59 protein-coding genes, 1 tRNA gene and 1 other RNA gene are annotated in these 54,945 nt (G+C 65.3%); 44 read left to right on the top strand and 17 right to left on the bottom strand.

Features of this window, described 5'->3' with window-relative positions:
* Nucleotides 1–126: 126 nt before the first annotated feature.
* From RLN94_RS21350 to RLN94_RS21255, 20 genes are all read left to right on the top strand, one after another.
* Nucleotides 127–783 carry a hypothetical protein gene (locus RLN94_RS21350; protein WP_350158407.1) on the top strand — a complete coding sequence of 219 codons (657 nt, stop codon included), beginning with the start codon at nt 127–129 and terminating at the stop codon, nt 781–783.
* 3 nt (nt 784–786) lie between these two features.
* On the top strand, nt 787–1,452 hold the full coding sequence (locus tag RLN94_RS21345) for a hypothetical protein (protein ID WP_350158408.1): 666 nt from the start codon (nt 787–789) through the stop codon (nt 1,450–1,452).
* Nucleotides 1,452–1,829: a DUF6950 family protein gene (locus RLN94_RS21340; RefSeq protein WP_350158409.1), complete on the top strand. Its 378-nt coding sequence runs from the start codon at nt 1,452–1,454 to the stop codon at nt 1,827–1,829. The genes RLN94_RS21345 and RLN94_RS21340 overlap by 1 nt, the downstream gene beginning before the upstream one ends.
* Complete coding sequence (locus RLN94_RS21335) at nt 1,826–4,690, top strand: phage tail protein (protein WP_350158410.1); 2,865 nt, start codon at nt 1,826–1,828, stop codon at nt 4,688–4,690. The genes RLN94_RS21340 and RLN94_RS21335 overlap by 4 nt, the downstream gene beginning before the upstream one ends.
* Entirely contained in the window at nt 4,687–5,055 is a 369-nt protein-coding gene (locus RLN94_RS21330) for a tail fiber assembly protein (protein WP_350158411.1), read from the top strand. The genes RLN94_RS21335 and RLN94_RS21330 overlap by 4 nt, the downstream gene beginning before the upstream one ends.
* Nucleotides 5,056–5,128: 73 nt before the next feature.
* A complete protein-coding gene (locus RLN94_RS21325; RefSeq protein ID WP_350158412.1) occupies nt 5,129–5,560 on the top strand; it encodes a phage tail fiber protein in 432 nt (143 codons plus the stop codon).
* A 35-nt stretch (nt 5,561–5,595) separates the two neighbouring features.
* Nucleotides 5,596–6,504, top strand: coding sequence for a glycine-rich domain-containing protein (locus tag RLN94_RS21320; RefSeq protein ID WP_350158413.1), 909 nt, complete (start codon nt 5,596–5,598; stop codon nt 6,502–6,504).
* Complete coding sequence (locus RLN94_RS21315) at nt 6,504–7,022, top strand: hypothetical protein (RefSeq protein WP_350169572.1); 519 nt, start codon at nt 6,504–6,506, stop codon at nt 7,020–7,022. Before RLN94_RS21320 ends, RLN94_RS21315 begins: the two co-directional genes overlap by 1 nt.
* A 304-nt stretch (nt 7,023–7,326) precedes the next feature.
* A complete protein-coding gene (locus RLN94_RS21310; protein ID WP_350169570.1) occupies nt 7,327–8,340 on the top strand; it encodes a hypothetical protein in 1,014 nt (337 codons plus the stop codon).
* Nucleotides 8,337–8,654 (top strand): hypothetical protein, encoded by a 318-nt coding sequence (locus RLN94_RS21305; RefSeq protein WP_350158416.1) that lies wholly within the window; start codon nt 8,337–8,339, stop codon nt 8,652–8,654. The genes RLN94_RS21310 and RLN94_RS21305 overlap by 4 nt, the downstream gene beginning before the upstream one ends.
* Before the next feature lie 74 nt (nt 8,655–8,728).
* Complete coding sequence (locus RLN94_RS21300; protein ID WP_350158417.1) at nt 8,729–9,043, top strand: hypothetical protein; 315 nt, start codon at nt 8,729–8,731, stop codon at nt 9,041–9,043.
* Nucleotides 9,040–9,318 (top strand): hypothetical protein, encoded by a 279-nt coding sequence (locus RLN94_RS21295; RefSeq protein WP_350158418.1) that lies wholly within the window; start codon nt 9,040–9,042, stop codon nt 9,316–9,318. Before RLN94_RS21300 ends, RLN94_RS21295 begins: the two co-directional genes overlap by 4 nt.
* Before the next feature lie 22 nt (nt 9,319–9,340).
* On the top strand, nt 9,341–10,024 hold the full coding sequence (locus tag RLN94_RS21290; RefSeq protein WP_350158419.1) for an NlpC/P60 family protein: 684 nt from the start codon (nt 9,341–9,343) through the stop codon (nt 10,022–10,024).
* Nucleotide 10,025: 1 nt separating this feature from the next.
* Nucleotides 10,026–10,346: a ubiquitination-like system serine protease family protein gene (locus RLN94_RS21285; RefSeq protein WP_350158420.1), complete on the top strand. Its 321-nt coding sequence runs from the start codon at nt 10,026–10,028 to the stop codon at nt 10,344–10,346.
* Between the two features lies 1 nt (nt 10,347).
* Nucleotides 10,348–10,608, top strand: coding sequence for a hypothetical protein (locus RLN94_RS21280; protein WP_350158421.1), 261 nt, complete (start codon nt 10,348–10,350; stop codon nt 10,606–10,608).
* Nucleotides 10,608–10,928, top strand: a complete 321-nt coding sequence (locus RLN94_RS21275; RefSeq protein WP_350158422.1) for a hypothetical protein — start codon at nt 10,608–10,610, stop codon at nt 10,926–10,928. The genes RLN94_RS21280 and RLN94_RS21275 overlap by 1 nt, the downstream gene beginning before the upstream one ends.
* Before the next feature lie 207 nt (nt 10,929–11,135).
* Nucleotides 11,136–11,426: a hypothetical protein gene (locus RLN94_RS21270; RefSeq protein ID WP_350158423.1), complete on the top strand. Its 291-nt coding sequence runs from the start codon at nt 11,136–11,138 to the stop codon at nt 11,424–11,426.
* 22 nt (nt 11,427–11,448) lie between these two features.
* Nucleotides 11,449–11,739 carry a hypothetical protein gene (locus tag RLN94_RS21265; RefSeq protein ID WP_350158424.1) on the top strand — a complete coding sequence of 97 codons (291 nt, stop codon included), beginning with the start codon at nt 11,449–11,451 and terminating at the stop codon, nt 11,737–11,739.
* A gap of 10 nt (nt 11,740–11,749) precedes the next feature.
* Nucleotides 11,750–13,003: a LamG-like jellyroll fold domain-containing protein gene (locus RLN94_RS21260; RefSeq protein ID WP_350158425.1), complete on the top strand. Its 1,254-nt coding sequence runs from the start codon at nt 11,750–11,752 to the stop codon at nt 13,001–13,003.
* Nucleotides 13,000–13,407 (top strand): hypothetical protein, encoded by a 408-nt coding sequence (locus RLN94_RS21255; protein ID WP_350158426.1) that lies wholly within the window; start codon nt 13,000–13,002, stop codon nt 13,405–13,407. Before RLN94_RS21260 ends, RLN94_RS21255 begins: the two co-directional genes overlap by 4 nt.
* Nucleotides 13,408–13,418: 11 nt before the next feature.
* Here RLN94_RS21255 and RLN94_RS21250 read toward each other — a convergent pair whose 3' ends face one another.
* The gene (locus tag RLN94_RS21250) at nt 13,419–13,619 is read right to left on the bottom strand and encodes a hypothetical protein (protein WP_350158427.1); all 201 of its coding nucleotides are present in this window, start codon (nt 13,617–13,619) and stop codon (nt 13,419–13,421) included.
* 573 nt (nt 13,620–14,192) lie between these two features.
* Between RLN94_RS21250 and RLN94_RS21245 the strand changes: the two genes are divergently transcribed.
* The gene (locus RLN94_RS21245) at nt 14,193–14,708 is read left to right on the top strand and encodes a hypothetical protein (RefSeq protein ID WP_350158428.1); all 516 of its coding nucleotides are present in this window, start codon (nt 14,193–14,195) and stop codon (nt 14,706–14,708) included.
* Between the two features lie 65 nt (nt 14,709–14,773).
* On the opposite strand, the gene RLN94_RS21240 is transcribed toward RLN94_RS21245, so the two are convergent.
* Genes RLN94_RS21240 through hpt form a run of 3 tightly spaced genes read right to left on the bottom strand, consistent with a single transcriptional unit; the run spans nt 14,774 to nt 16,193 of the window.
* Nucleotides 14,774–15,439 (bottom strand): glutathione S-transferase family protein, encoded by a 666-nt coding sequence (locus RLN94_RS21240; RefSeq protein ID WP_350158429.1) that lies wholly within the window; start codon nt 15,437–15,439, stop codon nt 14,774–14,776.
* Nucleotides 15,440–15,474: 35 nt separating this feature from the next.
* Entirely contained in the window at nt 15,475–15,657 is a 183-nt protein-coding gene (locus RLN94_RS21235; RefSeq protein WP_350158430.1) for a hypothetical protein, read from the bottom strand.
* Nucleotides 15,654–16,193: a hypoxanthine phosphoribosyltransferase gene (gene hpt, locus RLN94_RS21230; protein ID WP_350158431.1), complete on the bottom strand. Its 540-nt coding sequence runs from the start codon at nt 16,191–16,193 to the stop codon at nt 15,654–15,656. The genes RLN94_RS21235 and hpt overlap by 4 nt, the downstream gene beginning before the upstream one ends.
* 76 nt (nt 16,194–16,269) lie before the next feature.
* On the opposite strand from hpt, the gene RLN94_RS21225 reads away from it, so the two are divergent.
* Nucleotides 16,270–16,722, top strand: a complete 453-nt coding sequence (locus tag RLN94_RS21225; protein ID WP_350158432.1) for a type II toxin-antitoxin system RatA family toxin — start codon at nt 16,270–16,272, stop codon at nt 16,720–16,722.
* Nucleotides 16,715–18,007 (top strand): MmgE/PrpD family protein, encoded by a 1,293-nt coding sequence (locus RLN94_RS21220; protein ID WP_350158433.1) that lies wholly within the window; start codon nt 16,715–16,717, stop codon nt 18,005–18,007. Before RLN94_RS21225 ends, RLN94_RS21220 begins: the two co-directional genes overlap by 8 nt.
* 4 nt (nt 18,008–18,011) lie before the next feature.
* Here RLN94_RS21220 and RLN94_RS21215 read toward each other — a convergent pair whose 3' ends face one another.
* The 3 genes from RLN94_RS21215 to RLN94_RS21205 are packed head-to-tail and all read right to left on the bottom strand — an operon-like array spanning nt 18,012 to nt 20,097.
* Nucleotides 18,012–18,479 (bottom strand): CinA family protein, encoded by a 468-nt coding sequence (locus RLN94_RS21215; RefSeq protein WP_350158434.1) that lies wholly within the window; start codon nt 18,477–18,479, stop codon nt 18,012–18,014.
* Entirely contained in the window at nt 18,476–18,970 is a 495-nt protein-coding gene (locus tag RLN94_RS21210; RefSeq protein WP_350158435.1) for a phosphatidylglycerophosphatase A family protein, read from the bottom strand. Before RLN94_RS21210 ends, RLN94_RS21215 begins: the two co-directional genes overlap by 4 nt.
* Nucleotides 18,967–20,097: a bifunctional 2-C-methyl-D-erythritol 4-phosphate cytidylyltransferase/2-C-methyl-D-erythritol 2,4-cyclodiphosphate synthase gene (locus RLN94_RS21205; RefSeq protein WP_350158443.1), complete on the bottom strand. Its 1,131-nt coding sequence runs from the start codon at nt 20,095–20,097 to the stop codon at nt 18,967–18,969. Before RLN94_RS21205 ends, RLN94_RS21210 begins: the two co-directional genes overlap by 4 nt.
* Nucleotides 20,098–20,333: 236 nt before the next feature.
* Here RLN94_RS21205 and dusB point away from each other — a divergent pair, with 236 nt between their 5' ends.
* The 5 genes from dusB (at nt 20,334) to ntrX (ending at nt 27,534) form a co-directional block, all read left to right on the top strand.
* Nucleotides 20,334–21,329 (top strand): tRNA dihydrouridine synthase DusB, encoded by a 996-nt coding sequence (dusB, locus tag RLN94_RS21200; RefSeq protein ID WP_502949373.1) that lies wholly within the window; start codon nt 20,334–20,336, stop codon nt 21,327–21,329.
* Nucleotides 21,326–22,399: a two-component system sensor histidine kinase NtrB gene (locus RLN94_RS21195; protein WP_350158436.1), complete on the top strand. Its 1,074-nt coding sequence runs from the start codon at nt 21,326–21,328 to the stop codon at nt 22,397–22,399. The genes dusB and RLN94_RS21195 overlap by 4 nt, the downstream gene beginning before the upstream one ends.
* A complete protein-coding gene (locus RLN94_RS21190) occupies nt 22,399–23,760 on the top strand; it encodes a response regulator (RefSeq protein ID WP_350158437.1) in 1,362 nt (453 codons plus the stop codon). The genes RLN94_RS21195 and RLN94_RS21190 overlap by 1 nt, the downstream gene beginning before the upstream one ends.
* Nucleotides 23,761–23,870: 110 nt before the next feature.
* Nucleotides 23,871–26,129, top strand: coding sequence for a sensor histidine kinase NtrY-like (locus RLN94_RS21185; RefSeq protein WP_350158438.1), 2,259 nt, complete (start codon nt 23,871–23,873; stop codon nt 26,127–26,129).
* Nucleotides 26,130–26,136: 7 nt separating this feature from the next.
* Complete coding sequence (gene ntrX / locus RLN94_RS21180) at nt 26,137–27,534, top strand: nitrogen assimilation response regulator NtrX (protein WP_350158439.1); 1,398 nt, start codon at nt 26,137–26,139, stop codon at nt 27,532–27,534.
* A 24-nt stretch (nt 27,535–27,558) separates the two neighbouring features.
* On the opposite strand, the gene RLN94_RS21175 is transcribed toward ntrX, so the two are convergent.
* Entirely contained in the window at nt 27,559–28,719 is a 1,161-nt protein-coding gene (locus tag RLN94_RS21175; RefSeq protein ID WP_350158440.1) for an MFS transporter, read from the bottom strand.
* A gap of 367 nt (nt 28,720–29,086) precedes the next feature.
* Nucleotides 29,087–30,013: a cyclase family protein gene (locus RLN94_RS21170; protein ID WP_350069452.1), complete on the bottom strand. Its 927-nt coding sequence runs from the start codon at nt 30,011–30,013 to the stop codon at nt 29,087–29,089.
* A 175-nt stretch (nt 30,014–30,188) separates the two neighbouring features.
* On the opposite strand from RLN94_RS21170, the gene trkA reads away from it, so the two are divergent.
* From trkA to RLN94_RS21145, 5 genes are all read left to right on the top strand, one after another.
* Nucleotides 30,189–31,565, top strand: a complete 1,377-nt coding sequence (trkA, locus tag RLN94_RS21165; protein WP_350069455.1) for a Trk system potassium transporter TrkA — start codon at nt 30,189–30,191, stop codon at nt 31,563–31,565.
* The gene (locus tag RLN94_RS21160) at nt 31,566–33,098 is read left to right on the top strand and encodes a TrkH family potassium uptake protein (protein WP_350069458.1); all 1,533 of its coding nucleotides are present in this window, start codon (nt 31,566–31,568) and stop codon (nt 33,096–33,098) included.
* A 131-nt stretch (nt 33,099–33,229) separates the two neighbouring features.
* Nucleotides 33,230–33,472 (top strand): RNA chaperone Hfq, encoded by a 243-nt coding sequence (gene hfq, locus RLN94_RS21155; RefSeq protein ID WP_300894763.1) that lies wholly within the window; start codon nt 33,230–33,232, stop codon nt 33,470–33,472.
* A gap of 36 nt (nt 33,473–33,508) precedes the next feature.
* Nucleotides 33,509–34,786: a GTPase HflX gene (hflX, locus tag RLN94_RS21150; RefSeq protein WP_350123682.1), complete on the top strand. Its 1,278-nt coding sequence runs from the start codon at nt 33,509–33,511 to the stop codon at nt 34,784–34,786.
* Between the two features lie 91 nt (nt 34,787–34,877).
* Nucleotides 34,878–35,492, top strand: a complete 615-nt coding sequence (locus RLN94_RS21145; protein WP_350069463.1) for a pyridoxamine 5'-phosphate oxidase family protein — start codon at nt 34,878–34,880, stop codon at nt 35,490–35,492.
* A gap of 142 nt (nt 35,493–35,634) precedes the next feature.
* Here the strand turns inward: RLN94_RS21145 and RLN94_RS21140 are convergent, their stop codons facing one another.
* The 7 genes from RLN94_RS21140 to ssrA all read right to left on the bottom strand — a co-directional run bounded on the left by RLN94_RS21140 (nt 35,635) and on the right by ssrA (nt 40,388).
* Complete coding sequence (locus tag RLN94_RS21140; protein WP_350069466.1) at nt 35,635–35,859, bottom strand: ribbon-helix-helix domain-containing protein; 225 nt, start codon at nt 35,857–35,859, stop codon at nt 35,635–35,637.
* A complete protein-coding gene (locus RLN94_RS21135) occupies nt 35,856–36,035 on the bottom strand; it encodes a DUF4169 family protein (protein WP_350069469.1) in 180 nt (59 codons plus the stop codon). The genes RLN94_RS21140 and RLN94_RS21135 overlap by 4 nt, the downstream gene beginning before the upstream one ends.
* Nucleotides 36,032–37,423 carry a class II fumarate hydratase gene (fumC, locus tag RLN94_RS21130; protein ID WP_350169560.1) on the bottom strand — a complete coding sequence of 464 codons (1,392 nt, stop codon included), beginning with the start codon at nt 37,421–37,423 and terminating at the stop codon, nt 36,032–36,034. The genes RLN94_RS21135 and fumC overlap by 4 nt, the downstream gene beginning before the upstream one ends.
* Before the next feature lie 54 nt (nt 37,424–37,477).
* Entirely contained in the window at nt 37,478–38,035 is a 558-nt protein-coding gene (locus tag RLN94_RS21125; RefSeq protein WP_350069475.1) for a class I SAM-dependent methyltransferase, read from the bottom strand.
* Nucleotides 38,036–38,168: 133 nt separating this feature from the next.
* On the bottom strand, nt 38,169–38,645 hold the full coding sequence (locus RLN94_RS21120; RefSeq protein WP_350069478.1) for an SspB family protein: 477 nt from the start codon (nt 38,643–38,645) through the stop codon (nt 38,169–38,171).
* A gap of 68 nt (nt 38,646–38,713) precedes the next feature.
* Nucleotides 38,714–39,952: a chromate efflux transporter gene (gene chrA, locus RLN94_RS21115; protein WP_350069481.1), complete on the bottom strand. Its 1,239-nt coding sequence runs from the start codon at nt 39,950–39,952 to the stop codon at nt 38,714–38,716.
* Nucleotides 39,953–40,038: 86 nt separating this feature from the next.
* Nucleotides 40,039–40,388, bottom strand: a transfer-messenger RNA (tmRNA) gene (gene ssrA / locus RLN94_RS21110).
* Nucleotides 40,389–40,653: 265 nt separating this feature from the next.
* On the opposite strand from ssrA, the gene RLN94_RS21105 reads away from it, so the two are divergent.
* The 11 genes from RLN94_RS21105 to RLN94_RS21055 all read left to right on the top strand — a co-directional run bounded on the left by RLN94_RS21105 (nt 40,654) and on the right by RLN94_RS21055 (nt 52,950).
* Nucleotides 40,654–41,070 (top strand): universal stress protein, encoded by a 417-nt coding sequence (locus RLN94_RS21105; RefSeq protein WP_350069484.1) that lies wholly within the window; start codon nt 40,654–40,656, stop codon nt 41,068–41,070.
* A 57-nt stretch (nt 41,071–41,127) separates the two neighbouring features.
* Nucleotides 41,128–42,834: a BCCT family transporter gene (locus tag RLN94_RS21100; protein ID WP_350069487.1), complete on the top strand. Its 1,707-nt coding sequence runs from the start codon at nt 41,128–41,130 to the stop codon at nt 42,832–42,834.
* Between the two features lie 102 nt (nt 42,835–42,936).
* Nucleotides 42,937–44,163 carry an aminotransferase class V-fold PLP-dependent enzyme gene (locus RLN94_RS21095; RefSeq protein WP_350069490.1) on the top strand — a complete coding sequence of 409 codons (1,227 nt, stop codon included), beginning with the start codon at nt 42,937–42,939 and terminating at the stop codon, nt 44,161–44,163.
* Nucleotides 44,164–44,211: 48 nt separating this feature from the next.
* Nucleotides 44,212–45,636, top strand: a complete 1,425-nt coding sequence (locus RLN94_RS21090) for a cryptochrome/photolyase family protein (RefSeq protein ID WP_350069493.1) — start codon at nt 44,212–44,214, stop codon at nt 45,634–45,636.
* Nucleotides 45,637–45,709: 73 nt separating this feature from the next.
* Nucleotides 45,710–46,918, top strand: coding sequence for a class I SAM-dependent methyltransferase (locus RLN94_RS21085; RefSeq protein WP_350169556.1), 1,209 nt, complete (start codon nt 45,710–45,712; stop codon nt 46,916–46,918).
* A 3-nt stretch (nt 46,919–46,921) separates the two neighbouring features.
* Nucleotides 46,922–47,380: a TrgA family protein gene (locus tag RLN94_RS21080; RefSeq protein WP_350069499.1), complete on the top strand. Its 459-nt coding sequence runs from the start codon at nt 46,922–46,924 to the stop codon at nt 47,378–47,380.
* 4 nt (nt 47,381–47,384) lie between these two features.
* Entirely contained in the window at nt 47,385–48,506 is a 1,122-nt protein-coding gene (locus tag RLN94_RS21075) for an NUDIX domain-containing protein (RefSeq protein ID WP_350069503.1), read from the top strand.
* Between the two features lie 57 nt (nt 48,507–48,563).
* Nucleotides 48,564–49,595, top strand: coding sequence for a cysteine synthase A (locus RLN94_RS21070; protein ID WP_350069506.1), 1,032 nt, complete (start codon nt 48,564–48,566; stop codon nt 49,593–49,595).
* Nucleotides 49,592–52,075, top strand: a complete 2,484-nt coding sequence (locus RLN94_RS21065) for a DUF3772 domain-containing protein (RefSeq protein ID WP_350069509.1) — start codon at nt 49,592–49,594, stop codon at nt 52,073–52,075. The genes RLN94_RS21070 and RLN94_RS21065 overlap by 4 nt, the downstream gene beginning before the upstream one ends.
* On the top strand, nt 52,072–52,791 hold the full coding sequence (locus tag RLN94_RS21060; protein ID WP_350069512.1) for an alanyl-tRNA editing protein: 720 nt from the start codon (nt 52,072–52,074) through the stop codon (nt 52,789–52,791). The genes RLN94_RS21065 and RLN94_RS21060 overlap by 4 nt, the downstream gene beginning before the upstream one ends.
* 69 nt (nt 52,792–52,860) lie before the next feature.
* A tRNA-Ser gene (locus RLN94_RS21055) sits at nt 52,861–52,950 on the top strand.
* Nucleotides 52,951–53,509: 559 nt separating this feature from the next.
* Here RLN94_RS21055 and RLN94_RS21050 read toward each other — a convergent pair.
* A complete protein-coding gene (locus RLN94_RS21050; protein WP_350069523.1) occupies nt 53,510–54,790 on the bottom strand; it encodes a DNA sulfur modification protein DndB in 1,281 nt (426 codons plus the stop codon).
* Between the last annotated feature and the right edge of the window lie 155 nt (nt 54,791–54,945).

Genomic DNA, 54,945 nt, shown 5'->3' with positions numbered 1-54,945 from the left:
GGTGTGTTTCGTGACTAATCGTCGACAGATCCGAAAGGTAGGTCATGGTATCCGAAACTATGACGCCGCCGCCAAGTTTCGGCGCCAGCTCGATCGGGCTCGAAGCGATTTCGGGAGGCGCGGCTGATGGCGCTGTCCTTCCCTCTCAGCTTGGCGGATTTCTTCGACGGCCTGCGGATTCAGGTTGCGCAGATGGCTCCGTCCGAACCGCGCCAGATCGATCGCACGGCAAGCGGGACGATCCTGACAGCGTCGCTCGGTGAGGCGATCTGGCGGGGCTCGATCCAGATCAAATCGCAGACCTTTGCGTCAAATCCGTTTGCGATTGAGGCCAAGCTGTCCTTGCTTGATCGGGCAGGGTCATCATTCCTGCTATACGATCCGCGAAAATGCTATCCGCATTCCGATCCTGATGGTTCGTTGATCAGTGGATATTCACCTCAGGTGGCCTCGCTCGGAAGTAACAACCGGGACATGTCGCTCAAGGGCCTGCCTGCCGGGTACGTCCTGACGGCCGGCGACCTGATCGGGTGGACCTATGGTAGCAGCCCCACGCGCTACGCGCTGCACCGGCTTGTCAGCGGGGCGACGGCAAACGGTTCAGGCGTAACCGGCACCTTTGAAGTTGCGCCGTTCATTCAACCTGGCGTCGCGGTCAATGACGCGGTGACGCTGGTCAAGCCCGTCATCAAGGCGGTGCTGGTGCCGAACCCGCAATACGGCGGCGGCCGGGCCAAGGTCATGCCCGGCGCCTCCTTCGATTTCGTTCAAACACTGGACTGAGCCATGCGCGATTACTCCACCGCCGTCGACAACTACATCGCGGACGTCGGGTCGGTACGGGCCCGACATCTGGTCTGGATCACGGCCAAGACGAAATCCTCGCCCGTTACCGAGGAATCCATCGGCTTCTGGAATGGCATCGGATCGCGTCAGTTCACGATCGGCGGTGAGACCCGGACCTATCTCGGCGCGGGACAGCTGCTCAGCATGGACCCGATCACCGCCAGCGTAGGATTGCAGGTCCGCATGCACCGCCTGGCGCTGTCGAGCATCCCGGCGGAGGTGCAGGATCTGATCTTGACCTACGACACCCGGCTGGCGCCGGTCGAGGTGCACCGGGCGCTGTTCAATGTCGAAACGAATGCGCTCGTGTCGGAACCGACCCGGGTGCTCAAGGGGACAATCGAAGAAATGCCCGTCCCTCGGCCCGCAGAAGGCGAGACGGCCACGATGGCGATCACCGTCGCGTCCGCATCCCGCGCCCTGACGCGCGGTCTCTCAATCAAGAAGTCCGACGCCGCCCAGCGAGCTATCGACCCGGACGATCGGGGCCGGGAGTACGCCTCGATATCGGGGGTGGTGACGGTTTTCTGGGGCAAGTGGAATCTGCGCGGCAAGGCGTCTGGGACGAACCCGCTCTTTTCGATCGACCAGAAGGACGAAGGCTGATGCGTGCTGGATTGCTGCACAAGTACATCGAGTCGGCCCGCGCCAAGCGGTTCCGGCCGGGCGAGCACGATTGTGCGCTGTTCGCGGCGGGCTGGGTGGCGCTGGTGACGGGGCAGGATCACAGCCTGCCCTGGCAGGGCTACAGGACGCTGGAAGACGGCAAGGCCATGCTGGCCCAAGCGGGCTATGCCGATCACGTCGACATGGCCGCACAGCTGCTCGAAGAGATCCCGGTCGCGATGGCCCGCACCGGCGATCTTGCTGTCGTGGAGCAGCAGGCCCTTGGGATCGTGAGCAGTGACCGGGTGTTTGCCCTCCACGTAGATGGGCTGACCAGCGTTTCATTGCTGCGCGCAGAGAGGGCGTTCCGGGTATGATTTTGTTCATCGCGATCCTCGTGGCGTGTCTGATCGCGCCCAATCCGGCGAGCGCTGATCCGATCACCTCGGCGTTCATTACCTTCTTCACAGGTGTTGGGATCGCGAGCACGGTCGCCACGGCCATTGCAACATTCCTGACGAACGCGATCATCGGGATCGCGCTCACCCTTGCCGCGCAGCTGCTCGCGGAAAAACCGAAGGTCAAGCAGCGGGGTATCCAGACCGAGCAGACCACGGCAGGGGACACCACGCCGCAGAAGTTCGTCGTCGGACGCTATGCTGTCGAGGGCCACGCCGTCGCGCCAGCGTATTCGCGTCACGACCAGAATCGTATCCTGACCTATGTCTTGGAGGTTTCCAACATCCCCGTCGAGGGGCTGACGGGCCGGATCTGCATCGATGGTCAGTGGACCGATCTCGAACCGAACGACCCCGAAAACCCGGACGACCTATACAAAATGGTCGATCTTGGCGTCGATGTCGGCGGCAATCCGAACGGGTATCTGTGGTTTCGGGACGGCACACAGACCACGGCGCATTTCAAGCTTGTCGGGGCCTATAGCGGGCGCTCCAAACGGCCATGGTCGGAAGATCATATCCTGCATGGCACGGCCTATGCCGTCCTGGAATTTCTGTTCGATCCCAACGTCTATTCCGGGTTTCCATCGGTCCGCTTCGAGGTCGATGGCATCCGCCTATATGACCCGCGCAAGGACAGCACGCAGTCTGGTGGCTCGGGGTCGCACCGCTGGAACGATCCTGACACATGGGAGTTCACGCGCAACCCGATGGTGATCAACTACAATATCTTCCGGGGCATCACGTTGCCGACCGGAGATATTTATGGCGGGCAGGTTCCCGAGGAAGACCTGCCGCTGGATTCGTGGTTCGCGGCGATGAACGAATGCGACGAGACGATTGGCGGTCGCCCGAAATACCAGGCTGGCTTCGAAATCGACGTGAGCGTGGAGCCTGTTGAGATCATCAAGGAGATGAACAAGGCATGCTTCGCCCAGATCAGTGAATTCGGCGGGGTGTTCCGGCCGCGCGTCGGTGCGCCCGCCGCGCCTGTCATGTCCCTCACCGACGGCGATCTGATCATCACCCAGCCGTCGGACATGAACCCGTTCCCCGGCCTGGCTCAAACGAACAATGCCATCACCGGCACCTATATCGAGCCGAACGATGTCTACCAGGGCCGCAGCGCCGATGCGATTTACAATGAAGAGTGGGAAGAGGATGACGGCGGCCGCCGGCTGACCCTGGACATCGGCCTGCCTGCGGTGACGAACAAGAGCCAGGCGCAGCATCTGCTGAACAGCTACATCAATGACAACAGGCGCTTTCTGACGCACCGCATGGTCCTGCCGCCCAGCTACGCCGCACTGGAACCGCTCGACACGATCAGCTGGACCAGCGAGCGGAACGGGTACACGAACAAGCTGTTCGAGGTCGTGGAGGTCGAAGACCGGCTCAGCACCCTCCTGCAGTTCGTGACGCTGCGCGAGCGCGATGCGAATGACACCGACTGGTCGTCGGGTGACGATGTCGCAGATCCGGACGATAACACCGGCGCGGATGACAGAACCATCGAAACCGTCGTTCTCACGGCCACAGAGGCGGTCGTGTTCTATCGCAACGAGGCGCAGACCGCCGTCGTGCTGAACACGTCGGTGGCGCAGGCGGAGGACGAGATCCGCTACATCGAAATCCAGTACAAGAAGTCGGCCGACTCCGACTATCTCCCGCTCGGCCTTGCGGAGCTTGGCGATTTCGTCGTGCCCGATCTCTTCCCGACGACGTATGACTTCCGGGTCCGGGCAATTTCTGTGTGGGATGCGGCGGGCGAATGGACGGAAGAGACTGATGTCGTGGTCGACTTCCTCCCGGACAACCGCGGCCTCTGGAACGGGCGTTTTGTCTCCGGCGACTTCACCGGCTGGACCAAGGAAGAATATGACGGATCGGGCGACGGTGACGCGGCGGTATTCTCGGTGGTTGAGCGTGACGCGGCCTCCGACGAGGACGCCCTGAAATACGCGCCTACGCTCCGGGTCGTGGAGCTGGATCTCGGCAGCGATCCCTACACGTTTGAATATAGCCGCCTGATCTGGGATGGGCTGGTCCCTGTCGAGCCGGGGCGCGCGGTCAGCTACAGCTTCCGCCACGCGGCGGGGGATGGGTCGACCTACGCCAACCCCACGCCCGGCAACGGCGGGCTCGTGCGTATGGTCCTGCGCTGGTACGACGAGGACGGGGTGCAGCTCTCCGACCCGGACGATGAGACGGACGACGAGGAAGTTCCCAACCTCGCGCCGGTTGCTGGCACGGGCTGGTGGAAGCTCTGGCAGGCTACAAGCGCGCCGCCTGAACAAGCGGCCTTCTGCAAGCCGGTCTTCGAATGCTCGGGCGGGGCGGGGCTGTCGTACCTTGCGGATTTCCGGCTGGATACGGGTATCGAGACCGGGCAGCTGGCGCCGGAGAGCGTGCTGTTCATGTCGTCGGTGACTTTCGCGTCCTTCACGGCTGCGTCGGATGGCGTCGAAGAGCTGGTGGTCGATGATGAGGCGGTCGTCGCCGAGGTCAACACCGGGTCCAGCGGCGAGGCGTTCCCGGTCAATGTGACGGCGACCTGCAACTTGGAGTTTACAACGCAGACGACGGTCACCGGCAAGCTCTACATCGACGGCGTGGTGGTTGCGTCTATCGCGACGGATGAGCCCGGCGCAATGGCGCTATCCGGATCGCGGAGCAAGGTCGCAGGCACGTATGACATCGAGCTCAAGGCCACAGCCGTGGACGCCTCCGAGGTCACGCTCTCGTCCGGAACCATGCTGACACTGGTGGGCAAGCGATGAGCATCCTGATCTACCGCGTGTCGGACGGAATGCCGCTACGTCTGCATTCTGGATCGCGGACCGCGTTGATCCGCGCCAGGGCCCGCATCAAGGATGGCGAGGCGTATCTCGAAGGCGAGTTCGACACGATCGAGGGCAAGCGCGTTGAAGACGGCCAGCTGGTCGACGCCGAAAAGACCCGCGAAGAGGCCTTGCGCGAAATTCGCATCATCAGGAACCGGCTGCTCAAACACAGCGACTGGACGCAAATGCCGGATGTGCCCGGCAGAGATCGCGCCGAATGGCAGGCCTACCGGCAAGCACTGCGCGACATGACCAAGGGCGATCCGTTCAACCCGGTCTGGCCCAAACGCCCCGACAAGTAACCCGCCAATCCCGGCGATCCAACCGGCTCCAATTTTGGGGCCTCTTTTGCCTGTCTGAAAAGGAGACGTCATCATGTCCAAGGGCAACGTATTCGAAAATGATTTGCTGTCGCTGATCTTTAACGGCGATGCCATCGCCAACATCGCCGACGACGCCGGCACGTCGCCGCTGACTGATCTCTACGTTTCGCTGCACACGGCGGACCCCGGCGAGGCTGGCAACCAGACGACGAGTGAGGTGGCCTACACCAACTACGCGCGGGTCGCGGTCAGCCGGGACAATACCGGATGGACAGTGAGCGGCAACAGCGTCTCGCCCGCAGCGAACATCGACTTTGCGCAAGGTGAATCCGGCGACACCGGCACGATCACCCACTTCGCTGTCGGGACGGATGCCAGCGGCACCGGCAAGGTGCTCTACTCGGGCACGATGACGCCAAATGTCGAAATGGCCGATGGCGTGATCCCGCGGATCTCCACTGACACCACGATTACCGAAGACTGATCGGGGCTTCGGCCCCGCCCATCTGGGAGTAGACCATGGCTCTGCTATTCAACCGCGCAAAAATGACCACCGCCACCACGGGCACGGGCACTATCACGCTCGGCTCGGCGGTGGACGGCTATCAGACCTTCGCTGCCGCCGGTGTGTCTGACAGCGACGTGGTGCGTTATGTCATCGAGGATGGCGACAACTGGGAAATCGGGGAGGGCACCTATACCGCGTCCGGAACCACGCTCACTCGCTCAGTCTTGGAGAGCAGCAATGCCGACAGTGCGATCAGCTTGTCCGGTGATGCCCAGGTGTTCATTGGTTTGGCGGCGGGGGATGTTCCAAGTGGCCGAATTGGCATCCAGTTGTTCGAGTCATCTGGAACATACACGCCAAGCTCGTGGGCAAAGTACGTCAAGATCACGTGCGTAGGTGCAGGCGGCGGCGGGGGCGGCTTCGTGGCGAATGATACGTTTGGGTCTGCGGGCGGCGGGGGCGGTGGGATCGCGGTAGACTATTTCGATCTAAGTGGGATTTCCAGCTTGTCAGTAACTATAGGATCTGGCGGCGGCGGTGGAACGGGAGCGGGGGCTGGTAGCGCCGGTGGAACCTCGCAAGTTGACAATGGCGGGACGATATTAGCACGCGCTTTCGGCGGGGGCGGTGGTGCACGAAGCGGTTCAACATCTTCTTCACCCGGCGCAGGTGGCGGCGCCTCTTCTGAGGCTGATATCCGCCCTGGACTCTCAGGGTCACTTGGCGGTGCTGGGGGGAATGGCCTTGGGGGTAATGGGGCATCTGGTCCGTTTGGTGGCGCAAGGAAGGGCGCAACGACCGGAGGTAGTGCGCTGGCGTCATTTTTTGGATCGGGCGGACATGGGGCCTTTAACGGGGCGTCCAATGGCACTGGCGGTGATGGCGGTGATGGGTTCGTTCTCTTTGAGGAATTCGGTTAATGGCTAAATACGCTCAAATAGAAGACGGTCAGGTGGTCAATGTCGTAACTTCTGACGCCAATTTTGCCGCTGAACAAGGGTGGGTCGAGGCCCCGAAAGGTGTGAGCATTGGTTGGTCCTACGACGGCACAACTATTGCAGCGCCACCACCACCCCCGCGCGACTTCGCGGACCAGCAGGCCCGCCTCTACGAGGCCACCAAGCAAGCCTATTCCCGCGCCATGCGCCCAATCTCCAAGCAATACCCCGCCGAGGAGCGCGAAGGATGGGGCGAACAGGTACAGGCCGCGCAGGAGGTGCTGGCAGGAGGGCAGAACGACCTGATTGACGCCTTGCGCGCCCCCACGGGCGAGACCGCGAATGAGATGGCAAACTTGATTATTACTAAGCGGCAAGAATACCTCACGGTCTACAAGCAGGTCACGGCGGTACGCCGCTCGCTCGATGCTCAGATCGAAGCCGCCACCACGCTTGCCGATCTCGACGCCATTGACGTGAACGCGGCGTTCGGCCTCTGACATGATCCTCGGCGCATCACCCCTGGCCACCACGCCACTGGCAGCGAGCGCAGATGATGGCATAGTCGTCGAGGCGACTGGTTCGTCGTCAGCGTCGTCGAGTGTCACGGGCGCGGCTGCCGCCATCCTTGTGGCGACCGCTGCCGCAGCGGGTGTGGCTGCGGTTGTGGGCGCGGGTGCGTCTGTTCTTCCGTCCTCCGGCTCGGCCGCCGGGTCGTCGACAGCTTCGGGCGTCGGGGTTGCCACATTCGCTGCGCAAGGGGCGGCTCAAGGTTCCGGCTCGGCAAGCGGTGTCGGCGTGGCCTTGGCCACATCAATCGGGAGCGCGGCTGGGACCGCGACCACGGATGGCGCCGGGATCTCGCTGTCGATCAGCGACGGCGTGGCATCGGGGGTTGTCACCGTCTCCGGCATTGGTGCCGCAATCACGGTGTCCGAGGGCGCGGCGGCTGGTCAGGGCAGCGTTTCGGGCGCGGGTGGCGCTGTCATACCGGCTGTCGGGTCGTCCGCGGGCGCCGCGTCGGTTGATGGGGCGGGGCTTGCTGCCTGGGCGGCTGTGGGCGCGTCTCTTGGCGCTGCGGAGGTTTCGGGGGTAGCTGACGCGATTGCCGTGTCCGCCGGGTCGGCCGACGGAACCGGATCGGTCGACGGCGCAGGCGTGGCGCTTCACGAGTCGGACGGTGCCGCGTCGGGATCGTCCACTGCGGACGGCGTGGGCACCACGGTCTTCGCCTCTGACGGTGTCTCGTCGGGGCAGTCGACCGTGGAGGGCGTCGGGGTTGCCATCGCATCAGCTGTCGGCAACGCGGCGGGCACGTCGGTCGTCTCTGGCGTTGCGGGCGGCGGCACGGCCGTCGGTGTGGCGACGGGTACGTCCACGGTATCCGGTGTCGGCGTGGCGATCCTCGTCAGCGATGGCCTCTCGGCGGGCGGCAGCACTGTCACCGGGGCGTCTGCGAAAGTCGTATCGGCGGAAGGCGCCGCCGGTGGCGCGACGGCCGTCGACGGTGTTTCGGCGTATGCTGCTGTCCTGACAGCGGACGGTGCCGCCAATGGATCGGCGGATGTCGAGGGCATTGCGACGGCCACGGTGGTTTCGGTCGGGAATGCGCAAGGGCTCGCGATCGCGGCCGGGGATGGCGCAGCGATCACTCCGACCGTCGGTGCTGCGGCGGGCGCGGCGTCGGTCAACGGCGTCTACGAAGAGGTCGACATCGTCGAGTTCGCCTACAGCTTCGATCTGACCTGGCGGGCCCCTGAATACCCCCTGACCTGGGAAACCTACAGCTTCGATCTGACATGGAAGGAAACGGCATGACCTGCGCGAACCTGCCGCCGATCACGATGAAAACCGACAACGAATTCAACGTGGCCTTTCCGTGGAAAAACCCAGACGGCACGGCCAAGGACATCACGGATGGCACGGTCACGGCTATCGCCCGGAAGGCCGACGGCACCACGGCGAGTTTGACGACGGAGGTGCACGACGCTGAAAACGGCGTCCAGCGGGTCCGGTATGAGGGCTTCACGGCGGGTCTGTGGACGGTGCAGCCGGCGCTCACTCTCGACGGTGACCACCAGTCCTACGACCACAAAGTGATCGTCGAGGAAAGCTTCGAGGCGCCCGAGTAACCAATACCACGAACACGATGCGTCAGCCCTTGTTGGGCGGCGTGACCCATTGAGCGGGAACGGAAAGGGGCGCAATGCTACTTCAATACTTTCGAGACCTGTTCGGAAACATGCCCGAGCAGGTCAGCGCCCTTCTGCTGTCTGGTGCCGCTGGGGCTTATGTCCGGGCGGTGTTCGCGCCCGAGGCCAGCTGGCGCAGGCGCGTTCTTGAAGGTCTGGCCGGCGCGTTCAGCGCGGTCTTTCTCGGCGGGCTTGTCGGTCACGTCCTGCACGAGATCACCGGCGGCGGCACGTGGGCCTATCTCGCCGCCGGGTTCATCATGGGCGAGGGCGGGATCGCCGCCACGCGGGGTGTTCGGAAGTTCCTCTTCAAAGGAGATCACAAATGAACTGGCTGTTGGTCGCGAGCAATGTGACGTCTATAGCCCTGTCCATCGTATGCTGGTGGCTTGCTCACCTTTACGCCCGGTGCGAGCCGCCGGGGCGGAGCATTGCCGGCTGCTATGCCTTGGTCGGCTTCTCTGTTCTCTTCACGATGCTGGTACGCAACGTCGGCGTTGATCTGCGGCCCGTCGTGCCGTGGCTCGTCGTCATCACCAAGACGGTCATGACCATGACCTTCGTGCTCGTGATCGTCCGACGCTACAAGCTCGGCGATCGCTGAGCTCTTTCCAAGGAACAACGCTATGACAGATTGGAGGGCCGTCCAGCGACGGCTTCGGGATCTCGGATTCAATCCGGGGCCTATCGACGGTGTGCGCGGACCAAAGACCGACGCCGCCATTGTCCGCTTCAAGCAGAGCATCGGCCTGCGCGCCCGGCCGTATCTCGGCCCGCTGACGAAACAGGCGCTGTTCGATGTTCAGCCGGAGCGCAACCTCGATACCGGATTGCCCTGGCTCGATGCTGCGCGGTCTGTCATGGGGCTGCATGAGGCGCGCAATACCAGCCAGCTGCGCAGCTGGTTCGACAAGTCTGTCTCCTGGATCGACCCGCGCGACGTGCCGTGGTGCGGCGCGTTCGTCGCCACTGCCTATCGCCTCTGGGACGTGACCATCGGTCTGCCCAGCAATCCCCTCGGCGCCCGGAACTGGATGAGCTTCGGCTATGCGGTCGATCCGCAGCTCGGCGCTTGCCTCGTGTTCTGGCGCGGCTCGAAGTCGGGATGGAAGGGCCACGTGGGATTTTATTGGGGCGAGGACGACACGCACTACCATGTTCTAGGGGGGAACCAAAAAAATCGGGTTTCCGTGACGAGAGTCAGTAAGTCCCGCCGTCTCGGCGCGCGCTGGCCGGTCAATCACGCGGTGAGCGGCAAGCGCATTCGCCTGTCGCCCGACGGCACCGCCATCACCACGAACGAGGCCTGACATGGCAGCGATCGGGAAGAAACTGCGCTCGCTGGAAGGTGGCAGGGTCGCCTTCAAATGTCCGGGTTGCGGTTACATGCATCACGTCCGCGTCGAAGGCGAGGGGCGCCCCATGTGGTCATGGAATGGCGATGCCGACGCGCCCACCTTTCAGCCGTCGATTCGCGTCACATACGACGGAGCAGACGCTGGTCAGGACGACGCCCCGCCGGCGTGCTGCCATTCGTTTGTGACCAACGGGAAGATCCGGTTCCTGAACGACTGCACGCATGAGCTGGCGGGTCAAACGGTCGATCTTCCGGATATCCAACAGGGGACCTGACATGATCGGACTGTTTCGCAAGTACATCATCGGCGGCGATACCGGCACCCGCGAAGGCGCATGGTTCGCGTTTCTGGTCGTGTTCGGCCTGCTTGGGCTGGCGATCTGGATGGAGACGCAAGGCCGCGACATGAGCGCGCTCTACTCGCTCCTGACGGTCCTGTGCCCCACGGTGGTCGGCGCGGTCGTCGGTGCTCATGGTCACCACAAGCACCTGTGCGCCACCAGCCCGCAGGAGCGCCTGCAGGACGGCCTTGACTGATGGTTTGGGTGGTTCGGTATGGCCCGACCCTTATCGCCGCTCTGGCGGCCGGAGGATTGCTCTGGTGGGCTTACTCGTGGGCGTGGGAGAAGGGCTATGACGCGCGGTCGGTCGAGATCGTGGAGGATACCCGCAAACTGAATGCCGAGCTGGACCGGCTCGAGAAGAAGCACCGCGAGCTGACCCGGGTCTACGAGGCCATGCTCGACCGAAACGACGCCCTTCAATCGGAGCTCGATGATGCAGCACGTCAAGATCCTGACGCTGACCGGCCTGCTTTCGGCCCTGATAGCGTGCAGCGCCTCAACCAGATCCGTTGATCCAGAGCAGATCCGGGTGACGGCACCGGCAGAGAGCATTCTCCGGCCCTGTGATCTGGCGTCGCAACTGTCGGGCCCTCTCACCCAGGCGCAGGCCGAGACGCGCTGGCGGGCCGACAGGGTCGCTCTGGCTGAGTGTCGGGGGCGGCATAGTGCGCTCGTCGCGTGGACGCGCAGCACGGTCCAAATCTTAAACGGAGACGACGAATGACCCGCATCCTGATCCTGACGATCGCCATCGCTCTGGCGATACTGACGAAGCCCGCGGCGGCGCAATCCAGGTGCGCGCCGTATGACGTCATTTCCGCCAAGCTGATCCAGAAGTACGGCGAGCGGCGGGCGCATGGCGGCCTCCGGTCGACGACCCAAGCGATGGAGATCTGGGTCAACGACGAGACCGGCACGTGGACGGTCCTCATCATTACGCCAGCCAACATGTCCTGTGTCGTTGCCGCAGGCGCGTTCTGGCAAGACTGGAAGCCGGGCCTGCCCGGATAACCCCAACAAAGGAGTACGACACATGGCACGAGCAGGATTGGTCCCGAGCCCGAGGGAAGAGGTTACCCAGCTCACGAACGCGGACGTCAGTGGCGCCCTGACCTGGCAACACACCGGCGGCAGTGATGCACTGCTGATCGGCACGACGGATGATACTGAACCCTCGATCGAGGATTTCGACGCCGGCCTCAAAGTGGTCAGGGGAGACGGGCTGATCGACACTTCCTTGGCGGAAATGTTCCCTGGCGCGTCCTACGTCCGGCTCTGGTCGTACTCGAAGGACGGCTGCCAGTTCGCCGTCTACCACGCATAAGGAGGCCGACATGCCGCTCGACCGCCCATTCAACGCCTTCGCCGGCCTCTCCTCCCCCTTTGGCCGGAGGAGGGGGTTCTCGCCTGCTGACCTGTTTCGGTTTGGCGAAAAGGGCACGGCCCTGATTGTCGGCCCCACCAACTGCTTTCAGGACGCCGCAGGCACCACGCCAGCAGGGGCAGGTGATCCGGTTGGGCTGGTGCTGGATACGAGTCAAGGCGCCGGGTACTCGGGTGGGCAGTTCACCGGGCTGGGGGCGGAGAATATAGAACCGGCTCTTGGTCCGTATGCGGCTATACCGTCAGAGATCACAGGTCCGAACGGTACGATTTCGATTGAAAACGGTAATATTCGCGTAACATCTCCGGGAAATACTTCCTGTCGGATGGAAATAGATTTTCCTGTAGAATCAGGCAAAGCGTACAGTGTAAATACGACAATTAACTCTAATTTCGGTGCAGTACCTGCAGCTTTTGTTGATGTGACTCTCGGGCCGTTTAATCAGTCTTTTTTCGGAGTTGCCTCCGTCTCGGGCTTAGTTCAGGCAACTTCGACGGGTACTGCAAAGATACGACTGTATCCACGCTCCGGTAGTGGGCCAACACAACAAGCTGGTGATTACGTAGAAGCGTCTGCGTTTTCTGTCCGCGAACTTCCCGGCGTCCACGCCTACCAGTCCGACAATGACGACTACAGGCCGACGCTTGAGCAAGACGGCAACGGGAATTGGTATCTCGCCTTCGACGGGGTGGATGACTACCTCGTGACGCCGAGCATCACGCCGGGGACCGATAAGGTGCAGGTGTTTGCGGGGGTGCGGAAAGCGAGTGATGCGGCGGCGGCGATGGTCGCGGAGTTCTCTCCGAACTTTTCATCTCTTGATGGTAGCTTTGCGCTCAGGGCACCAGTGACAGCAACATCCAATTTGGGCTTCACATCCGGGGGAACCACGCGGAATACAGCAACAGCATCTGATGTAAGTCTCGCTGCCCCCGTGACAAAAGTGATGACGGGACTTGGCGACATACCAGGCGACACCTCAACGCTTCGGCTTGATGGGGTTCAGGCGGCGCAAAACACCTCTGATCAGGGCAGTGGCAATTATCTCGCATACCCCCTCTATATCGGCGCGCGCGCGGGTACGGGGTACTTCTTTGATGGTCGCCTCTATGGCCTCATCGTCCGCTTCGGCCCGAACCTGTCCGAAGCCAAAATCAACCGCACCGAGCGCTACCTTGCCCAGCTAACAGGAGTGACGCTATGAGCCGCATGACCCTTGTGGTGCCTGCCGCCCACTGCGAAGCCGGGGCACATGTCCACGTCCTGATGGGCAAGGCACCGGCGCTGACCACCTACGCCAACCCCTCGTTTGAGGACGGGCAGGGCAACAGCTATGCCGTATCCTCCGGCCTCTGGACACCGGAGCAGATTGTGGCGGTCCAAGACCCGGCCATCCTTGACCGGGAAGACCTGCAGGCGCTCTACATCGAGAATGGCGGTATCGTGGATAGGAGCCTCTGTGAGACGGCTCAAGGGGTGTTCGAGGTGTACGACCCCGAGAACCCTGTCGCTGCCGCTCCTGAGCGCATTCTGGCTATCGTGCATGACGTTCCCAAGCAGGCTCTGGAATGGGCCGGGGTGAGCAGGGTCGAGGCCGAGGCTATCTAATCCCGCATCCATTACATCGAACCCGTGAGAGTACTTTTGGCCGCCTCAAGTTCGGAGAGCACGTCCTGCCAATGGGCATATAGCGCGCCGTTGCCATTGCTTTCCTGGAAACGATCCTCAAGTCTTGTAACGTAGCATTCTGCCAGAGGCATGATCAGCGCCAGCGCCTCGCGCAGCCGGTCGTTCTCAGCCTTGAGGTCGTTGTCGGTCACAGGGGTGGCTCCTTTCCGCTGTCCACCTCATTCTATATTCCGTTCACCAAGCGCGCCATTCCTTCTGCGCGGTCGGATCAAGGCAGTTCCCTCTGGTTCACTGAACCTGGATGAACCGGGAAACCTTGGCCAAAGCGTGAACACGGGCCCTTTAGGCAGTGGCCTCTTGACGAAATATCAATATCTTGGCTGGCGTGCCGATACCTCCGAAGGCAGAGGCCTCAGGTTCGAATCCTGACAGGTGCGCCACTTTCTCTTGTTTTTGCCGGCCTGCATAGGCGGAGATACCGAACCCGTTCGCGGTTTACGGACTGACCGAGGTCCGCCATCCGGGCCCTGTTGCTTTGCCGTTTCGAGGCTGTGACGGGGCGATCCTGGCCGTGATGTACCGCGTTGGCGGAAGATTCGGTGCGCGAGACGGGAGGGCGCTACTTGGACGTTCCGTCGGAGGCGCTGAAGGGTCTGTCGGCAACCCCTCGCCGGGATCGGCACAGGGCATGGAACAACGCCGGCCCCCCTCTCGTTGACCCCTCCGAAGACGAACTCTGCAACCCAAAAGGAGGAGTATCCCCCATGACTTTCCGCAAGAGTATCGCTGCCACCACGGCCGCCGTGGCCCTGATCGCCGCAGCCCCGCTGTCGGCCGAGCAGACCGAGGTCGAGATGGAGACGCAGGCCGAAGGTTCGGCCAATGTCGGTGAAGAGCTGGGGCAGACCGCCCAGGAAGCCGGCGAGTTCATGGAGAACACCGTGAAGCTTGGCGTCAATGCCGCCGCCGCCACCGCCGAGGCCGGCTATGACGCCGCCAGCGATGCCGGGGCGCAGCTTGATGCCGCGCTGACGCAGGACGCCAAGATCCGCACCAGCGATGGCGAGCTTGTCGGCACCGTCCACAAGGCCGACCTTGCCGATGACATGGTGCTGGTCGATCTCGACACGCAGATGGAAACCTCGATCGAGGGCGAGACCGAGCATGTGGCCGTCAGCAAGAACAACATGTCGGTCGGCGATGACGGGCTTGTCGTCAACATGAGCGAGCAGTCGCTGATTGCCGCGATCAACGCGCAGGCCGCCGCCACGGGCAGCTAAGCGCCGGATCGCATGGAAATGCCGGAAGCGGCCGCCCCCTCGGGCGGCCGTTTTCGCGTACAGGCTTATCCCTTGGCCGGTTTGTCCCGGAACACCGCGAGCTGCGCGGCGAAGGCACGGCGGTAGGCGGGCCGCGCCTCGCCCCGGGCGATATAGGCCGCGAGGGCGGGATAGCCGTCGAGTATGCCCGCGCCTTCCAGCCGGCGCAGCACCAGCACCATCATCAGGTCGCCGACGCTGAACGCCCCGTCGAGCCAGGGCCCGTCGCCCAGCCGCGCGACCAGCTGGTCGAGCCGGGTGCGCACACGCGCCTCGAGCTCCGCGCGCAGCTCGCCATACCAAGGCCGGTCGCCGACGATGAAGCGCGATTGCTCCAGTTCCACGATCGGCGGCTCGACCGTGTTGAGCGCGGCGAAGAGCCAGGTGACGGCCCGGCTGCGCGCGTCCGGGTCGGCGGGCAGCAGGCCCGGGTGACGGCTGGCGAGGTGGAGGAGAATCGCGCCGGTCTCGAAGAGCGCCAGTTCGCCTTCCTCGTAGGTGGGGATCTGGCCGAACGGGTGCAGCGCCATATGCGCGGGCGCCTTCATCTCGGCGAAGGAGACGAGGCGCACCTCGTAGGGCTGGCCCAGCTCCTCGAAGGCCCAGCGGAGCCGCATGTCGCGGGCAAGCCCCGCGCCCCGGTCGGGCGAGGCGGCGAAGGCGGTGATGGTGGGTATGGTCTTGGTCGTCACGCGGGGGGCCTCCTCCTGCCGGCGGTCGCGACGCGTCAGGGCAGCCAGCCGCGCCGCCCGGCCGGTTCCAGCGTCATCCAGTCGGGCCAGCCGACGAAGTATTCTATCGCGAAGACGGCCAGGCAGACCACGATGATTCCCAGCACCAGCTTGACCCGCGTCTCGCTCGGCGGGCGGTGGGCCCATTTCGCCATGCGGAACAGCCAGCGGGGGTTCATCCGGTGAACCGGACCTTGCCGATATGGGGCAGGTTGCGGTTCCGCTGGGCGTAGTCGATGCCGTAGCCCACGACGAATTCGTCGGGGATCTCGAATCCGATCCAGTCGGCGGTGATATCGGCCTCGCGGCGCGACGGCTTGTCGAGCAGCGCGATGGTCCGCAGCTTGCGCGGCTTGCGGCTCGACAACAGCGACAGCACGGCGGAAAGCGTGTGGCCGGTGTCGACGATATCCTCGACCACCAGCACGTCGCGCCCTTCAATGTCGCCGCGCAAGTCCTTGAGAATGCGCACTTCCCGGCTCGATTCTGTGGCGTTTCCGTAGGACGAGGTCTCGATGAAATCCACCTCGACATTCATGTCGAGCTCGCGCGCCAGATCGGCGATGAACACGAAGGAGCCGCGCAAGAGGCCCACCACCACGAGCTTCTCAGAGGTGGCGAACTCTGCCTTGATCTCGCCGGCGAGCTGTTCGATCCGGGCGGCGATTTCCTTGGCCGAGATCATGCGGTCGATGACATATGGCCGCTCTGTCATGGTATCCCCTTGATTTTCCGGTCGCAGTCTACGAACTAGGGGCCCACTGTCACGCGAAAACGGGGCCAGCCTGCCAATGCCATCCCATTCCGAGACCCGGACGATGCCGTACACCGCCCAGCAGATGTACGACCTCGTGGCGGATGTCGAGTCCTACCCCGAATTCCTGCCATGGACGGCCGCCGCGCGCATCCGCAAGGTCACGCCGCGCGATGACGGCGCCCGGGTGATGGAGGCCGACCTGGTGATCAGCTTCAAGGTCTTCCGAGAAAAGTTCGGCAGCAAGGTGACGCTCTGGGACGAGGCGCGCGTGATCGAGACGGAATACCTCGACGGGCCGTTCAAGTACATGAAATCCAACTGGAAATTCGAAGAGGCCGAGGGCGGCTGCAAGGTGCATTTCGACGTCGATTTCGAACTGCGCAACCGGCTTTTGCAATCCGCGTCGGAGTTCTTTTTCTACGAGGCGATGAAGCGCGTCGTGAAGGCGTTCGAGACCCGCGCGAAGGAGCTTTACGGGCATGGCTGAGCTGGCCGGACGTGTCGCAGATTTCGCCCTGAACGGGCAACCGGAGGAGGCGGCGCTTCAGGTGATGCGCCTCTCGCTGCTCGACTGGGCGGCGGTGGGGATCGCCGGGCAGAATGAGCCGGTGTCGGTGCTGCTGCGCGAACAGGCCGAGGCCGAGGGCGGCGCCGAGGAGGCTGCCATCTTCGGCAGCGCCACCCGCGTGCCGGGGCGGATGGCGGCGCTGGTGAACGGCACGGTCAGCCACGCGCTCGATTATGACGACACGCATTTCGCCCATATCGGCCACCCCTCGGTGGCGGTGGTGCCCGCCGCGCTGGCCGCGGCAGAGATCGCCGGGGCAGGCGGCATGGCGTTCCAGCAGGCCGCGCTGATCGGGGCCGAGGCCTCGGTGCGCATCGGCGTCTGGCTGGGGCGCGACCATTACCAGGCGGGCTTTCACCAGACCGGCACGGCGGGCGCCTTTGGCGCGGCGGTGGCGGCGGGCCGGCTTCTGGGGCTCGACGAGGGGCAAATGCGGATGGCGCTGGGGTTGGTCTCGACCCGCGCCTCCGGCCTGAAGTCGCAATTCGGCACCATGGGCAAGCCGATGAATGCCGGCATCGCCGCGCAGAACGGGCTGGAAGCGGCGCTTCTGGCGCGGCGCGGTTTCGTCAGCAATCCCGACGCCATCGACGGGCCGCAGGGCTTCGGGCCCACGCATCACGGCATGGCCGATATGGCCGCACTCGACGGGCTGGGCACCGCGTGGCTCTTCCCCGGCGTGCATCACAAGTTCCACGCCTGCTGTCACGGGCTGCACGCCGCGCTCGAGGCGATCGGCACGCTGCCTGACACGCCGGACCCGATCGAGGCGATCACCGTGCACACCCATCCGCGCTGGCTGAGCGTGTGCAATATCGAGGCGCCGAAGACGGGGCTGGAGGCGAAGTTCAGCTATCGCGTGGCGCTCTCCATGGCGCTCTGCGGGCGCGATACGGCGCTGCTCGAGAGCTTCTCGGCCGAGACCTGCGCCGATGCCGAGATCGAGGACATGCGCGCCCGGATCGATGTGAAGGCCGACGAGGGCCTGAGCGAGATGCAGGCGCGGGTGATCGTGACGCTGGGCGACGGGGTGACGCGGGAGCTCTACCACGATCTCGACGCCGATCCGGGGCTGAGCGTGCGCCGGCAGAAGGTGCAGGACAAGGCCGCGCGGCTGATCGGCGGCGACAGGGCCGAGGCGATCCGCGACGTGATCGACCGGGCGGCCGCGCCGGAGGAGTTCGCGGCGCTGATCGCCGGTTGAAGGCTTACGACAGCGCCTTGTCGAGCAGGGCCAGCGCGTGGTTGCGGGCGAGGGTGCGGACGGTGTCGCGCCCCTGTGCGCCGAATTCCTGCGTTTCCGTTCTCGTGGGCTGGCCCGCCATCGCCACGCCGAAGCAGACGCGGCCCTCGGGCTTGTGCTCCGACCCGCCGGGGCCGGCGATGCCGGTGATCGAGACGGTGAGCTGGGCATAGGAGTTCTTGAGCGCGCCCTCGGCCATTTCGCGGGCGATCTCTTCCGAGACCGCGCCGAACTCGGACAGGGTGCGCGGCGAGACATCCAGAAGCTCGATTTTCGCCTCATTTGAGTAGGTTACAAGGCCACGTTCAACCACGTCGGACGATCCGGGAATGTCGGTCAGCGCGGCGGCCACCATGCCGCCGGTGCAGCTTTCGGCGGTGGCGATTTTCACGCCCTTCGCCCGGGCCTTTTCCAGCAATGCACTCACGTTCATACTATCACCCCGTGCGATATCGCGGCAAGGATCACCACGCCCACGGCGGCGAAGACCCCGGCGATCACGTCATCCAGCATCACGCCCGTCGCGTCGCCCTTCCGGTCGGCCCAGCCGATGGGGCCGGGTTTCCAGATGTCGAAGAGGCGGAACAAAAGGAAGGCTGCGATCCAGCCGGGCCAGAGCGCGGTGAGGTCGGCCCCCACATGCGCGGCGCCGATCGAGACAGGCAGGAAGGCGATCCACTGGCCCACCAGCTCGTCGACGACGATTTCGGAAGGGTCGTGGTTGTCGCTGCCATGGGTTTCCCGGGTCGTGGCCCAGAAGCCCAGGAAATAGAAGGCGATTATCGCGAGGATCAGCAGCCATGGCCCGGCCAGCACGTGAAGCCCCCAGGCCAGCGGCAGCGCCACGAGCGAGCCCCAGGTGCCGGAGGCGGGCCGCATGTGGCCCACGTAGCAGACGGTGGCGATCAGGTGGCTGAGCCTCATTTCGGCACCAGTGTCACAGCCGCCTGCGCGGCGATGCCTTCCTCGCGGCCAGTGAAGCCGAGCCGTTCCGAGGTGGTGGCCTTGACCGAGATCCGGTCGGGCGCCACCCCGGTGATTGCGGCCAGCGCGGCCTGCATGGTGGGCGCGTGCGGCGTGACCTTGGGTCGTTCGCAGACAAGAGTGACGTCCATGTTGTTGATCCTGTAGCCTTTTTCCCCGGCAAGCGTGACGGCATGGGAGAGGAAGACGTGGCTTTCGACCCCCTTCCATTGCGGGTCGGTGGGCGGGAAGTGCCGGCCGATATCACCCTCCGCCAGCGCGCCGTAGATCGCGTCGGTCAGCGCGTGCATCCCCACATCGGCATCGGAATGCCCCTGAAGCCCGCGCCCGTGGGGCACCGCCACGCCGCAGAGCATCACGTGGTCGCCCTCGCCGAAGCGGTGCACGTCGAAGCCGGTGCCGATCCGTATGTCCATGTCTCGCAAAATCCGTTCTGCCCGGGCGAAATCGCCCGCGTTGGTGATCTTGAGGTTGCTCTCGTCCCCCTCGACGATCTCTACCGCGATCCCGGCGGTGCGCGCCACCTCGACATCGTCGGCGGCATGGCCCGGATGCGCCCGGTGGGCGGCGAGGATGGTGTCGAAGGCAAAGCCCTGCGGGGTCTGCGCGCGGTAGAGGCCGGCGCGGTCCTGCGTGCCGGTCACCTGGCCCCCGGCGCCCTGCCAGAGCGCGTCGGTCACGGTGAGCGCCGGCGCGGCGGCCAGCGCGCCGCCTTCCAGTGCGGAAAGCACGCGGGCGATCAGGGCGGGGCGGATGCAGCAGCGCGCGGCGTCGTGGATCAGGACGGTGTCGATTCCGGAACCTTCAAGCGATTCCAAACCGTTGCGAACCGAAGCTGACCTCGTGTCGCCGCCCGCCACGACGCTCAGCCCCGCGCGCGGCGCGATGCGGTCCAATTTGTCGGGATGCAGCACCACGACGACTTGGCCCACCTCCGGCACCGCCTCGAACGCCGCCAGCGTCCAGTCGATCACGCGCTTCTGGCCGAGGCCCTGCCATTGCTTCGGCAGGTCCCCCCCGGCACGGGTGCCGCGCCCGGCGGCGACGATGATGGCGGCGGTTGTCATGTGCCCTGATAGCGTGGCGGCGGCGGCGGTTGCAACAGACACCGCCCGCCGCCGTGCCGGCGCCCCGCGCGAGGCCGCGGGACGGTACATCCGGAAGGGGAGTTTACGCCGGGTTACCGTGGATATATGCCTAAATAATAGGCATCGCGATCCGGCGGCCGGCTTTTATGCCCTTGAAATATTGTCCCTCCCGCAAGCCGACCGTAAATAGAGGGTACTGCACAAGGATTAAGCACGTGACCATTCGTCTGTCCGACAAGGCGCTGTCGCCCCAGGTGTTCCTTGCCCCCATGGCCGGGATCACCGACCTGCCGTACCGCAAGCTGGTGGCGCGATTCGGTGCCGGACTGGTGGTGAGCGAGATGGTCGCGAGCCAGGAGATGGTGCAGGCCAAGCCCGGCGTGCGCGAGAAGGCCGAGCTTGGGCTGGAGCAGGCGGATACCGCGGTGCAGCTTGCCGGCCGCGAGGCGCACTGGATGGCCGAGGCCGCGAAACAGGTCGAGGGCAACGGTGCGAAGATCATCGACATCAACATGGGCTGCCCGGCGAAGAAGGTGACATCGGCCAGCGGCACGGGGGCCAGCGGCTCGGCGCTGATGAAGGATCTCGACCACGCGCTGACGCTGATCGAGGCGGTGGTGGACGCGGTCAGCGTGCCGGTGACGCTGAAAACCCGGCTGGGCTGGGATGACAACATGCTCAACGCGCCGGAGCTGGCGAAACGGGCCGAGGCGGCGGGGGTGCAGATGATCACCATCCACGGCCGCACCCGCTGCCAGTTCTACAAGGGCCGTGCCGACTGGGCCGCGATCCGGGCCGTCAAGGAGGCGGTGCGCGTGCCGGTGATCGCCAATGGCGACATCACGGGGACCAAGGACGCGCAGGAGGCGCTGCGGCTGTCCGGCGCCGATGGCGTGATGATCGGGCGCGGGGCGCAGGGGCGGCCGTGGCTGCTGGCGCAGGTGGCGCACGAGATGGGCAGCGGCCCGGCGCCAAAGATTCCGGACGGAAAAGAACGCGAGGACATGGTCGCAACCCATTACGAAGACATGCTTAATTTCTATGGAACAGAGCTTGGCACCCGCGTGGCGCGCAAGCACCTGGGCTGGTACATGGACGGGGCCGGCACGGGCCCCGAACTGCGCAAGCGGGTGCTGACCAGCCGCGATGCCGGCGAGGTGCTGCGCCTTCTCCCCGACGCGCTGGCCGATGGCGAGAGGGCCGCCGCATGAGCGCCGACGACGCCATCTGGACCTCGCTGCCGGTGCCCGCGCTGGTGCTCGACGCAGGCGACCGCATCGCCCGGATCAACCCGGCCGCCGAGGGCTTCCTGATGAGCTCGGCCCGCGCCGTCACCGGCCAGCCGGTCTGGGACAAGCTGGCGGTCGACGCGCCGCTCGAAGAGGCGCTGGAACGCGCCCGCCGCGACGGCTCGCCGCTTTTCGTCAACGATGTCGACGTGGGCACGGGCGACCGGGCGCCGCTGCAGTGCAACCTCCAGATCGCGCCGCTGTCGGGCGAGGCGGGGCACATGGTGCTGCTGATCTCCCCGCGCGAGCTGGCGGGGCGGGTGAGCCAGGGACAATCGGTGAAATCCGCCGCGCGCTCGGCCATCGGCATGGCGGAAATGCTGGCGCACGAGATCAAGAACCCGCTGGCCGGGATCACCGGCGCGGCGCAGCTCCTGTCGATGAACCTGAGCAAGGATGACCTGGAACTCACCGACCTGATCGTCAGCGAAAGCCGTCGCATCGTGGGCCTCCTGGAACAGGTCGAGCAGTTCGGCAACGTCTCGGCGCCGCGGCTGCAGGCGGTCAACATCCATGACGTGCTCGACCGGGCGCGCCGCTCGGCCATCGTGGGCTTTGCCGCCGACATGACCGTGATCGAGGATTACGACCCCTCGCTGCCGCTGGCGCTTGGCGATCCGGACCAGCTTTTGCAGGTGATCCTGAACCTCGTGAAGAACGCCGCCGAGGCCGCCGGCAAGGCGGGCGGCACGATCCGGCTGCATTCCTATTATGAACAGTCGCTGCGCGTGCGCCGTGGCGAGGGCAAGGGCAAGACGCTGCCCCTGCAGGTGGAAATCATAGATGACGGCCCGGGCCTTCCGCCCGAGATCGCGGCGGAGGTGTTCGAACCCTTCGTGTCGGGCCGCGAGAACGGCACCGGGCTGGGGCTCGCGCTGGCGGCCAAGATCATTTCGGACCATGACGGCTGGATTTCCGTCTCGTCCGTACCCGGGCGGACGGTGTTCCGCATATCGCTGCCGCTGGCGCCCAAGGAGATGGAGGAAGACTGATGGATGGTACTGTACTGGTGGCCGATGACGACCGCACGATCCGGACGGTTCTCACGCAGGCGCTGACGCGGGCGGGCTGCAAGGTGCATGCGACAAGCTCGCTGACCACGCTGATGCGCTGGGTGGGCGAGGGCAAGGGCGACGCGGTGATCACCGACGTGATGATGCCCGACGGGAACGGGCTGGAAATGCTGCCCAAGATCTCGCAGGACCGGCCCGGCCTGCCGGTGATCGTGATCTCGGCGCAGAACACGATCATGACGGCGATCCAGGCGGAGGAGGCGGAGGCCTATGACTACCTGCCCAAGCCCTTCGACCTGCCGGACCTGATGAAGCGCACGGCGCGCGCGCTCGATTCCCGCAGCCGCGCCGCCCAGCAGGCCGAGGTCGAGGACAAGCCGGACGAGCTGCCGCTGATCGGCCGGACGGCGGCGATGCAGGGGCTCTATCGCGTGGTGGCGCGTCTGATGAATACCGACCTGCCCGTGCTGATCACCGGCGAGTCGGGCACCGGCAAGTCGCTGATCGCGCGGGCGATCCACAACTTCTCCGACCGGCGCACGCTGCCTTTCGTGACGGTGACGCCCGCCGACCTCGCCGACCTGGAAGGGCCGTCGAAGGTGATGGCGCGGGCGCGCGGCGGCACGGTGGTGCTGGATGAGGTGGGCGATCTGGACACCGCCGCCCAGGCCCGCGTGGTGCGGATGATGGACGCGCCCGGCGATCACGTTCCGCGCTTCATGGCGACCAGCCTTGGCCGTCTGGCCGACCGGCTGGAGGCGGGCGAGCTGCGCGAGGATCTCTATTACCGCCTGTCGGGCGCCGTGGTCGAGGTGCCGGCGCTGCGCTCGCGGGTCGACGACATTCCGCTGCTGATCGAGCATTTCATGGCCCGCGCCGAGCGTGACGGCCAGCCCGCCCGGCACCTGTCGGCGGATGCGATGGAGCTGATGCGCGCCTATAGCTGGCCCGGCAACGTCCGCCAACTCGAGAACATGGTGCAGCGAATCGGCCTGACCGCCCGCGGGGTCGAGATCACCCGCAGCGAGGTCGAGGCGGTGATCGGCAACCAGCCCGAGGCGGCGCCCGTGGTGGGCACCGGCGGCGGCGAGAGCCTGTCGGATTCCGTCGCCCGCCACCTGCGCCGCTATTTCGACCTGCACGGCACCCAGCTTCCGCCGCCGGGGCTTTATGCCCGGATTCTGAAGGAACTGGAGTCTCCACTGATCGAGATCGCGCTGGACGCCACCAGCGGCAACCAGGCCAAATGTGCCGACCTGCTCGGGATCAACCGCAATACTTTGCGCAAGAAGATCACCGACCTTGATATTCGCGTGACACGCCGCCGCAAGTTGATGTAAAACTGCAACATCTGGTGTGGCCAATTGGGGCCACTGTGCTGACGGCGCCCGAACATGACCCAGATATTGGGGGGCGTCGCAGCATCGTAACAACCTGATGGGGGTGGTCCGTGGCGACCCGGACACGCAGATTCTCGTGGGACACGGTCAGCCGCCTTCGGCGCCTGCGCCGCGTACAAACCGCCGCGACCTTCGGCCTGGTGGTGCTGGGGCCGGTCCTGGCGCTGGTGACCTACCTGGTGATGGGCCCGCTCGACCAGGGCGCGTCGTCCAACATCCTGCGCATCGTGCTGCTGAGCGATCTGGTCTACGTGATCATGATCGCGGCGCTGGTGATGCAGCAGCTCATGCAGATGATCGCCGCCCGCCGCCGCCGCTCGGCCGGCTCGCGCCTGCACCTGCGGCTGACCGGCGTGTTTGCCATCATGGCGCTTCTGCCGACGATCACCGTGGCGGTCTTTGCCACGCTGTCGGTCAACATGGGGCTCGAGGCGTGGTTCTCCGACCGGGTGGGCCGGGTGGTCGACAACTCCGTCGCCGCCGCCCAGGCCTACGAGGACGAGCACCGCCGCGACCTCGTCACCGACGCCCAGGCGCTGGCCTCCGTCATCAACGCCACCAAGCGCGCGGCAGTCTTCATCGACGACGGCCAGATCCGGCAGGTGCTGTCGCGCGGCCAGCGGGAGATCCAGCGCGGGCTGCGCGAGGCCTTCGTGATCGACGGCACGGGCGAGATCCGGGCGCGCGGCGAACGCTCCTACCTTTTCGACTACGAGGAGCCGACAGCCGAGCAGATCACGCAGGCCGACGAGACCGGCGTGCTGGTGATCCAGGACTGGGACAACAACGAGTTCCGCGCGCTGATGCCGCTCGAGGAAATCCCCGACCGCTACCTCTATGTCAGCCGCAATGTCGACGGCGCCATCCTCAACCTGCTGGACGACACCAAGGAAACCGCCCGCTTCTACGAACAGCGCGAGAGCGAGCGGGGCCGGGTGCTGTTCGAGTTCGGGCTGCTCTACGTGGGCTTCGCCGTTATCCTCATCCTCGCCGCGATCTGGTTGGGCATGTGGTTCGCCGAGCGCCTGTCGCGCCCCGTGGGCCGGCTGACCAGCGCGGCGCAGCGGGTGGGCGAGGGCGATCTCGACATCCGCGTCCGCGAGGAGGGCGGCGGCGACGAGATCGCCATGCTGTCGACCTATTTCAACCAGATGACCCGCCAGCTGAAGGGCCAGCGCGAGCGTTTGCTGGCCAACACCCAGCAGATCGAACGCCGCCGGCGGCTGTTCGATTCCGTGCTGGGCTCGGTCTCATCGGGCGTGGTGGGGCTCGATGCCAAGGGGCGCGTCGCCTTCGTCAACCGCGCCGCCGAGCGGCTGCTCGACTGGCACGACGACCAGCAATCGCTTGAGCTGAGCTATGCGGTGCCCGAATTCGGCGCGCTGTTCGAGCGTCTCCAGGCCAGCGCCTCGGGCTTCGTGCAGGAGGAGATCAAGGTCAGCCGGGGCGGGCGGATGGAAAACCTTCTGGTGCGCATGTCGACACGGCGCACCGAGCAGGGCAAGCGCGAGGGCTACGTGGTGGCCTTCGACGACGTGACCGACCTCGTCGCCGCCCAGCGGATGGCGGCCTGGGGCGACGTGGCCCGCCGCATCGCCCACGAGATCAAGAACCCGCTCACGCCCATCAAGCTGTCGGCGGAGCGGATCAACCGCAAGTTCGGCCGCGTGCTGACCGACGAGCAGAAGGACAGCCTCGAACAGCTGACCGGCGTGGTGATCCGCCAGACCGACGATCTGCGCCGCATCGTCGACGAGTTCTCGAAATTCGCCCGCATGCCCGAGCCGCAGACAAGGCAGGAAGACCTGATGAGCCTGTTGCGCGAGGCGGTGCTGCTGCAGGAGGCGGGCCAGCCCGACGTGCGGTTCGAGACCGACATGCCCGAGGGCGCGGTCTGGGCCGATCTGGATGCCACGATGATCAGCCAGGCCCTGACCAACCTGATCAAGAACGCCGGCGAAGCAATTGAAAGCCTTCAGGAAAAAGGCGCCCCCGATAACCACCGGCCGACCATCCGCATCAGCGGCGAGATGACCGGAGAGGAGGCGGTGATCCGCATCGCCGACAACGGCATCGGCCTGCCCGAGGACCGCTCGCGCCTGTTCGAGCCATATGTCACCACGCGCGAGAAGGGCACCGGCCTCGGCCTGCCCATCGTCAAGAAGATCATCGAGGAGCACGGCGGCCTCCTGACGCTGGAAGACGCCCCGGCCTTCGAGGAGGGCGCCCGGCCCGGGGCGATGGCGGTCATCCGGCTGCCGGTCCTCGCCACGGCGCAGGCCACCGACCAGAACAGACAAGCGGTATGAGGTTCAAATGAGCGATATTCTGATCGTTGACGACGAAAGAGACATCCGGGAACTGATCTCCGATATCCTCGAGGACGAGGGCTTCACCACCCGTCTCGCCGGCAATTCCGACGAGGCGATGGCCTCGATCGGGCAGGAGCCGCCGGCGCTGCTGATCCTCGATATCTGGCTGAAAGACAGCAACATGGACGGGATCGACATCCTCAAGACCGTCAAGCGCGACTATCCGGACGTGCCCGTCGTCATCATCTCGGGCCATGGCAATATCGAGATCGCCGTCGCCGCCATCAAGCAGGGCGCCTACGACTTCATCGAGAAGCCCTTCAACATCGACCAGCTTCTGGTCGTCATCCGCCGCGGTATGGAAACCAGCCGCCTGCGCCGCGAGAACATCGCGCTCAAGCGCCGCGGGGCGGAACCCTCGGAGATGCTGGGCCAGAGCCCCGCCTTCCGCACGCTGGTCAGCCAGCTCGACAAGGTGACCAAGTCGAACGGGCGGGTGATGCTGACCGGGCCCGCCGGCTGCGGCAAGGAACTGGCCGCCCGCTACATCCACGCCCATTCCAACCGGGCCGACGGGCCGTTCGTGTCCGTGAGCTGCGCCTCGATCGAGCCCGAGCGGATGGAAGAGGTGCTCTTCGGCCGCGAAAGCGACGAGCGGGGCGTCGAACCGGGCCTCCTGGAAGAGGCCAATGGCGGCGTGATCTATTTCGACGAGGTGGCCGACATGCCGCTCGGCACCCAGTCGAAGATCCTCCGCGTGCTGGTCGACCAGACCTTCCTGCGCGTCGGCGGCTCGGACAAGGTGCAGGTCGACCTCCGCGTCATCTCCTCGACCTCCCGCAACCTCGAGGCCCAGATCGCCGCCGACCGCTTCCGCCGCGAGCTCTATCACCGGCTGAACGTGGTGCCGATCAGCGTGCCCAGCCTCGAGGAGCGGCGCGAGGACGTGCCCGACCTCGCCAGCCATTTCATCGAGGTGCTGAACCGCGAACAGGGTCTGCCCCTGCGCAAGATCAGCGGCGAGGCGAGCGCGCTTCTCCAGACGATGAGCTGGCCCGGCAATGTCCGCCAGCTGCGCAACGTGATCGAGCGGGTGCTGATCCTCGGCGAGAGCAGCGGCGAGATCGGCGCCAAGGAACTGCCCGGCGATTCCCAGGGCCCGGTCGACGAGGGGCGCGTGGTTCTGTCGGGCACGGTGGCCACCATGCCGCTCCGCGAGGCGCGCGAGGCGTTCGAGCGGGAATACCTGCTCACCCAGATCAACCGCTTCGGCGGCAATATCAGCCGCACCGCCGAATTCGTCGGCATGGAACGCAGCGCCCTGCACCGCAAGCTGAAGAGCCTCGGCGTGGTGACCGGCAACAAGGGCGTGAAGCAGACCGAAGCGGAGGATGCCGACTGAGCGGGGCAGGGCCCGGAGGGACGCTCACTGGCGGCGGAATTGCGGCCTGAAGCGCGCGATTGCAAACACGGCAAGCCCGATCGTGCAGATCAATGCGAGGTAGCCGAACGACGTTTCATAGCCCCAAAGCGCCGAGACCGCCCAGTAGCCGAACAAGAGCCCGATCCGCATGAGGCCAACGCCGGCGGACACCGTGGCAAAGAAGTTGCCGATCCTCCGGTTTCCCACCTCGTTCATGGCTGCGGTCTGCCATGTGATCCGGCTAAGCCCGTTGCTGACGCCCCAGATGACGGAGCTGAGATAAAGAACCGCCGGGGTCGGCAAGGCCGACGGCACCAGGCAGAAAATCAGGAATCCCAGTAATGTCAAAGAGACGACTTGCCGCTTTCCCGTCTCGATCCAGCTTCGCCCGCCGAGCAGACCCGCTGCAATCGCCCCGATCGTGTAGAAGACGCTTGTGAGGGCGAGCACCTCTCCCGGATACCGCAACAGGTCGATGATAACGATCGGCTTGATGACGTTGAGCAGCATCACGCAGATAAACGGGACGCTTCCGCAGAAAGCCAAAAGCATCAAGGAGAGCGGGAAAGATTGCACTGCAGCTGTTTCCGGGTCTCCTTCGGCGATGTCTTCGGGCACCTTGGTGGGCAGCTTGCAGAGCACGACCAGCGCCGCGATCAGCATGCCACCCGCAGACGCCCACAAGACCGAAGACAGCGAGGCCGGATCCTGTGCAAAGAAGAACGCCGCCGCTCCTCCGGCGAAGAAGGTCGATATCTGGCCTTCTATTTCCAGGATGCCGTTGTACCGGCCAAATTGCCCTTCCGATACGATCTCACGGGTGATGGCCGAGCGGATGACATAGTAGAAAAACAGGTAGATCTGCCCGCAGAAGAAGATGGCCAGCATCAAGGCCGTGTTCGTCGGCGCAACCGCCAACACTGCGAGGAGCACGGCCATCCCGATCATCGCGGTTGCAAACAACCTGCCGCGCGGGGTCGAATCCACCAGCGCTCCGCTTCTCTGCCGCAGCAGGAAGAGAACGAGCATCGCCACGGCGCTGACTGCGATCAGTGCGCTGCCGCCCAGGGTCTTCACGATCAACCACGGCAGGGCAATCAGGAAGACGCCCATCGAGACAGAGGACAGGAAATTCGCGAGAATGAAATACGTGAGCCTGCTCATCCCGGTCCTTCCTGACAGCGGAGGCGAGGAGGATCAGGCCTCAAGTATGCTTGAGATCAATATGATTTTATCATTGAAATACAGTATATTGATATAAATGCGTTTATCGACCGGCACTCTGGCACCGCGCCCGCGTCCCGCCCGAACCCCGCATGGACCTTCCGGACCTTGCCGCTCACCCGCAATCGGCGTTGCGCGGGCCACAACATCTGGCGTGTCCCCGCACCGCACGCCACATCAACCCCCGTGCGGGCGGTCATTTGCACCGACGCGATACCGACAAAATACCGACGTTATACCGACATCGGAAATTCAGCAAAATCAGTCCATTAACCCCGATTCGCCGCCCCGTGACGGTGCACCCCCGTCAATACACCGCCAACGGCACCCCGGGAGAGCCGGTCGCCCCCCGGATCGGCATCGGCGCGAAGATATAGGCGAATTCCGAAATTTCGGCGTCGATCAGCCGCTCGCTTTCCACGTTGTCATGCAGCAGGATGCCGTGTTTCTGGGTCAGCGCCAGCGACACCGGGAAATCCCGTTCCGGCCCTTCGTTTACAGGCTGAACCCCCACCGTCCAGGCATCCGTCGCCACCAGCGCCACCTCGCGCTCGATCAGCCATTCGGCCACCTCCAGCCCGATGCCCGGCGCGCCGGAGAGGTAGGTGTCATTGTCCGCGATCCAGTGCCGGCCCCAACCGGTATGGAACACCACCGCGTCGCCATTGCCGGGTTCGTTCACGCCGAACCAGTCGAGCGCCTTCTCGATATTGGCCACGGTGATCTCCTGTCCCGCCTCCATCGGCCCGCCGTTCACGGTGACCATGTCGATCAGGATGCCGCGGGTGAAGATGGGCTTCAGGTGCTCCACCCCGGCCTCGCCGGGGCCGTCCTCGGGGGCGACCTCCTCCGGGGTGAAGCCGTTGAAAAAGCGGGGGTCTTCGCCGCCGGTGCCGGTGTGGCCCAGCCCCTCGAGATAGGTGCCGGCGGTCAGGGGGCCGTTCAGCGTGGTCTCGATCCGGGTGGACGTGTCGTCCCGGCGCGTGGTCCGGCTGAGCGTGTAATCCTGCCCCGGTCCCAGCGGCATCTCGGGCCGGTACTCGCGCCCCAGCGGCACCACGCGGCCGCGCCGGATGATGTTGGCGGCCTCGATGGCGTTCAGCTCGGTCATCAGCACCGACGCCCCGGCCTTGTTGGGCAGGCCCAGCGGCCCGCTTCCCTCCTCCTGCGCCGCCGGGGGCAGGGCCGTCAGGCACAGGGCCGCGCCGGCGGCGGCGATCATGAGGCGTGTCATCGGCAATGTCCTTCCCCGACCGTTTCGCTCTGACATCACTAGAGCGCAGCGGGCGGCCACGGATCAACCGGAAATCCGCACCGCGCGGTGCCGCTGGGGCAGGGCGCCAAAGGCAATTGACCCCCATCCCCCCTTCTGTCATTCAAAAACCCCGACGACAGCTCAAGGTGCGTCCATGAAGGTCATCATCTGCGGGGCCGGCCAGGTGGGCTGGCAGATCGCCCGCCATCTGAGCGGCGAGAAGAACGACGTGACGGTGGTGGACAACAACGCCGACCTCGTCCGCCGGGCCGCCGAGACGCTGGACGTGCAGGGCATCAACGGCTTCGCCAGCTACCCGGACGTGCTCGACCGCGCGGGCGCGCGCGATGCCGACATGATCATCGCCGCCACCTATTCGGACGAGGTGAACATGGTCACCTGCCAGGTGGCGCATTCGGTCTTCGCCATCCAGCGCAAGATCGCCCGCCTGCGCAGCCAGTCCTACCTGGATGCCATCTATTCCGACCTCTACCGCCGCGACCACATGCCGATCGACGTGGTGATCAGCCCCGAGCGCGAGGTGGCCGACGCCGCCCTGCAACGGCTGGCCGCGCCAGCGGCCTTCGACACCGAGATGTTCCTCGGCAACAAGGCCCAGCTCATGGGGCTCAGGCTGGAAGAGGATTGCCCGGTGCTCAACACGCCGCTGAGGCAATTGAACGACCTCTTCTCGACCCTGCGGGTGGTGGTGATCGGTATCCGCCGCGACGGCCGGCTTTTCGCGCCGGAGGCGGGCGACCAGCTTTTCGCCCATGACGAGGCTTATGTCTTTGCCCCGGTCGAGGATATTCCCCGCACGCTGGAGGTGTTCGGCAAGTCCGACCACAAGCAGGAACGGCTGGTCATCGTCGGCGGCGGCAATATCGGCCTCGCGGTGGCGCAGTCGCTGGAAAAGCGCGGCCGCAAGGCCCGCACCAAGATGATCGAGCGCGACCGCCGCAGCGCCGAACGCGCGGCCGATGCGCTGGAGCGGACCATCGTGCTGAACGGCGACGGGCTCGACGCGACCCTGCTGGCCGAGGCGGGCGTCTCGCGTGCCGACGCGATCCTCGCGGTGACCGACGACGACAAGACCAACATGCTGGCCTCGGTCCGGGCCAAGGCCGACGGCTGTGCCTATGCCATCGCGCTGATCAACGACCCGACGCTTCTGCCGCTGATGGAGCCCTTGGGCATCGACGCCTACATCAACCCCCGCGCCACCACCGTCAGCTCGATCCTGCGCCATATCCGGCACGGCCGGGTGCACGCGGTCTATTCGATCGGCGATGCCGAGGCCGAGGTGATCGAGGCCGAGGTGATGTCGACCTCCAACATCGCCGGCGCCGCGATCCGGGATATCGACTTCCCCGAGGGCGTGCTGGTGGCGGGGGTGCAGAAGGACGGCGAGATCGTCAAACCCACCGGCGGCATGCGGATCGAGGCGGGCGACGTGGTGGTGATGTTCGCCCTGGCCGCCGACGTGGCACGGGTCGAGCAGCTGCTGCAGGTCTCGATCGATTTCTTCTAGATGGCGATGACCCCGGGCGAGCGCATCCTGAGCCTACCGCTGATCCTGCTGCTGACGGGGATCTTCTCGATCGCCATGTTCGTCCCGGCCCTGCACGCGCTGGTGAACGAGGATCACACGATCGCCCGGTCCTTCTTCTATTCCGGGCTGCTGGGGCTGACGCTGATCTTCGTGATCGGGCTGGCGATGACCGGACGGGCCCGGCGCGACAGTTCGGACCTGCAGAACCTGCTGTCGCTGTTCCTGTGCTACACGCTGCTGCCCGTCTTCCTGGCCCTGCCGTTCTACGAGGGGCTGGGCACCACCTCCTATCTCAACGCCTACGTGGAAATGGTCTCGTCCCTGACCACCACCGGCGCCACGCTGTTTTCCGAACCGGGGCGGCTGACCGGCAGCCTGCACCTGTGGCGCGGGCTGGTGGGCTGGCTGGGCGGGCTGCTGGTCTGGATCTCGGCGGCGGCGGTGCTGGCGCCGCTGCACCTCGGCGGGTTCGAGGTGACGGCCCGGGCCGAGCCGGGGCAGGACGTGCAGCGCCTCGACCGGTTCCGCCGGGCCAGCTCGGCCCGCCGCATCGCCCAGTTCACGGCGCATCTCTTCCCGGTCTATACCGGGCTGACGGCGGCGATCTGGATGCTGCTGCTGATCGCCGGCGACCGGCCGCTGGTGGCCACGATGCACGCCATGTCGACCATGGCGACAAGCGGCATCACCCCGCTGGTCGGCGTGCCCGAGGCGCAGAGCGGGATCGCCGGCGAGGTGATCATCTTCCTCTTCATGCTGTTCGGCCTGTCGCGGGTGACCTTTTCCTCGGACACGATGACCTCCTCCGAGGGCGGGCTGTGGGGCGACCCGGAGTTTCGCATCGGCATCGCGCTGGTGCTGGGCGTGCCGCTGATCCTGTTCGCGCGGCACTGGGCGGCGGCCTTCGACGTGGACGAGATCGAGAACTTCACCGAGGCGGTCTCGGCCCTCTGGGGGGGCATGTTCACGGTGCTGTCCTTCCTCAGCACCACCGGCTTCGAAAGCGCGGCCTGGGACGAGGCGCGCGGCTGGTCGGGGCTGGGCACGCCGGGGCTGATACTGATGGGGCTGTCGGTGGTGGGCGGCGGCGTCGCCACCACGGCGGGCGGGGTCAAGCTCTTGCGGGTCTACGCGCTCTACCTCAGCGGGCGGCGCGAGATGGAGAAGCTGGTGCATCCCTCCTCGATCAGCGGGGCGGGGCAGGCCAGCCGCCGGATCCGGCGCGAAGGGGCCTTCATCGCCTGGATCTTCTTCATGCTCTTCGCGCTGTCGCTGTCGTCGATCACGGTGATATTCGCGGGGCTGGGGCTCGACTTCGAATCCGCCACCGTCATGGCCATCGCCGCGCTGTCGACCACCGGGCCGCTGACCCAGATCGCCGCCGAGACGCCGATCAACCTGCTGCAGCTCGGCGCGCCGGCCAAGTTCGTCTTCGCCGCCGCCATGGCGCTGGGGCGGCTTGAAACGCTGGCCATCATCGCGCTCTTCAATCCCTCGCTGTGGCGCTATTGATACGGGTGCACGATTGCCCCTTGCAACGGGTTGAATTTTAGGGTGGAAACTCGGACCGTGCCACTTCATACTCCGCCGAGGGAGAGGGACGCGCCGATCCGCGGCGTCGCAAGAACAAAGGCAATATAACGATGGCGACAGATCGACAAAATCTGCAGGACGCATTCCTGAACCAGGTCCGCAAGACGAAGATTCCGGTGACGGTTTTCCTGATCAACGGGGTCAAGCTTCAGGGCGTGATCACGTGGTTCGACAATTTCTGCATCCTCCTGCGCCGGGACGGCCAGTCGCAGCTTGTCTACAAGCATGCGGTCTCGACCATCATGCCGTCGCAGCCGGTGAACCTGTATGACGGCGATGACGCGTCGTCCTGAGACGGGGCCTGACGACAGGGCCCGCACGGGGGCTGAGTGACCCAGACCGATACCGACGCCACCCGCGCCTGGGTGGTGCATCCCGACATTCCCGGGGACGCCGACGCGCGTGACCCGGCCTACGCGCTGGACGAGGCGGTGGCGCTGGCCCATGCGCTGCCGGGGCTTCAGGTCTGCGGCTCGAACGTCGTGCGCCTGCGCCAGCCGCATCCGGGCACGCTGTTTTCCAAGGGCAAGCTGGAGGAGCTGCGCAACCTCATCCAGGCCGAGGAGGTCGAGCTTCTGCTGGTCGACGGGCCGGTGACGCCGGTGCAGCAGCGCAACCTCGAGAACGACCTGAAGGTGAAGCTTCTCGACCGGACGGGCCTCATCCTCGAGATCTTCAGCGACCGGGCGGCCACGCGCGAGGGCGTGCTGCAGGTCGAGATGGCGGCGCTTTCCTACCAGCGCACGCGCCTCGTCCGCGCCTGGACCCACCTCGAACGCCAGCGTGGCGGGCTCGGCTTCGTCGGCGGCCCCGGCGAGACCCAGATCGAGGCCGACAGGCGCGCCATCGACGAACAGCTCGTGCGCCTGAAACGCCAGCTCGAGAAGGTGGTGAAGACCCGCAGCCTGCACCGCGCCGCCCGCGCCAAGGTGCCGTTCCCGATCGTGGCGCTGGTGGGCTATACCAACGCCGGCAAGTCGACGCTCTTCAACCGGATGACCGGGGCCGACGTGATGGCCAAGGACATGCTTTTCGCCACGCTCGACCCGACGATGCGCAAGATCGAACTGCCCGGTAACGGACCGGAAGTCATTCTGTCCGACACCGTGGGTTTCATCTCGAACCTGCCGACCGAGCTGGTCGCGGCCTTCCGCGCCACGCTCGAGGAGGTGACGGCGGCAGACCTGATCGTGCATGTGCGCGACATCTCGCACCCCGAGAGCGAGGAACAGGCGGCCGACGTGGCCGCCATCCTCGACAGCCTAGGCGTGCAGAAGGAGGTGCCGCAGCTCGAGCTCTGGAACAAGGTCGACCGGGTCGATTCGGAGGCGCGGCCGGTGCTTGAAAATCGCGCCGCCCGTTCAGACAATGTTTACCTTATGTCGGCGGTCACCGGCGAAGGGATCGCCGACGTGGTCGAGGCGATCAAGGAGCAGATCGCCGGCGTCACCATGGTCGAGACCCTGCACCTGGGCTTCGACGACGGCCGCCGCCGGGCATGGCTCTTCGACAAGGGGCTGGTCGAGGACGAGACCCAGGACGAGGACGGCTATCACCTGACGGTGCGCTGGAACGCGCGCCAGGCCTCGCAGTTTGGGGGGCTCTGACGCTCGTCTCGTCACGCTGGCGTGAAGGGGCTTGGCAAGCCGGGCAGGGCGTGCCTATCTAGGGGTTGACTGATCGGTTAAGGATACCCCCATGGCCAAGACTTTCGCCGAACTCGCCTTCACCCCCGCCGTGCGGAAAATGCAGGAGGCGCAAGGCTCCGCCCGCATGTATGACCGGATGCTCGACCCCGACGCGGCGCGCGGGGACCGGCTGGGCCCGGACGAGGCGCGCTTCATCGGCCTGCGCGACGGCTTCTACCAGGCCACGGTCGGCGAGACCGGCTGGCCCTATGTCCAGTTCCGCGGCGGCCCGCGCGGCTTTCTCAAGGTGCTGGACGACAGGACCATCGCCTATGCCGATTACCGCGGCAATCGCCAGTATATCAGCGACGGCAACCTCGCCGGCGACGACCGCATCGCCATGATCCTCGTCGATTACCCCAACTCGGCCCGGATCAAGATCCTCGGGCGGGCACGGCTGTCGGACGACCCCGATCTGATCGCCCGGCTGCGTGACGACGGCTACCGCGCCCGGGTGGAACGGGCGGTGGTGATCACCGTGGAAGGCTTCGACTGGAACTGCCCCCAGCACCTGCCGGTACGCCTGACGGTCGAGGAGCTCGAGCCGGTGCTGGCCCCCATCCGCAATGAACTGGCCGAGCTTCGCGCCGAGAACGCGGCGCTGAAGGCAAGGCTGGCGGAATAGGGGCGCTGCCCCGCCGCGCCTCCGGCGCGACTCCCCGGGATATTTCCAGCCAGAAGAAGCAGGGGCGGGACCTGAGCTTCTTCTTGGTGCAAATACTCCCGCCGGAGGCTCCCGAAGGGGCGTCTGGACCCAGCGCTGCAGGTCAGGTGGCCCGATCGCGGTAATGGCGCAGCACGTAGAGGCGGATGGCCGAGGCGAGGCCCATCTCGGTGCCGCGGGCCGCGTCGATCTCGGCGGCCAGCGCGTTGATCGGCTGGCCCTGCTCGGCGGCGATGGCGCGGAAGGCCTCCCAGAACTCGGTTTCGAGCGAGACGCTGGTGCGGTGCCCGAGCAGGGTGAGCGAGCGCTTGGCGGGGCGGTGGCTCATGTCTCGCGCTTGTGGCCGTCGAGATGCTTGTCCGCCCTGTCGGCGGCGGCGCCGTCGCGGGCCTTCTCGGCCTTCGTCCGGCCGAATTTCGCCGCGTTCTCGTCGGCCCGGGCGCGTTTCTCCGCCCGGGCCTTGTCCTTGCGGACCCGGTTCAGGTTGACCGGCTTGCCGCTCATTTCGGGCCGATCATCTGTTCCGGCCGGACCACGCGGTCGAAGGTTTCTTCGTCGACGAAACCCAGCGCGATGGCCTCTTCCTTCAGGGTGGTGCCGTTCCTGTGCGCCGTCTTGGCGACCTTGGTGGCGTTGTCATAGCCGATCTCGGGCGCCAGCGCCGTGACCAGCATCAGCGACTCGCGCATCAGCTTCTCGATCCGCTCGCGGTTGGCATCCAGCCCGTCGATCAGGTTGTCGGTGAAAGCCGAGGCCGCATCGCCCAGGAGCTGCATGGATTGCAGCACGTTATAGGCCATCATCGGCTTGTAGACGTTGAGCTCGAAATGCCCCTGGGAGCCGGCAAAACCCACGGCGGCGTCGTTGCCCATCACATGCGCGCAGACCTGGGTCAGCGCCTCGCATTGCGTGGGGTTCACCTTGCCCGGCATGATCGAGGAGCCCGGCTCGTTCTCGGGCAGGATCAGCTCGCCCAGCCCGCAGCGGGGGCCGGAGCCGAGGAAGCGGATATCGTTGGCGATCTTGAAGAGGCTGGCCGCCACGGTCTTCAGCGCGCCCGAGATCTCGACCATGGCGTCATGCGCAGCCAGCGCCTCGAACTTGTTGGGCGCGGTGACGAAGGGCAGGCCGGTGATCTCGGCCATGTTGGCGGCGACAGTCTCGTCCCAGCCCTTGCGGGTGTTGAGCCCGGTGCCGACGGCGGTGCCGCCCTGGGCCAGCTCGTAGATGCGGGTGAGCGCGCCGCGGACCCGCTCGATCCCCATGGCGACCTGGTGGGCGTAGCCCGAGAATTCCTGGCTGAGCGTCAGGGGCGTGGCGTCCTGCGTGTGGGTGCGGCCGATCTTGATGATGCCGTCGAACTGCACCACCTTCTGTTCCAGCGCCACCTGCAGCTTGGCCAGCCCCGGCAGAAGCACGTTATGCGCCGTGGTGGCGGTGGAGATGTGCATGGCCGTCGGGAAGGTGTCGTTCGAGGATTGCCCCATGTTGCAGTGATCGGTGGGGTGAACGGGGTCCTTGCTGCCCATGGTGCCGCCCAGGATCTCGATCGCGCGGTTGGCGATCACCTCGTTGGCGTTCATGTTGGATTGCGTGCCCGAACCCGTCTGCCAGACCACCAGCGGGAAGTTGTCGTCGAGCTTGCCGTCGATCACCTCGCCCGCCGCCTCGATGATGGCATCGGCGAGCTTTGCGTCCAGCGTGCCCTGCGCCTTGTTGGCCATGGCACAGGCCTTCTTGATCACGCCAAGAGCCCGGACCACCGCCACCGGCTGTTTCTCCCAGCCGATGGGGAAGTTCATGATCGAGCGTTGCGTCTGCGCGCCCCAGTACTTGTCGGCGGGCACCTCGAGAGGGCCGAAGCTGTCGGTTTCGGTGCGGGTGTCGGTCATCGGGGGCTCTCCTGAAAACGGTTCGCCCCCGTCATACCCAAGTGGCGGGAAAGTTCAATGCGTGCGCCGGCGGAAGACGAAAACCCGCGCGGGCGGCAGGTTGACCCAGACGGTGCCGCGCTTTTCCACCGACAGGCCCAGCTCGCGCTGCATCTCGGCCGAGATCGGCGGGTTGGGGCTGTAGGTGATCTGGGTGAAGAACCCGTCGGGCTTCATCAGGCGGAAGGCGGGGCCCACCACCTCGCGCTGGATCTTCGGGCGGGCCAGAACCGGCACGCCGGAGATGACGGCGCCGATCTCGGAAAGGCCCAGCTTTTCGATGTCCTGCGCCGGCTGGTTGAGGACGCGCACGCCGGGGAAGCGGGCGCGCAGGATCTCGCAGAAGCGGTCGTTCGTTTCCAGCAGGGTGAGCTGTTCGGGGGCCACGCCGCGGGCGAGGATGGCCTTGGTGAAACTGCCCGTGCCGGGGCCGATCTCGACCACCGGGCCGGTATGGCGGTCGACCCCTTCCGTCATCCGCCACGCGACGGCGCTGGAGGAGGGGAGAAGCGCCGAAACCTCGGCCGGGTGGCGCAGCAGCTCGCCGAAGAAAAGGCCCATATCGTTTGCCATGTTCGCATCCTCTGCGGTGGGGTCAGAGGCGAGATAGCAAAGCCGCGGGCCGGCACAAGCCTGGCCCGTGAAACTTCATGAAACCTTCATGGGATAACCCTGTCGGCCGCGCCCGGGCGGGGCGCCGGGGCCGTTACTTGCGGAAGCTGTCGAGGCTCACGACCTCGGCGTCCTTCTGCTCCGCCTCTTCCTCGACATCCTCGGCGAACCCGGCCTGTTCGGCCTCCTCGGGGGTGTCCTCGTCATCCTCGTCCTCGTCGTGGCTTTCGAAGCGCAGGCCGAACTCGACCGAGGGGTCGACGAAGGTCTGGATGGCGTCATAGGGGATATAGAGGCTTTCCGGCTCGTCCCCGAAATTGAGCGTCACGCCGAAGCCGTCGTCATTCACCTCGAGATTGTCGAACCAATGCTGCATCACCACCGTCATCTCGGTCGGGTAGCGGTCGCGCAGCCACGCGGCGAGGCGGGCGTCTGGGTGGGTGGTGTCGAAGGTGATGAAGAAATGGTGGTTTCCGGGCAAACCCTTGTCGCGCACATCCGTCAGAACCTCCTGGATGAGGCCGCGCATCGCGCTGTGCATGAGTTTTCCGTAGTCGATCTCTCGCGCCATGATGTCCCCGGGTCGGGCCCGTTGTTGGAGGGATTCTCCCTCTAACAAAGACCCATGGCGGGCCGGCGTCAAACTAAAAGTTCCGCAGCCCCCGAGATGGCCGCCATCAGCCCGAGGCAGAGGATCAGCGGCAAGCGCAGGGAGAGGAGGAGGAGAATGGCGATCCCGATGAAAACAAGGTTTTCCGGGATCAGGCTGGAAGGCTCGACCCGCGGGCCGAAGCGGCCGGGCGCGACATCGGCGAAGATCACGTGCAGCGCGAACCAGACCGACAGGTTGAGGATCACGCCCACCACGCCGGCCGAGATCGCATCGAGCGCGCCGCGCAGCCGGGGGCGGGCGAGCAGGGTTTCCACGTATGGCGCGCCGGCGAAGATCCACAGGAAACAGGGGGTGAAGGTGACCCAGAGGGTGAGCGTGGCGGCGAGGAGCGCCAGCCACGGCCCGCCCTCGGCAAAGCCGGCGAGGAAGCCCACGAACTGGGTGACGAGGATCAGCGGGCCGGGGGTGGTTTCCGCGAGCCCCAGCGCGTCGATCATTTCCGGCGTCGTCAGCCAGCCATGGGTCTCGACCACGGCCTGCGTCATGTAGGCCAGCACCGCGTAGGCGCCGCCGAAGGTGACCACGGCCAGTTGCGAAAAGAAGAGCGCGAGGTCGGTGAGGAACGCGGCGCCGGAGAGCCACAGGAGCGCCACGGGGGCCAGCCAGAGCGTGCCCCATATGGCGATGGTGCGCAGCGTGTCGGGCCGCTGGGGCGGCGGTGCGGGCTCGGCCGCCGCGTGGGGCGTGGTGAGGTAGCCCCAGAGCGCGGCGGCGGCGATGATGAGCGGGAAGGGGATGGACAGGAAGAAGAGCGCCGCGAAGGCCAGCCCCGCCAGCGCCCAGCTCGACGGGCCGCCCAGCGCCTTGCGCGACAGGCGCCAGAGCGCTTGCAGAACGACCACGACCACCGCCGCCTTGATGCCCGCGAAAAGCGACTGCACCAGCGGCACGTCGCCGTAATGGGCATAGCCGAAGGCCAGCCCCATGATCACCGCCGCGCCGGGCAGCACGAAAAGCAGCCCCGCGATCAGCCCGCCCGGCACGCCGCGCAGCTTCCAGCCGGCATAGGTGGCCAGCTGCATGGCTTCCGGCCCCGGCAGGAGCATGCAGAAGGACAGCGCCTGAAGGAACTGTTTCTCGGTCAGCCATTTGTGCCGCTCGACCAGCTCGGCATGCATCAGCGAAATCTGCGCCGCCGGCCCGCCGAAGGACAGCACGCCTACGCGGGCGAAGGTGGCGACAAGCTGGGAGAGCGGCGTGGTCATGGGGACCGGGTGTATCCCGCCTGCGGGCCGATGCAAGCGGGGAGAGACGCTGTCGCGAAACTGTCACGCGGAAAAAAGAGAGGGAAAGTGCAGGCTTCTGTTGCCAGGTGCCTGCGAACCCCGCCTTACCTTGCTAGAGGCAAGGACTTCAATTTCGGTCTTGTTACCGCTTACGCGGCAACTGCAACCGGAGCATTATTGTCGTTGGCAATTATGCTTGTACGGACCGATAACGGTGGTACCTCACCGGGACAAAGCCACTCCTTTACACGTTCGTCGATCCTGTTTCGGCCCCAGATCCCTCCAACGAAAGGTATTTGGTGGAGCCGCCGGGTACCGCCCCCGGGTCCGATCCGCTTATTACGAGCGCGTTTATGTCCATAGTTCCCGAAGGAACATCGTGAATATAGGCGGTTGCGCGGCACATTGAAAGGGGCGAGATGGGGCGAATCCGAGAAATCCCCGATACACCGACCGGTGCGAAACGGCGGTTTTTCGCCCCATGGTTGCGCCAGCTTCATGTCGCGTAACGTACAAAAACCGTCGCCGGCATTTGTAATGCCACGCGGAATCGGGTTAGCCTTGCCTTCTAGGCGTGAGCAATTTCACGCTGATGCTGAAAAAACGGGCAAAAATCGAGGCACATTGGCGCCGAGGCAAGCTGTCCGGCGATTCCCAAGTGTCCAATCAGGAGGGAATTCGTGTTCAACAAGATCATGACGCCGGTCGATCTGGCGCATAAGGGCGACCTTCAGAAAGCGCTGGCCTGCGCGGCCGACCTGGCCAAGCACTATGGCGCCGAGGTCGTCTATGTCGGCGTCACCGCCGCCGCTCCGAGTTCGACCGCCCACAACCCCGAGGAATTCGACGCCAAGCTCAAGGCCTTCGCCGGTGAGCAGGGCAGCGAACACGGGATCAGCGTGTCGTCGAGAACGGAGATCTGCCACGATCCGTCGACGGATGTGGACGACGCGATCATCAAGGCTGCGAAGGAAACGGGTGCCGACCTGGTCATCATGGCCAGCCACGTGCCCAGCGTGCTCGACATCATCTGGCCGTCGAACGGCGGCAGCGTAGCCGAGCATGTCGATTGCAGCGTGATGGTGGTGCGGAGCTAGGCTTCGCACCCGGACAGGACAGTAAGCAAAAGACCGACAATAAAAAGGAGGCCATGCATGGCCGATGAAACAGACGACCAGGGGATCCCGGCGCCGGAAGGCCATTCGGACCTCATCGACACCGATTACGAGATCGGACAGGACAATATCCAAACCAAGGTCGGGCCGTTCGGCCTCGACATTCACAACCCGGTCTTCGTGATTTCCGGGTTGGTGATCATCGCCTTCGTGGCCTTCGCGCTGTTCGCGGCCGATACGGCCAACGCCATCTTCAACGGCGTCGACGCCTCGGCGGTCGAGGGCTGCGAAGCGGGGGCCTTCTGCGACCTGGGCCTGCGCACCTATCTCACCCAGACCTTCGACTGGTTCTTCCTGTGGGGGGCCAACATCTTCGTCATCTTCTGCCTCTTCCTGATCGTCAGCCCCTGGGGCTCGATCAAGCTGGGCGGGACCGAGGCGACGCCCGACTATGGCTATCCCGGCTGGTTCGCGATGCTGTTCGCCGCCGGCATGGGCATCGGTCTGATGTTCTTCGGCGTGCTGGAGCCGGCCTATTACTTCGGCACACCGTGGGGTGACGCCCCGCTGGGGACGGTCCGGCCGTTCGACGAGAACGGTGCGCTGATCGAGGGCAATATCGAGGAAGCCCGCCGCATGGCGCTGGCCGCGACCTCGTTCCACTGGGCACTGCACCCCTGGGCGATCTATGCCGTGGTGGCGCTGGCGCTGGCGCTGTTTTCCTACAACAAGGGTCTTCCGCTTTCGATCCGCTCGGCCTTCTACCCGATCTTCGGCGAGCGCGTCTGGGGCTGGACCGGCCACATCATCGACACGCTGGCCGTCTTTGCCACGCTGTTCGGCCTGGCCACCTCGCTCGGCATCGGCGCGCAACAGGCCAATGCCGGTATCAGCCATGTCTACGGCCTGCCCAACAACATGACCGTTCAGGTGCTGCTGATCTGCGGGATCACCGCGGTGGCGCTGATCTCGGTGCTGCGGGGCCTCGACGGCGGCGTGAAGGTGCTGTCGGAGATCAACATGGTCGTGGCGATTGCGCTGCTGCTTTTCGTGCTGTTCACCGCCGGGGCGGTCGGGATCTTCACCGACTTCATCTCGACGCTGGGGGCCTACGTGCAGGAGGTCATTCCGCTGTCGAACCCGCATGGTCGTGAAGATACCGGCTACATGCAGGGCTGGACGGCGTTCTACTGGGCCTGGTGGATTTCCTGGTCACCGTTCGTGGGCATGTTCATCGCCCGCGTCAGCCGGGGCCGGACCGTGCGCGAGTTCATCACCTGCGTGCTGATCATCCCCTCGGTGGTCTGCATCTTCTGGATGGCGGTCTTCGGTGGCTCGGCCATCAACGACATGATCGCCAACCCCGAGACCTCGGCGGTCAAGGCGAACGTGATCGATGCCTATTCGCCGGAACTGTCGCTGTTCGCGATGCTGGAAAGCCTGCCGCTGGCGGCGATCACCTCGACCATCGGGGTCATCCTGGTGATCGTGTTCTTCGTCACCTCGTCGGACTCGGGCTCGCTGGTGATCGACACGATCACCGCCGGCGGCAAGGTCGACGCGCCGGTGCCGCAGCGGGTCTTCTGGTGCACCTTCGAGGGGCTCGTCGCCATCGCGCTGCTGGTCGGCGGCGGATTGGGGGCGCTGCAGGCGATGGTGATTTCCACCGGGTTGCCGTTCACGATCATCCTGATCGTGCTCTGCATCGGCATCACCAAGGGCCTGATGAGCGAGAAGCGCGCCTGACCTGACGGCGCGACGTTTTGGACAAGGAAGCCCCCCGGGTGTTGCAGCCCGGGGGGCTTTGTTGTTTCTTGCCGGTGAGTTGGGCGATACATGGGGGGCGGCATGCCGGACAGACTGGATATCGATTTCGTGCGGGCGCAGTTTCCCGCCTTTGCCGAGGAAAGCCTGAAGGGCCAGGCGTTCTTCGAGAATGCGGGCGGCTCCTATACCTGCGGGCCGGTGATCGAGCGGCTGGGGCGCTATTACCGACAGCGCAAGGTGCAGCCCTATGCGCCCTACGAGGCCAGCCGCCTTGCAGGCGAAGAGATGGACGAGGCGCGCAGCCGGCTGGCCGCGATGCTGGGGGTGGAGACGCAGGAGCTGAGCTTCGGGCCCTCGACCACGCAGAACACCTATGTTCTGGCACAGGCCTTCCGCGAATGGCTGAACGAGGGCGATGCGATCGTCGTGACCGACCAGGATCACGAGGCCAATTCCGGCCCGTGGCGGCGGCTGGCCGATGCCGGGATCGAGGTGCGGGAATGGCGGATCGACCGGGACAGCGGGCTTTTGCGGCTGGACGATCTCGAGACGCTGCTCGACGACAGGGTGCGTCTGGTGTGTTTCCCGCATTGCTCGAACATCGTGGGCGCCGTGAACCCGGTGGCCGAGATCACCGCGGCCGCCCATGCGTCGGGCGCCTTCGTCTGTGTCGATGGGGTCAGCTATGCGCCGCACGGCTTTCCCAACGTGGGCGAGATGCGGCCCGATATCTACCTCTTCTCGGCCTACAAGACCTTTGGCCCCCACCAGGGCGTGATGGTGATCCGCGAGGAGCTGGGGCGGCTGCTGCCCAACCAGGCGCACTGGTTCAACGCCGACACGCTCTACAAGCGGTTCACGCCGGCGGGGCCGGACCATGCGCAGGTGGCGGCCAGTGCCGGGATGGCGGATTACTACGACGCGCTGGCCGGGCATCATGGGCTAGGCGGCGATGCGGCGGCGCGGACCGGCGGGGTGCATGACCTCTTCCGGGCGCATGAGGCGGAGCTTCTGCAGCCGGTGCTCGACTTCCTCTCGGATCGCAACTCCGTCCGGCTGATCGGGCCACGGGACGCGGCAGAGAAGGCGCCCACCGTGGCGGTGGAACTGCCCGGGCCGGGGGCGGAGGCCGCGGCGAAGCTGGCGGAGCACGGCATCATGGCTGGCGGCGGCGACTTCTACGGCTCGCGCCCGTTGCAGGCGATGGGGGTGGACCTGAAGAAGGGCGTGCTGCGGCTGAGCTTCGTGCATTACACCACCAAGGGAGAGATCGACCAGTTGCTGACCGCGCTGGACGACGTGATCTGATCCGCTACGTCGCCTCTTGCGTAAAGAGTAAAACGGCAAGAGGCGGGCATGAGCGATATCAGAACTACGATCCTGTGGCTGCGGCGTGATCTGCGGCTGAGCGACCACCCGGCGCTGACCGCGGCGGTGAAGCGGGGCGGGCCGGTCATCCCGGTCTTCATCCGCGATGCCAGCATCGACCGGCTGGGCGCCGCGCCGCGCTGGCGGCTGGGCCTGTCGCTGGAGGATCTGGCGCAGCGGCTGAAGGACAAGGGCAGCCGGCTGATCTTTCGCGCCGGGCCGGCGCAGGAGGTTCTTCGGGAGCTGGTGAAGGAGACCGGGGCCGGGGCCGTCTACTGGTCCCGGCTTTACGATCCGGAGGCGATCGAGCGGGATTCGGACGTGAAATCGCTGCTCAAGGATGACGGCATCGAGGCGGAAAGCTTCGAGGGGCATGTGTTGTTCGAGCCGTGGACGGTCGAGACCGGGGAGGGGAGTTACTACAAGGTCTATTCGCCGATGTGGCGCGCGGTGAAGGATCGGGAGGTGCCGGAGGCGCTGCCTGCGCCGTCGAAGATACCCGCGCCGGGCAGTTGGCCCAAGTCGGACAAGCTGGACGACTGGCAGCTTGGCGCCGCGATGGACCGGGGTGCCGCCATCTGCCTGCCGCATCAGCGGGTGGGCGAGGAGGCGGCGCAGGGCCGGCTGGGCTGGTTCGCGGGTCATGCGATCGGCGACTACGACACGGGCCGCAACATGGTGGCCGAGGAGGGCTGTTCCGGCATGTCCGAGAACCTGACTTATGGCGAAATTTCCCCCCGCCAGTGCTGGCATGCCGGTTGGCGGGCCGCGAAGGAGGGCGCCGAGGGGGCCGAGACATGGGTGAAGGAGCTGGTCTGGCGCGAGTTCGCCTATCACCTGATGTACCACACCCCCCGGATCACCGAGCGCAACTGGCGCGAGGGGTGGGACCGTTTCCCGTGGGAGGAGAAGGAAGACCGCAAGAGCGTGCTGCGCTGGAAGCAGGGGCGCACCGGCGTGCCCTTCGTCGATGCGGCGATGCGCGAGATGTACGTGACCGGCAAGATGCACAACCGCGCCCGGATGATCGTGGCGAGCTACCTGACCAAGCACATGATGACGCACTGGGACATCGGCAAGCGCTGGTTCGAGGATTGCCTGACCGACTGGGATCCGGCCAACAACGCGCTGGGCTGGCAGTGGACGGCCGGAAGCGGGCCGGATGCGACGCCCTATTTCCGGGTCTTCAACCCCGAGACGCAGGCCGAGAAGTTCGACCGCGACGGCACCTATCGCCGCCGCTGGATCGCCGAGGGGCAATCGCGGCCGACCAAGACGGCGCTGTCCTATTTCGATGCTATCCCGCGAAGCTGGGGCCTCTCGCCCGACGACGCCTACCCGGAAGAGCCGGTGGTGGGCATGAAGGAGGGCAGAAAGCAGGCGCTCGAGGCCTACGAGGCGCGGGACTTTTGAAAACATTGGCAAACCCCCTTGCCGCTGGCCGCGACAGCGGCCTAGCCTTGGGGTGCATATTTTGGGGGACCGGATGATCCTGACCGACACGACCGGCCAGAAGGACCTGCCGCGCTACTTCGCGCAGGCCTTCGACACGGTGCAGAAGATCAACTGCGGACGGCTCGATTTCGTCCTGCCCGACGGGCGGCGCTTTCGCGTGGAAGGCAAGACGCCCGGGCCCGTGGCGGAACTGGACATCCACAACCCCGACTGTTTCGCGCGGCTCATCCGCGAGGGGGATCTCGGCTTCTGCGACGCCTATCTCGAGGGGTGGTGGAGCACGCCGGACCTTCAGGCGCTGATGGATTTCGTGCACGAGGACAACTGGGACGTCTATGACGGCTTTCCGGGCATGGGGCTGGTGCGGGTCTACGAGCGGCTGCGCCACTGGCTCAAGCGGAACTCCAGGGCGCAGGCCAGGCGGAACATCAGCCACCATTACGATCTGGGGAACGATTTCTACCGCCTGTGGCTCGACGACACGATGACCTATTCCAGCGCGCTGTTCCGGACGGGGCAGGAAAGCCTAGAGGCGGCGCAGATGCAGAAATATGCCAGCATGGTCGACCAGCTTGGCGCCAAGCCCGGCGATCACGTGCTGGAAATCGGCTGTGGCTGGGGCGGCTTCGCCGAATACGCGGCGAAGGAACGGGGGCTCAGGGTGACGGGCCTCACCATCAGCCGGGAACAGTTCGACTTCGCGCAGGAGCGGATCGCCCGGGCGGGGCTGTCGGAGCAGGTGACCTTCAAGCTGCAGGATTACCGCGACGAGCGCGGATCCTATGACGGGATCGCCAGTATCGAGATGTTCGAGGCGGTGGGCGAGCAGTACTGGCCCACCTATTTCGGTACCGTGCGCGACCGGCTGAACCCCGGCGGGCGGGCGACGCTGCAGGTGATCACGGTCGAGGATCACCGCTTCGAGGCCTATCGCAACACGGTCGATTTCATCCAGAAATACAACTTCCCCGGCGGGATGCTGCCCAGCCCCTCGGTGCTGCGCGCCGAGGTGGAGCGGGCGGGGCTTCAGGTGCTGCGCTCGATCGAGTTCGGCGAAAGCTACAGCCAGACCCTGCGCCGCTGGCACGACACCTTCAACGAGAAGTGGGAGGAGGTCGCGCGCCTGGGCTTCGACGACCGCTTCCGCCGGATGTGGAATTTCTACCTGACCTCTTGTGCCGGGGCGTTCCGTGGGGGAAACTGCGACGTGACACAGATCACCATCGCAAGGCCCGGATAACACATGCGCCCCACCGAACGGATGCCCACCGCCGGCAAGCTCATTTCTGCCATCGGGCTGGCGGCGCTGGGCTGGCAGGCCACGCAGACGGTCAAGGCCATCTGGCCCATCGAAGAGGATTTCGGCCATTTCAGCCTGTTCACGGCGGTTTTGGGCCTGCTGGTGGGCTGGTGGGTGATGGGCAACCGGATCGGGCGCGGCTACATGGCGGCGATCGGGGCGGGGCTGACGGGGCTGGGCGCGTTCCTCTTCTGGGAATTCCTGCTGCTGTCGTTTTACGAGATGATCCAGCGCTCGCTCGACCTGCGCTACGAGGGGCCGGTCGAGGCGATCCAGGGCATGTTCGAGATCGCCTTCGAATACGCGCAGAACATCTATTACTGGCCGCTGATCGGCTTTCTGGTGCTGGGCGCGGTTGTCATCGCGCTGATCGCCGAAGTCTTCACCCGCCGGATAAGCTGAGCCCATGCAGGAGGTTTTCGTCACCGGGCCGCTGGCGTGGCCGCCATTGCTCGGGATCGTGGCCGGCGGGCCGCTTGACGGACGGTTGCGGGCGGCGCGGCTGACAAGGGCGGCGCTCGACCTTGGCGCGGATACCTGTTTCCCGGCGCTTGTCCCGGCGCAGGACGGCGTGGCGGTGGGCGTGCTGGTCGACCTGCCGGACCGGCGGTTGTTCGACCGGATCGAGTATGTCGCGGCCGTCCTTGGCGCGACCCCTGTCCCGAAGCATATCGAGGTGGAGGGCGAGGCGCGGGCGGCCATCGCCTTCCTGGGCGAGGGAGAGGCCGGGGCCGGGCCGGCATGGGACGAGGCGCGCTGGGCCGGGCGCTGGGGCGAGATGGCCCTGACCGCGGCCGCCGAGATCGTGGGCTATTTCGGCCGCAAGCCGGCGGCGGAGGTGGCGGCGCATCTGCAGATGCTGCTCGCCCGCGCCGCATCGCGCGTGAGCGCGGCAAACGCCGCGCCCGCCACCCTGCGCAGCGACACGTCCGCGTCGCAGGTTGAGGTCTCCAGCCGGGAGGCCACCCATGAGGGCTTCTTCCTGACGCATTCATACGACCTTCGACACCCTGCCTTCGACGGGCATGAAAGCCCGGAACTGCGGCGCGAGGTGTTTGTGGCGACCGATGCGGCGATCGTGCTGCCCTATGATCCGGTGCGTGACCGGTTGCTGCTGGTCGAGCAGTTCCGCATGGGGCCCTTTGGCCGGGGCGATCCGCGGCCCTTCGTGCTGGAACCCGTGGCGGGCCGGGTGGACGCGGGCGAGACGCCCGAGACGACCGCCCGCCGCGAGGCGTGGGAGGAGGCGGGGCTCACCCTGCACGCGCTGGAGCACATGACCAGCCATTACTGCTCGCCCGGCTGTTCGACCGAATTCTACCATTGCTATCTCGGCCTCACCGACCTGCCGGACACGGGCCGGGGCCGGGGCGGGCTGGAGACCGAGAACGAGGATATCCGCACCCATGTGCTGGGCTTCGAGCGGGCGATGGAGCTTGTCGAGAGCGGCGAGGCCAATGTCGGGCCGCTGGTGCTGATGCTGCTCTGGCTTCAGCGGGAACGGCCGCGGCTGCGTTCTGCTGCTTGAGTTTCCGGGGCACAGGTTCTAATCCTTTCCGGGCAATGCAATATGAGGGAGCAGGGCATGCGCGTCGCGAAGGATCTGTCCGAGGCCGTTGGAAATACGCCGCTTATCCGGCTGCGCAAGGCCAGCGAGGAGACCGGTTGTGACATCTACGGCAAGGCCGAGTTCCTCAACCCCGGCCAGTCGGTCAAGGACCGTGCCGCGCTCTACATCATCCGCGATGCGGTAAAGCGGGGCGACTTGCTGCCCGGCGGCACCATCGTCGAGGGCACGGCGGGCAATACCGGTATCGGGCTGGCGCTGGTGGGGGCGTCGATGGGGTTCAAGACCGTCATCGTCATCCCCGAGACGCAGAGCCAGGAGAAGAAGGATTTCATCCGGCTGGCCGGCGCCGACCTCGTGCAGGTGCCGGCGGCGCCCTACAAGAACCCCAACAACTATGTGCGTTATTCCGGCCGGCTGGCAGAGGAGATGGCGCGGCACTCGAACGAGGGGGCGATCTGGGCCAACCAGTTCGACAACGTGGCCAACCGGCAGGCCCACGTGGAAACCACCGGCCCCGAGATCTGGGAACAGACCGGCGGCAAGGTCGACGGGTTCGTCTGTGCCGTGGGCTCGGGCGGGACGCTGGCCGGGGTGGGCGAGGCGCTGCAGCCCAAGGGCGTGAAGGTGGCGCTGGCCGATCCGATGGGCTCTGGCATGTACACGCTCTACAAGGACGGCGAGGCCAACGCGACCGGCAACTCGATCACCGAGGGGATCGGGCAGGGACGGATCACCGCCAACCTCGAAGGCTTCACCCCCGACATGCTCTACCAGGTCCCCGACGAGGAGGCGCTCCCGGTGGTGTTCGACCTGCTCGAGCACGAGGGGCTCTGCCTTGGCGGCTCGTCGGGCATCAACGTGGCCGGCGCGATCCGCATGGCCAAGGAAATGGGGCCGGGGCACACCATCGTGACAGTGCTGTGCGATTACGGCAACCGCTACCAGTCGAAGCTGTTCAACCCGCAATTCCTGCGCGAAAAGAACCTGCCGGTGCCCGAGTGGCTTGACGGCTCGCCGCGCAGCATTCCCGGGGTCTTCGTCGAGTGACGGCGCTGCTGCGGGCGCTCTGCCTTCTTCTGGCGCTGCTGTTGGGCGGTGCCGGGGCGGGCCTTGTCACGGCCCCGCAGGCCGTGGCCCAGGAGGCCGGGCAGGCGGTCGATTACGAGGCGTGGGAGCGCACCGCGACCCGGGCGGAGGAGGCGGTAGAGAACAACCGCGCCTCGACCCCCGCGCTGGAGGCGCTGCGCGAGGATCTTGCCGAATGGCGCGACCGCTTCCTGGCGGCCCAATCGGAAAACGCCAGCACCATCGCCACGGTACGCCAGCAGCTTGCCGCGCTCGGGGACGCGCCCGAGGACGGCAGCGAATCCGAGGATATCGCCGCCGAGCGGGAGGCGCTGAACGCCCGGCTGGGGGAGTTGCAGGCGCCGGTGAAGCGCGCCGAGCTGGCCTATAGCCGTGCCGACGGGCTTATTCGCGGGGTCGACCGTATCATCCGTGACAGGCAGGCCGAGGAGCTGCTGGAATTCGGGCCGTCGCCGCTGAACCCGGTGCACTGGTTACCGGCGCTGACGGCGGTCAGGACGACGGCCACCCAGATGGTCGGCGAGGTGCGCAACGGGTGGAACAACCCGATCCGGCAGGACGAGACCCGCGACCACCTGCCCGCGGTGCTGGTGTTCCTTGCGGTCGGGATTGTCCTTGTCGTCCGCGGGCGGCGCTGGTCGCGCGGGCTGACGGCCTGGGTTCTGGGCGATCATCCCGGCGCCGGGCGGTGGCTGGCGGGGTTTGCCCTGTCGCTGGGCAGCCTGATCCTGCCGTTCCTCGGGATATTCGCGCTGGTCGAGGCGGTCAGCAAGACCGGCCTGCTCGGCCTGCGGGCGGAACAGTTCGTCTCGGCGATCCTGCCGTCGGCCTTCGTCTTCCTGCTGGCCCGCTGGCTGGCCACGCGGATCTTCCCGGCCAAGGAGGCGCGCACGCTGCCGCTGGTGCTGGACGAGGCACATCGCTTCAGCGGGCGCTGGACGGGGGCGGCGCTCGGGCTGGTGGTGGCGGCCTATGCGCTGGTCCGGAACACCGCCGAGCTGTCGCGCTGGAGCGAGGCCACGACCAACACGCTGCTCTTCCCGCTGCTGGTGCTGACCGGGCTGCTGGTGCTGCGGCTGGCGCGGCTTCTGCGGGCGCACACGCGGAACCAGGTGGAACTGGAGGGCAGCGAGAACTACCGCACGCGGCTGACCCGGTTCCTCGTACTGGCGCTCAACCTGCTGGCGCTCATTTCCCCGGTGCTGGCGTCGGTGGGGTATTTCACGCTGGCGCATTTCCTGATGTTCCCGTCGCTGGCCTCGCTGCAGCTTCTGGCGGTCCTGCTGATCCTGCAGAGGCTGGTGACCGAGGTCTACGTGCTGGTGACCGGCAACCGGGACGGCGCGGCGGAATCGCTGATCCCGATCCTGATCGGTTTCGTGCTGGTGCTGATGTCGATCCCGTTCTTCGCGCTGGCCTGGGGCGCGCGGGTGGCGGACCTGACGGAGATCTATGCCCGGCTGCTTCAGGGGTTCGATGTCGGCGGAACGCGGATTTCGCCGGCGATCTTCCTGACGCTCGTGATCGTCTTCGTGATCGGCTACATGGCGACCCGGCTGTTGCAGGGGACGCTGAAGAACACCGTGCTGCCCAAGACGAAGCTCGACCAGGGCGGGCAGAACGCCATCGTCTCGGGCATCGGTTATGTCGGGATATTCCTGGCCGCGATCATCGCCATCACCAGTGCCGGGATCGACCTGACCGCGCTTGGCTATGTCGCCGGCGCGCTGTCGGTCGGCATCGGTTTCGGGTTGCAGAACGTGGTGTCGAACTTCGTCTCGGGCATCATCCTGCTGATCGAGCGGCCTATCTCCGAGGGTGACTGGATCGAGGTGGGCGGCACGCATGGCGTGGTGCGCGACATCTCGGTGCGCTCGACGGTGATCGAGACCTTCGACCGCTCCGACGTGATCGTGCCCAACTCGGACCTGATCAGCGGCACCGTCACCAACTATACCCGCGGCAACACCGTGGGCCGGGTGATCGTGCCGGTGGGCGTGGCCTATGGCACCGACACGCGCAAGGTCGAGGGCATCCTGAAGGAGGTGGCCGAAGCGCACCCGATGGTGCTGATGTCGACCCCGCCCTTCATCGTCTTCCGCGGCTTCGGGGCGGATTCGCTCGATTTCGAGATCCGCGCCATCTTGCGCGACGTGAACTGGGTGCTGGCCGTGCATTCCGACATGAACCACGAGATCGCCCGGCGCTTCACCGAGGAAGGGATCGAGATTCCCTTCGCGCAGCGCGACGTCTGGCTGCGCAACCCCGAGGTGCTGCGCGCCGAGACGAAGCCGGAGGCCGGGCCCGGCGCGCCGAGCACCACCGGCGATGTCGAGGAGGCGCGCGCCCACCTGACCGGCAAGGATATCGAGGACGCCCGGACCGGCGAGGCCGACAGCGAGGCTGACACGGATGCCGACGGCGACGGGGACGCGCGATGACCGAACCACTCTTTCTCAAGGATGCCTACCGGACCGAGGCCGAGGCCACCGTGACGGGGCACACGCCCGAGGGCGGTATCGTTCTGGATGCTTCGATCTTCTATGCCACCGGGGGCGGCCAGCCGGGCGATGGCGGGCGGCTTTCGTGGGAGGGGGGCCAGGTGGATATCGCGACGGCGGTGAAGACCGGGGATGGCGACATCGCCCTAGTGCCCGCCGAGGGGGGCGAACTGCCGCCGGTGGGGGCGCGGGTCGCGCAGGTGATCGATTGGGGCCGCCGCCTTGCCCATATGCGCATCCACACGGCGCTGCACCTCTTGTCGGTCGTCATTCCGCGCCCAGTGACGGGCGGCTCGATCACCGAGGTCAAGGGACGGCTCGATTTCGACATGCCCGAGGCGCCCGAAGACAAGGCGGCGCTGGAAGAGGCGCTGAACGCGCTGATCGCCCGTGATCTGGGGGTGAGCGAGGATTGGATCACCGAGGCGGAGCTCGACGCGCAGCCGGAGCTGGTCAAGACCATGTCGGTCCAGCCGCCGCGCGGGGCCGGGCAGATCCGCCTCGTCCGCATCGGCGAGGGCGCCGACCAGGTCGACCTGCAGCCCTGCGGCGGCACCCATGTCGCCCGCACGAGGGAAATCGGCCGCGTCCGCCTTGGCAAGATCGAGAAGAAGGGCCGCCAGAACCGCCGGGTGAGCCTGCATCTGGAAGACTGACGCGCGGGCACGCCAACCCCAAGAATTCCCTTGAACTGCCTGCGCCCCCGCGGCTAAAGAGAGCCGCACGGAGAGGTGGCCGAGTGGTCGAAGGCGCACGCCTGGAACGCGTGTAGGCGGGAAACCGTCTCCAGGGTTCGAATCCCTGTCTCTCCGCCACTTGCCCTCGCGAAAGCGTTCTCCCGATCCGGCCGCGGCCGGATTTTTCCGTTGTTTTCGAGGGTTATGCGAGAGGGGCTGAGCATTGGCCTGGTCGCCAAGAGGCCTGAAGGCGGTCTCTCTGGGCCGTTAATCTCCGGACCTCATGACTGCGCCAGTTTGGTGAATATCCTGTAACAGTCTGATATTGCGTTGGTTTTTCCGAGTGCTGTCGTTAACTTCGATGAGGGTCGCGATCAGAAACATGGGCCAAGAATCGAATTCTTTTGGGGCCACATGGAACCCATTCTGGCACGTGAACGCCGCTAGAACCCACCGTTGTTGAGGCAGCAACAGACAGCAAGTTAGTGGAGGCGATAGCCTCTTTCTGTTCTTGGCTACCCTACGGGATAGTCGGCTTCACGCGAAGCGCGTTCGGCGGTCCGGGATTGTGCCGGCCAAAGACACGATTTCAAACCGCGGGTGATACTTCTCGTGGTTGACCTGCCGGGCCAGCATCAGTCATTGGACCCAAATATCTAGCAATACTCCTGACAATGCCAACGCTTGTTCATACGTTTCAGCCAGCACTACCCGGTTCAACTGGGTTGCCATCAGTTGCCGCTGAATCCAACATCGACCCTTCGGATGCGCTCGGTATGTTCTCATAGAGAGTTTCTGCCGATTGGGGGAAGTCGCGCTCGCGAAGGTTCTTGTAATTCCGCCGAGCGTCCTTCACGAACTGCTTGCTTGGCGGCGCAATATTGCAAATCAGCAAGTCAACGAGAACTTTCGAAAAGTCTGTCCCGCTCAAAATCTTATTCCCCTCCGCAGACCAGATCGCTGTCCATGGTGCTGAGTTCAGCTTCCAATCCAGTTCGGAGATTTTCTTCATGGCTCCGTTCCAATCGATAAGCTCCTGCTGGATACACTGAGCAACTGCTTTGGTGAGAGCTTCCTGGACAATAGGCCTCATAAACGGATGCCCTATCCCCTCATTTTCCTTAGGTGCCCTAACGTCACGAGCGCTATCGCACTTCAGAAGTTGATCGTTGATGGCACCAGAACTGTCGAGAAGGTCGTCAATTCTCGCTGACAGAACCACATATGAAGCGTCAAGCAGGTCATTGGTGGGTCGAGCCTTTTCGTTTCGGATTTCCTTCGGCTGATCAAATGCCAAGCTCCTCAGGATATTATAAAGGGTCATAATGCTCGTAATGGCCGACTTGTCCGCTTTGGGAATGCTCTTACCGGCAATCTTGAGTTTGCCTTCGCTGTCTTGGCCAAGAATTACACGCACCCTTCCTTCTTCTTTAAGGAAGTCATGCTCTTGTATAAGTCTCCTAGTAAGGATCGCGATTCCGTCGTCTTCATCGAGAACAATATTCTCTGCGCCAGAAGTTACTTTTGCATTCCTGTTTATGTTTGTGAACAATCTCCGAGTCCTTTGCCGCCCTTCTTCAGTATCGAAGTGCGATACCATGATGACGCAAATATCCTCTGTGAGGAGATCTTGGTTTTTTAGGACAGCTTCTTTGATCGCCTTCAGCCGATGCTGCCCGTCTAGCGCGAAGTACTGCTGATTTCCATCGAAGGTTAGCACTCCAAAGCCCTTGTCCAAGCCTTCAGTAAGCGAGTCGGAGTCGGTGATTTCAACAGGTGTGTAGTGTGGCTCACCACCCCACGCAGCAACAATCAAGGCGCCCAAGAAACGATGTGGTGAATTGATCAGATACTCTGTGATATCTTTGGTTCGATCAGAAAGGCCCCGTTGAATTAACTGATTGAGCTCGGTATTGCCTGCTAGCTCATGCGCAAAGTTAACCTCTCGCGCAACTTGCCCGTAGCTCATATGGCAAATATAGTAATTCCAGTCTGTTAATTTCCGCTGAGAAGTGACCCGGTATTTTCACCGAGATTTGACCCGCCCTTACAGCTTATCAGCGGTTATGTTTTGGTCAATGCGGGGGTCTCCTTTCGCTTTTGCTTTGCAGCCTCGGAGCTGGCCTTGAAGCG

Origin of the sequence: Roseovarius sp., assembly GCF_040223625.1 — a bacterium.
Classification (GTDB): domain Bacteria; phylum Pseudomonadota; class Alphaproteobacteria; order Rhodobacterales; family Rhodobacteraceae; genus Roseovarius.
The sequence above is the reverse complement of the archived record's forward strand: the minus strand, read 5'-3'. Positions and strand labels throughout refer to the sequence as shown.

What these genes read in the sequence shown, in the direction of transcription:
- RLN94_RS21350 (WP_350158407.1), top strand. Translation starts at nt 127, where the DNA reads ATGGCGCTGTCCTTCCCTCTCAGCTTGGCGGATTTCTTCGACGGCCTG.
- RLN94_RS21345 (WP_350158408.1), top strand. Translation starts at nt 787, where the DNA reads ATGCGCGATTACTCCACCGCCGTCGACAACTACATCGCGGACGTCGGG.
- RLN94_RS21340 (WP_350158409.1), top strand. Translation starts at nt 1,452, where the DNA reads ATGCGTGCTGGATTGCTGCACAAGTACATCGAGTCGGCCCGCGCCAAG.
- RLN94_RS21335 (WP_350158410.1), top strand. Translation starts at nt 1,826, where the DNA reads ATGATTTTGTTCATCGCGATCCTCGTGGCGTGTCTGATCGCGCCCAAT.
- RLN94_RS21330 (WP_350158411.1), top strand. Translation starts at nt 4,687, where the DNA reads ATGAGCATCCTGATCTACCGCGTGTCGGACGGAATGCCGCTACGTCTG.
- RLN94_RS21325 (WP_350158412.1), top strand. Translation starts at nt 5,129, where the DNA reads ATGTCCAAGGGCAACGTATTCGAAAATGATTTGCTGTCGCTGATCTTT.
- RLN94_RS21320 (WP_350158413.1), top strand. Translation starts at nt 5,596, where the DNA reads ATGGCTCTGCTATTCAACCGCGCAAAAATGACCACCGCCACCACGGGC.
- RLN94_RS21315 (WP_350169572.1), top strand. Translation starts at nt 6,504, where the DNA reads ATGGCTAAATACGCTCAAATAGAAGACGGTCAGGTGGTCAATGTCGTA.
- RLN94_RS21305 (WP_350158416.1), top strand. Translation starts at nt 8,337, where the DNA reads ATGACCTGCGCGAACCTGCCGCCGATCACGATGAAAACCGACAACGAA.
- RLN94_RS21300 (WP_350158417.1), top strand. Translation starts at nt 8,729, where the DNA reads ATGCTACTTCAATACTTTCGAGACCTGTTCGGAAACATGCCCGAGCAG.
- RLN94_RS21295 (WP_350158418.1), top strand. Translation starts at nt 9,040, where the DNA reads ATGAACTGGCTGTTGGTCGCGAGCAATGTGACGTCTATAGCCCTGTCC.
- RLN94_RS21290 (WP_350158419.1), top strand. Translation starts at nt 9,341, where the DNA reads ATGACAGATTGGAGGGCCGTCCAGCGACGGCTTCGGGATCTCGGATTC.
- RLN94_RS21285 (WP_350158420.1), top strand. Translation starts at nt 10,026, where the DNA reads ATGGCAGCGATCGGGAAGAAACTGCGCTCGCTGGAAGGTGGCAGGGTC.
- RLN94_RS21280 (WP_350158421.1), top strand. Translation starts at nt 10,348, where the DNA reads ATGATCGGACTGTTTCGCAAGTACATCATCGGCGGCGATACCGGCACC.
- RLN94_RS21275 (WP_350158422.1), top strand. Translation starts at nt 10,608, where the DNA reads ATGGTTTGGGTGGTTCGGTATGGCCCGACCCTTATCGCCGCTCTGGCG.
- RLN94_RS21270 (WP_350158423.1), top strand. Translation starts at nt 11,136, where the DNA reads ATGACCCGCATCCTGATCCTGACGATCGCCATCGCTCTGGCGATACTG.
- RLN94_RS21265 (WP_350158424.1), top strand. Translation starts at nt 11,449, where the DNA reads ATGGCACGAGCAGGATTGGTCCCGAGCCCGAGGGAAGAGGTTACCCAG.
- RLN94_RS21260 (WP_350158425.1), top strand. Translation starts at nt 11,750, where the DNA reads ATGCCGCTCGACCGCCCATTCAACGCCTTCGCCGGCCTCTCCTCCCCC.
- RLN94_RS21255 (WP_350158426.1), top strand. Translation starts at nt 13,000, where the DNA reads ATGAGCCGCATGACCCTTGTGGTGCCTGCCGCCCACTGCGAAGCCGGG.
- RLN94_RS21245 (WP_350158428.1), top strand. Translation starts at nt 14,193, where the DNA reads ATGACTTTCCGCAAGAGTATCGCTGCCACCACGGCCGCCGTGGCCCTG.
- RLN94_RS21235 (WP_350158430.1), bottom strand. Translation starts at nt 15,657, where the DNA reads ATGAACCCCCGCTGGCTGTTCCGCATGGCGAAATGGGCCCACCGCCCG.
- hpt (WP_350158431.1), bottom strand. Translation starts at nt 16,193, where the DNA reads ATGACAGAGCGGCCATATGTCATCGACCGCATGATCTCGGCCAAGGAA.
- RLN94_RS21225 (WP_350158432.1), top strand. Translation starts at nt 16,270, where the DNA reads ATGCCATCCCATTCCGAGACCCGGACGATGCCGTACACCGCCCAGCAG.
- RLN94_RS21220 (WP_350158433.1), top strand. Translation starts at nt 16,715, where the DNA reads ATGGCTGAGCTGGCCGGACGTGTCGCAGATTTCGCCCTGAACGGGCAA.
- RLN94_RS21215 (WP_350158434.1), bottom strand. Translation starts at nt 18,479, where the DNA reads ATGAACGTGAGTGCATTGCTGGAAAAGGCCCGGGCGAAGGGCGTGAAA.
- RLN94_RS21210 (WP_350158435.1), bottom strand. Translation starts at nt 18,970, where the DNA reads ATGAGGCTCAGCCACCTGATCGCCACCGTCTGCTACGTGGGCCACATG.
- RLN94_RS21205 (WP_350158443.1), bottom strand. Translation starts at nt 20,097, where the DNA reads ATGACAACCGCCGCCATCATCGTCGCCGCCGGGCGCGGCACCCGTGCC.
- RLN94_RS21195 (WP_350158436.1), top strand. Translation starts at nt 21,326, where the DNA reads ATGAGCGCCGACGACGCCATCTGGACCTCGCTGCCGGTGCCCGCGCTG.
- RLN94_RS21190 (WP_350158437.1), top strand. Translation starts at nt 22,399, where the DNA reads ATGGATGGTACTGTACTGGTGGCCGATGACGACCGCACGATCCGGACG.
- ntrX (WP_350158439.1), top strand. Translation starts at nt 26,137, where the DNA reads ATGAGCGATATTCTGATCGTTGACGACGAAAGAGACATCCGGGAACTG.
- RLN94_RS21175 (WP_350158440.1), bottom strand. Translation starts at nt 28,719, where the DNA reads ATGAGCAGGCTCACGTATTTCATTCTCGCGAATTTCCTGTCCTCTGTC.
- RLN94_RS21170 (WP_350069452.1), bottom strand. Translation starts at nt 30,013, where the DNA reads ATGACACGCCTCATGATCGCCGCCGCCGGCGCGGCCCTGTGCCTGACG.
- trkA (WP_350069455.1), top strand. Translation starts at nt 30,189, where the DNA reads ATGAAGGTCATCATCTGCGGGGCCGGCCAGGTGGGCTGGCAGATCGCC.
- RLN94_RS21160 (WP_350069458.1), top strand. Translation starts at nt 31,566, where the DNA reads ATGGCGATGACCCCGGGCGAGCGCATCCTGAGCCTACCGCTGATCCTG.
- hfq (WP_300894763.1), top strand. Translation starts at nt 33,230, where the DNA reads ATGGCGACAGATCGACAAAATCTGCAGGACGCATTCCTGAACCAGGTC.
- RLN94_RS21145 (WP_350069463.1), top strand. Translation starts at nt 34,878, where the DNA reads ATGGCCAAGACTTTCGCCGAACTCGCCTTCACCCCCGCCGTGCGGAAA.
- RLN94_RS21140 (WP_350069466.1), bottom strand. Translation starts at nt 35,859, where the DNA reads ATGAGCCACCGCCCCGCCAAGCGCTCGCTCACCCTGCTCGGGCACCGC.
- RLN94_RS21135 (WP_350069469.1), bottom strand. Translation starts at nt 36,035, where the DNA reads ATGAGCGGCAAGCCGGTCAACCTGAACCGGGTCCGCAAGGACAAGGCC.
- fumC (WP_350169560.1), bottom strand. Translation starts at nt 37,423, where the DNA reads ATGACCGACACCCGCACCGAAACCGACAGCTTCGGCCCTCTCGAGGTG.
- RLN94_RS21125 (WP_350069475.1), bottom strand. Translation starts at nt 38,035, where the DNA reads ATGGCAAACGATATGGGCCTTTTCTTCGGCGAGCTGCTGCGCCACCCG.
- RLN94_RS21120 (WP_350069478.1), bottom strand. Translation starts at nt 38,645, where the DNA reads ATGGCGCGAGAGATCGACTACGGAAAACTCATGCACAGCGCGATGCGC.
- chrA (WP_350069481.1), bottom strand. Translation starts at nt 39,952, where the DNA reads ATGACCACGCCGCTCTCCCAGCTTGTCGCCACCTTCGCCCGCGTAGGC.
- RLN94_RS21100 (WP_350069487.1), top strand. Translation starts at nt 41,128, where the DNA reads ATGGCCGATGAAACAGACGACCAGGGGATCCCGGCGCCGGAAGGCCAT.
- RLN94_RS21095 (WP_350069490.1), top strand. Translation starts at nt 42,937, where the DNA reads ATGCCGGACAGACTGGATATCGATTTCGTGCGGGCGCAGTTTCCCGCC.
- RLN94_RS21090 (WP_350069493.1), top strand. Translation starts at nt 44,212, where the DNA reads ATGAGCGATATCAGAACTACGATCCTGTGGCTGCGGCGTGATCTGCGG.
- RLN94_RS21085 (WP_350169556.1), top strand. Translation starts at nt 45,710, where the DNA reads ATGATCCTGACCGACACGACCGGCCAGAAGGACCTGCCGCGCTACTTC.
- RLN94_RS21080 (WP_350069499.1), top strand. Translation starts at nt 46,922, where the DNA reads ATGCGCCCCACCGAACGGATGCCCACCGCCGGCAAGCTCATTTCTGCC.
- RLN94_RS21075 (WP_350069503.1), top strand. Translation starts at nt 47,385, where the DNA reads ATGCAGGAGGTTTTCGTCACCGGGCCGCTGGCGTGGCCGCCATTGCTC.
- RLN94_RS21070 (WP_350069506.1), top strand. Translation starts at nt 48,564, where the DNA reads ATGCGCGTCGCGAAGGATCTGTCCGAGGCCGTTGGAAATACGCCGCTT.
- RLN94_RS21060 (WP_350069512.1), top strand. Translation starts at nt 52,072, where the DNA reads ATGACCGAACCACTCTTTCTCAAGGATGCCTACCGGACCGAGGCCGAG.